This is a genomic window from uncultured Albimonas sp. (assembly GCF_963977235.1).
Taxonomy (GTDB): Bacteria; Pseudomonadota; Alphaproteobacteria; order Rhodobacterales; family Rhodobacteraceae; genus Albimonas.
On sequence record NZ_CAXBOD010000024.1, the window covers coordinates 1 to 55,724 of the forward strand.

Sequence of the window (55,724 nt, forward strand, 5' to 3'; positions counted from 1 at the left end):
CCCCGGGCCCGCCACGCCCCGCGTGCCCGGACCCTCCGCCCGGCATCCTGCGCCGACCGCGCGCGAGGCGCGAACCCGCGGGCCGGCGATGCCCCTGCCGCCCGAGCGTCGGCGGACGACAGCGCAATCGGCGAGGCAGTCGGCGGCGCAGGCTGCGGCGCGGCGGCCGGCGATGGCCCGAGCCCCTGCGCGCGGGCGGGTGCGACGCGGGCCGGCGCGCGGCGCGGCCCTGGCATGAGCGCGGGGCGCTTCGCCGGGACCGGCGCGCCGGCCGGCGGAGTCGCGGGGCTGATCGCGCGCCGGCTGGCGCAGGGGGCGCTGGTGATGCTGGCGGTGGCGGCGCTGGCCTTCGCGATCTCGGATCTCGCGGGCGACCCGGTGTCGGCGCTGGTCGGCCTCGACGCCTCGGCCGAGCGGCGGGCGGAGGCGCGGGCGGCGCTGGGGCTCGACCGGCCGACGCTCCTGCGCTTTCTCGACTGGGCGGGGGCGGCGCTGGGGGGGGACCTCGGCCTCTCCTGGCGGCTGCGCATGCCCGTCGCCGAGGCGCTGGCCGCGCGCCTGCCGGCCACCGCGGAGCTCGTCGCCGTCTCGGCCCTGATCGCGATCCCGCTCGGGCTGGCGGCGGGGACCTGGGCGGGGCTGCGGCCGCGCTCGGCGGGCTCGCGCGCGGTGGCGGCCGTCTCGCTGCTGGGGGTCTCGGTCCCCACCTTCGTCATCGGGCTGGCGCTGATCCAGGTATTCGCGGTCGAGCTGCGCTGGCTGCCGGCCTCGGGGCGAGGGGGCGCGGTGGACCTCGGGGGGTGGCGGACCGCGTTGCTCAGCGCGCCGGGCTGGGCCTCGATCCTGCTGCCGGCGCTGACGCTGGCGCTGTTCCAGCTGCCGGTGGTCCTGCGTCTCGCGCGCGCCGAGACGGCCGAGGCGCTGGCCGCCGAGCACATCCGCTTCGCCCGCGCCCGCGGCCTGCCCGAGCGCGCGGTCCTGGCCCACGCGCTGCGCAACGCCGCCCCGCCGGTGATCGCGGCGAGCGCCACCAACCTCGGCGCGCTGGCCGCCTTCTCGGTGATCACCGAGACGGTGTTTCAATGGCCGGGCACGGGCCTGTTCTTCCTGCAGTCGGTCGAGGCGGTGGACGCGCCCGCCATCGCCGGCTGTCTGGTGCTGGCCGCCGCGATCTTCGTGACGGTGAACCTCGCCGCGGACCTGGCGCACCTGGCGCTCGACCCGCGGCTGCGGGGCTGAGCCATGGTCCGCGCGCGCCTTCTGCCCGCCCTGGCGATGGCGCTGGGCCTGCTGCCGGCGCTGGCCTGCCTCGCCGCGCCCTGGATCGCGCCGCAGGACCCGTTCGACCCCGCCGTCCTCTCGCTGCGCGACGCCTTCCTGCCGCCGGCCTGGATCGAGGGCGGGCGGGCGCCGTTCTGGCTCGGGACCGACGGGCAGGGGCGCGACCTGCTCTCGTCCCTGCTCTACGGAGGGCGGCTCTCGATCCTTGTGGCGCTGGCCGCGACCGCGCTGGGGCTGGGTCTGGGGGCGCTGGTCGGGGTCGCGGCGGGGGCGGCGGGGGGGTGGCTCGACGCCGCGCTGATGCGGCTGGCCGAGGTGCAGCTGACCTTGCCGGGCATCCTGGTGGCGATCCTGATCAACGGTCTCGCCCGCGCCTTCCTGCCCCCCGGCGCGCGCGAGGCGCTGGCGATCCCGGCCACCGCGCTCGCCATCGGGCTGAGCGACTGGCCCCAGTATGCGCGCGTCGCCCGGGCCGCCGCCGCGGTCGAGGCGCGGCGCGACTTCGTGGCCGCCGCCCGGATCACCGGCCTGGGGACCTCGCGGATCTTGCGCCGCCACGTGTTGCCCGGCGTCGCCCGCCCGGTGCTGACGCTGGCCGCGGTGCTGCTGCCGCTGGCCGCCATCGCCGAGGCGACGCTGTCGTTCCTGGGGCTCGGGGCGCCGCCCTCGACGCCCTCGCTCGGCACGCTGATCCGGCTGGGGGCCGAGCAGATGTTCGCCGGGCGCTGGTGGATCGCGGCCTTCCCCTCGGCCCTGCTGGTCGCCCTGGCGCTGGGCGCCAACGCCGGCGCCGAGGCCCTTCGCGCCCGCGCCGATCCCCACCGGGCCGCCCCTGACCCGGCCGACCGGCCATGAGCGCCCTGCTGCGGATCGAGGATCTGCGCGTGGTCTTCGGCGCGCGCGTGGCGGTCGAGGGCGCCTCGCTGGAGATCGGGCGCGGCGAGATCCTGGCGCTGGCCGGGGAATCGGGCGCCGGCAAGTCGGCGCTGGCAGCCGCCATACTGGGTCTGGTCCCGCCGCCGGGACGGATCGGGGGCGGGCGGATCCTGTTCGACGGGGACGACCTCGCCGCCCTGCCGCCCGAGCGCTTCCGGGCCCTGCGCGGCCGGCGCATCGGGGCGGTGTTCCAGGACCCTTCGGCCGCGCTCGACCCGATGGTCACGATCGGCGCGCAACTGATCGAGACGCTGCGCCTGCGCGGGGGCCTCTCGCGCGGGCCGGCGCGCGCGCGGGCCGAGGCGCTGCTGGCCGAGGTCGGTCTGCCCGACCCCGCCGCGATGCTGACGCGGCCCCCCCATCGCCTCTCGGGCGGGCAGCGTCAGCGGGCGGTGATCGCGCTGGCGCTGGCGGGGGACCCGGAGCTGCTGGTGGCAGACGAGCCGACCGCCTCGCTCGACGTCGCCGGGCGGGCGGACCTGCTGGCGCTGCTGGGACGCCTGTGCCGCGAGCGGGCGATGGCCGCGCTGCTGGTGGGCCACGACCTCGCGGCCGCGGCGGCCTGCGCCGACCGCGTGGCGGTGATGCGCGCGGGCCGCATCGTCGAGGAGGGCCCCCCCGCGCGTCTGCTGCGCGCCCCCGCCCATCCCTGGACGCGGGAGATGGCGGCCGCGATCCCGCGGCTCGACACGCCCTCGCAGCCCCTGCGCGCCGCGGCCGGACCCCCGGTGCTGGAGCTCACGGACGTCGCCCTCTCCTACGCGCGCCGCCGCCTGTTCGGCGCGCGTCCGCCCCGGGCGCTGAGCGGGGTGTCGCTGCGACTGGGCCCGGGCGAGAGCCTCGGTCTGGCGGGCGCCTCGGGCTCGGGCAAGACCAGCGTGGCGCGGATCGCGGCGGGGCTGCTGGCGCCCGGGGCCGGGCGGGCGCGGACCGCGGGACGCGCGCAGATGGTGTTCCAGGACCCGTTGGGCTCGCTCAACCCGCGAATGACGGCGGGGGAGATCGTGGCCGAGCCGCTGGCCCGCCACGCGCTCGCGGCCCCCGGCGCCGAGACCCGCGCCGCGGTCGCCCACCTGCTGGCCCAGGTGGGCCTGCCGGAGGACGCGGCCGGGCGGCGCCCGCACGCGTTCTCGGGCGGGCAGCGGCAGCGCATCGCGCTCGCCCGGGCGCTGGCCGGGCGGCCGGCGCTGCTGATCTGCGACGAGCCGACCTCGGCGCTCGACGTCACCACGCAGGCCCGCGTGCTGGCGCTGATCGCCCGCCTTCAGGCCGAGCAGGGGTTCGCGCTGCTGTTCGTCACCCATGACCTCGCGGTCGCCCGCGCGGTCTGCGCCCGCCTCGCGGTGATGGAGGCGGGCCGCATCGTCGAGACCGGCCCGGCCGAGGCGGTGCTCGATGCGCCGCGCAGCGCCGCCGCCCGGCGCCTGGTCGAGGCGGCCCGGGCGCTGGCGCTGCCGGGCCTCGACGCTCCGGGCGCGATCCCCGCCCCGGATCCGGCGCGCCCCCTTCCGCAGGCCGGGCCGCGCGGCTAGGCTGCGCGCCGACCGCCCCGCCGCGCGACGACGGCCGGGGCCAGACCGGAGGATCCCCGCCTTGATCGCCCTCTATTCCTCGCCCGGCGCCTGTTCGCTCGCCTCCCACATCGCGCTGCGCGAGGCGGGGGCGGAGTTCGAGCTGCGCCGCGTCGACTTCGCCGCCGCCGAGCAGCGCACGCCCGAGTACCTGGCGATGAACCCCAAGGGGCGCGTGCCGCTGCTGATCACCGATCGCGGGCCCCTGACCGAGACGCCCGCGATCCTCGCCTGGATCGCCCAGAGCTTCCCGGAGGCCGGACTCGCACCCGCCGATCCCTGGGAGTTCGCGCGGATGCAGAGCGTCGCCGCCTACCTCTGCGCCACGCTGCACGTGAACCACGCCCACGGCCGCCGCGCCGGGCGCTGGGCCGACCAGGAGAGCTCGCACGCCGACATGGTCGCCAAGGTCCCCGAAACGGTGGGCGAGAGCTTCCGTCACCTCGAGGAGGAGGTCTTTCAGGGTCCCTTCGTGATGGGGGATGGTCACACGGTCGCCGACGCCTATCTCTACACCGTCTCCAGGTGGCTGGAGACCGACAGGATAGATCCCGCGCGATTCCCCAAGGTGCATGCGCACCGGACCCGGATGCAGGCGCGCCCCGCCGTGCAGGCGGCGCTGGAGGCCGAGGGGCTGAAACCCCTCTGATCCCCGGCGCGCGCCCCGCGGCGGGGCGCGTCCGCCCGGGGGCTCGGGGACGCGCCAGACTGGAGCAGCGATGCGCCTTTTCGAATGCCCCGCCTGCGGCGGGCAGCTTTGGTTCCACAATCGCGCCTGCGTGTGCGGGGCGCAGGTGCTCTACGATCCGGACGCCAACGGGCGCGCGGGCGGATTCGTGACCTTCGAGCCCGTCGCGGCCGAGCCCGACCCGGCCGAGGCCGACGCGGCCGGCGGGTCTGCGCCCGGCGAGGGGCCGGGCGAGGGCCCGCAACCCTGCGCCCATCGCGAGAGTCTCGGCTGCAACTGGCCGGCCGAGGGCGGCGACTTCTGCCGTTCCTGCGCGATGACCCAGACCTCGCCCGACCGCTCGCTGCCCGAGGCGATCGCCCAATGGGCCGACGCCGAGGCGGCCAAGCGCTGGGTGCTGGCCAACCTCTCGCGCTGGGGCTGGTGGACGCCCGACGATCCCGGCCCGAGCCCGGTGTTCAGGATGCTGGCCGAGGAGACGCGCCACGGCCCGGTGGACGTGATCATGGGCCATGCCGACGGCGTGGTGACCATCAACCTCGCCGAGGCCGACCCCGCCGAGCGCGCCCGCCGGCGCGAGGACCTGGGCGAGCCCTACCGCACGCTCGTGGGCCATTTCCGCCACGAGCTGGCCCACGCCCTGCACCTTCGCCTCTCGGCCTCGGACGCGTTTCTCACGCCGTTCCGCGAGCTGTTCGGCGACGAGCGCGAGGACTATGGCGAGGCGCTGGCCCGCCACTACGACCAGGGCCCGCCCTGCGACTGGCCCGACAACCACGTCACGCCCTACGCCTCGGCCCACGCGCACGAGGACTGGGCCGAAAGCTGCGCCCACCTGCTGCACCTGACCGACATCGTGGACAGTTTCGCGGCCGCGGGGCTGAGCGCGCCGGCGGCCTCGGCCGGCTACGACGCCTATGCCGAGCCGGACGCGGTCACGCTGATCGACCGGGGCTGCGAGCTGGGCTTGGCGCTGAACCACGTGAACCGGTCGATGGGCCTGGCCGACCTCTATCCGTTCGTGCTGCCCGAGCCGGCGCGCCAGAAGCTCGCCATGGCCCATCGCTGGCTTGCCGCAGGCCCCCCCGCCGAGGCGCCCGCGGTCGACCAGCCCGCGGGCTGACGCCCGACCCGTCGCCGGGCGCCGCCGTTGCGGCCCCCGGCGACGTCGGACGGGACCGGAGCCGCGCCCTTGGGCGCGCCTCCGGGCGTTTCCTCAGATCTCGTCGATCCAGACCTCGAACTTCGCCAGCTGCGCGAGGCCGAACGAGTGCGTCAGCGGCACGTCGGCGGCGTCGCGGCCGCGCCCCACCAGCACCCGCCCGATGCGCGGGGTCAGGTTGCGCGGATCGTAGGTGATCCAGCGGCCGTCGAGGAACACCTCCATCCAGGCCGCGAAATCCATCGTCGCGTAGGGCGGCGGCTGGCCGATGTCCGAGACGTAGCCCGTGCAATAGCGCGTCGGCACGTTCAGCGCCCGGCACAGCGCCACCGCCAGGTGGGTGAAGTCGCGGCAGACGCCGGTGCGCTCGATATTCGCCTCGAAGGCGGTTCGAGTGTTGCGCGCGGCCATGTAGTCGAACTGGATGTGGTTGTGGACATATTCGACCACGCCCTGCACCCGCGGCCCGCCCTCGGGCAGGTGGCCGAAGCGGTTCCAGGCCTCCTCCAGCAGCTTGTCGGACTCGCAGTAGCGCGAGGGCAACAGGAACTGGATCGCTTCGGCGGGCAGGCTCTCGATCGGGCTCTGGCGGGCCTGGGGATAGACCGGGTCCTCGGCGCCGCTGTCGCGCAGCACGCCGTCGGTGCGCAGCGTGAAGCGGCCCTGCGGCGCCACCATCCGCGCGCACCAGTTCCCGAACCCGTCGCGATAGTGGTCGATGGGCACCGGGGGGGAGACGGTCAGGTGGTCCGGACGCTCCAGCCCCGACACGCGCGAGTGGTGCACGTTGAGCATCGCGATCAACGGGGTGGGGGCCTGGAAATCGCTGGCGATCTCGCATCCAAGGCGCAGGCGCATGACGTCTCCTTACGTGCCGCGGACGGGCTGGGGGCCGCGGCTCGGCCCCGCCGGCCAGAGTGGGGGCAGTTGGCGGACCGGGTCACGGCTGCATGGGCCCCCGCGTCGGAAGAGCGCGGACAGGGCCGTAGGTCGTATCCAGCTGCGCGACGATACAGCGAAATAGGTGGGTTCGCGACCGCGTCGACGACGGTCTGAGCGGCGCGCGCCGCCGCCGGGCAAAGCCGTCGGCGCACGTGGTCGCACAGGGTCCTTAACGCGGTTTCAACCCGATTCCCAGTCTTGCTGTCGCCCGATCTATCCACCGCCCGGCCGCCCGGGCTTCCTCGGAGCGTCTGCGCATGATCCGTCCCGCCCTCGTTCTTTTGCCGGTGCTGGCCGCACTGAGCCTCCCCGCGCCGGCCCTGGCGGGGGCCGAGCCCCTGTGCGAGGGGTTCGGGCCGCAGACGCCGCGGGACATCTCGGCCAAGTCGGGGGCCAACGCGCGCCTGTTCTCGCTGGCCCCGCCGGCCTCGCGACTGAACCTGTGCAACATCCACTTCCACGTGAACGCCGAGCACAAGGGCCCCGGCTTCTCGGTCTCGGCCGGCGAGGGGGAGCATGGCGGCTGGCGCTGCAACGAAACCGCCGAGCTGACCGCCCAGGAGCTCGAGGATCCCCTCCACGGTCACGGCGCCTGCCACGGGCTGAAGCCTGGCGACACGGTCGAGGTGCACTGGGTGCACACCTCCTGCGACGGGGGGCCGGGCGCGGGCCTGGGCGCCTGCGCGAACGCGAACTGCGTCAACCCGCAGCTGCGGGTCGAGACGCAGGTGTTCCTGGCGGTCAACGACCCCGCGGCGCTGGATTTCTCGCAGTTCGACTACGCGTCGGGCGATCCGGCCTCGGCCGCCCTCAGCCAGCCGCGGGCCTTGCCGACGGGGTTCGGGGAGCCGGTGGTCTTCGCCGGCTCGACCACGGGGCCGAGCTACTCGCAGTCGAGCTGCTCGCCCTATCAGGTGACCTGGTCGGTGCGGCCCTGGTGCGCGCGGGTCGACATCATGACCCTGCACCGCTGGTGCGCCGAGAACACGTTCGAGGAAGACCACGCCCACGGCGTCCGCCAGCTGGTCACCGCGCCCGCCCTGCTGTCGCCGATGGAGTGAGCCCGCGCCCGGCGCGGCCGAGACGCCCTGCGCCGCTTGCCGGACCCTCGGCGCCCCGATGCGGTTCGGATCGGCGGCAAGCGCCGGTCGATGTCCGCTGACGCGACGGCGGCGAGGTCGCCCCGGGCCGGGGGCCGGGGCGCTTCCTTGCGCCGCGGGGCACGGGTCCCTGGCGCGGGGCCCCTGCGCGGGTCCCTGCTGCGCGCGGCGCCGGCCGCGCTCAGACCACCCCGTTCTCGATCAGCTTCGCGGCGAGGTCGCGGAAGGCCTTGCTCTGCGGCGCGTCGGGGGCGGCGGAGACGATCGGCGCGCCCGCGTCGCCCGAGACGCGGATGTCGAGATGCAGCGGGATCTCGCCCAGGAAGGGAAGCCCGAGGCGCTTCGCCTCGGCCTTGGCGCCGTCGTGGCCGAAGATGTGGCTGGGCTGGCCGCAGTGAGGGCAGACGAAGACCGACATGTTCTCGATCAGCCCCAGCACCGGCGTCTCGAGCTTGCGGAACATCGCCACCGCCTTCTTGGCGTCGAGCAGGGCCACGTCCTGGGGCGTCGAGACGATCAGCGCGCCGGTCACCTCGGCCTTCTGGCACAGGCTCAGCGCCACGTCGCCGGTGCCCGGCGGCAGGTCGACGACCAGCACGTCGAGCTCGCCCCAGCGCACCTGGTTCATCATCTGCTGGAGCGCGCCCATCAGCATCGGGCCGCGCCAGATCACCGCCTCGTCCTCGGGCAGCATCAGGCCGATCGACATCGCGGTCAGGCCGTGGGCGTGCAGCGGGATGATCGTGTCGCCATCCGAGCGGGGACGCTCGGTCAGCCCCAGCATCCGGGCCTGGCTGGGCCCGTGGATGTCGGCGTCGAGCAGACCCACCCGCTTCCCGGCCTGGGCCAGCGCCACGGCGAGGTTGACCGAGACGGTGGACTTGCCCACGCCGCCCTTGCCCGAGCCGACCGCCAGGATCTTGTCGACGCCTGCGATCTTCCTGGAGGCCTGCGGCTGGGGGTGACGCCCGATCTTGAGGTTCGGCGCGCCGCCCTGGGGCGCGCCGCCGCCGGGGGCCGGGGCGCGCGCGGCGGGGGCGGCGGCGGGACCGTGGGCGGTCAGCACGCCCTGCACCTTCTCGACGCCGGGCAGGGCGCCGACGGCGGCCTCGGCGGCCTGCAGCACGGGGCCCATCTCGCGGCCGCGGGCGGGATCGACCTCGAGGATGAACCGGGCGGTTCCGTTCTCGAACACGGGCGCGCGGACCATGTCGGCGGCGACAAGGTCCTTGCCCTGGCCGGGGTCGATGACCCGGGAAAGGGCCTTCAGGATGTCCTCGCGCGTCACGCTCATCTCTGGGTCTCCTCGCGCGGCCTGAAAGGGGCGGGTCGGCGCGCCTGCCGCCTACCTATGGGGCGGGACGACGCCCCGCAAGGCGGCGGCCGGGCGCGGGGCGGCGGAGGAGGCGCGCCGGGGCCGAGCCTCCCGCCGAGCGATCCGGGAGCCGTGGGGCGCGAGGCCCGGCGGTCTGTCGCCGGGCCGACGCCTCGCGAGCCCCCGGGTCAGGCCCGGGGCGCGCCCGCGGGCGACGGGACGCAGCGGCTCAGAGGTCGAGCTCGATCCACACGGGCGCGTGGTCGGAGGGTTTCTCGCCCCCGCGGGCCCAGGCGTCGACCTCGGCCGACTTCAGCCGGTCTGCAGCCTGGGGCGTGAGCAGCAGGTGGTCGATGCGGATGCCGTCGTTCCGCTGCCAGGCGCCGGCCTGGTAGTCCCAGAAGGTGTAGACCTCGGGCCCGGGACGGTGGATGCGCAGCGCGTCGGTCCAGCCCTGGTTGAGGATCCGCCGCCAGGCCTGGCGGGTCTGGGGCAGGAACAGCGCGTCCTCGGTCCAGTTCTGCGGACGGGCGGCGTCCTCGGGCTGGGGGATCACGTTGAAGTCGCCGGCCAGGATGGCGGGCTCCTCCGCCGCCATCAGCTCGGCCGCGCGGGCCTCGAGCCGCGCCATCCAGGCGAGCTTGTAGTCGTATTTGGGGCCCGGGGCGGGGTTGCCGTTGGGCAGGTAGAGGCCGCAGATCCGGACCGCGCCCTGCTCTCCGCAGACCGTGGCCTCGATGTAGCGGGCCTGTTCGTCGGTCTCGTCGCCGGGCAGGCCGCGGGTCACGTCCTCGATCGGGCGGCGGGCGAGGATGGCGACGCCGTTGAAGCCCTTCTGGCCGTGGGTCTCGAGGTTCCAGCCGGCGTCCTCGATGGGCTCGCGGGGGAAAGTCTCGTCGACCGACTTGATCTCCTGCAGGCAGACGACGTCGGGTTTCGCCCGCTCGAGCCAGTCCAGCAGGGCGGGGAGACGAGCCTTCACGCCGTTGATGTTGAAGGTCGCGATCTTCATCGGCGGGGTCTCCTGCCTGGGGCTGGGGTCTGGCGAGGCGGGGCTCGCTCGGCGCGATCGGGGGCGCGGGGGGCTCTCCCGCTCAGGCCTCGGCGGCGGCGGCGAGGATCGAGAGGAAGGCCGGGCCGAAGCGCTCGGCCCGCTGGGCCCCCATGCCGGGGACCGCTGCGAGGGCTTCGAGACTGTCGGGACGACGCTCGACCACCTTGGCGAGCGTGGAGTTGGTGCAGGTGAGCAGCTTGTCGGCGCCCTGCGCGCCGCGCGACAAGCGAAGCTGGGCGGCGTGGAGCGCGTCGAAGACCTCGCCCGAGCCGGCCGCGGCCGCGCGGATCCGGGTGGGGTGGGCGTCGGGGGCGGGGGCGCCGGTGAGAATTTCCAGGAACTCGGCCCCGTAACGCGCCAGCTTGGCCGCGCCGACGCCGTGGCACTGGGCGAGTTCGTCGAGGGTCTGCGGCTTGCGGGTGGCCATGTCGATCAGGCTGCGGTCGTTGAAGACGATGTAGGCGGGCGCGTTCTGCGCCTCGGCCAGCCGCCGGCGCAGCACCTTGAGGGCCGAGAGCAGCGGCTCGTCGGCCTCCTCCACCAGGGCCGTGGGGGCGGCGCGGCGCTCCTCCTTGCTGCGGCGGGTCTTGAGGGCGTCCTGGCGCAGCATCAGTTCGCGTTCGCCCCGCAGGACGGGGCGGGCGTCCTCGGTCAGCCGCCAGCCGCCGGTCTGGCTGTCGACCTGCGCCAGACCCAGCGCCAGCAGCTGGCGCAGGATGCCGCGCCAGCCGTTCTTGTCGAACTCCTTGCCGATGCCGAAGACCGAGAGGCGGTCGTGGCCCAGACGCTCGCCCCGCTCGTCGGTCTTGCCGGTCAGCACGCCGACGATGTGCTCGACCCCGAAGCGCTCTCCGGTGCGATAGATGGCCGAGAGGGCCTTCTGGGCGGCGACCGCGCCGTCGAAGAGGGCGGGGGGCGTCTTGCACAGGTCGCAGTTGCCGCAGGGCTCTGGCCGGGCCTCGCCGAAATAGGCGAGCAGGGTCTGGCGGCGGCAGCCGGGCGCCTCGGCCAGCGACAGCAGGGCGTTCAGGCGCTGGTGGTCGGCGCGCTTGCGCTCCTCGGGGGCCTGGCCCTCGTCGATCTGCATGCGGCGGAGCTTGATGTCCTCGACCCCGAACAGGGTGAAGGTGTCGGCCGGGGCGCCGTCGCGGCCGGCGCGGCCGATCTCCTGGTAGTAGGACTCCACCGACTTGGGCAGGTCGGCGTGCGCCACGAAGCGGATGTCGGGCTTGTCCACGCCCATGCCGAAGGCGACGGTCGCGCAGATCACCAGCCCGTCCTCGCGCGAGAACCGGTCCTGGGTGTGGGAGCGGACCTCGGGCGCGAGGCCGGCGTGATAGGGCAGGGCCTCGATCCCCTCGGCGCGCAGGGCGGTGGCGAGCACCTCGCACTTGTTGCGGCTGCCCGCGTAGACGATGCCCGAGCGGCCGCGGCGGGGCAGGACGAAGTCCATCAGCTGCTTGCGCGGCTGGGCCTTGGCCTCGAAGGCCAGGAACAGGTTGGGGCGGTCGAAGCCGCGCAGGAAGACGGCGGGGACCGAGGCGTCGTCGCCCTCGCCCTCATCGGTGATCGGCGCGTCGTCATGGTCGAAGAGCCGGCGCAGGATCTCGGCGCGGGTTTCCTCGTCGGCCGTCGCGGTGAAGGCTGCGGTCTGGATGTTGCCCAGCGCGGCGCGCAGCTCGCCGATGCGCAGGTAGTCGGGGCGAAAATCGTGGCCCCACTGGCTGACGCAGTGCGCCTCGTCGATGGCCAGCAGCGAGATCGGCAGGCGCGAGAGCAGCTGGCGGGCGGAGGCCAGGCGCTCGGGCGCGAGATACAACAGCTTCAGCGACCCGCGGTCGATCGCCTCGAAGATCCGCTCGTTGTCCTCGGGCGTGTTGGCCGAGGTCAGGGCGCCGGCCTCGACGCCCGCCTCGCGCAGTCCGGCCACCTGGTCGCGCATCAGGGCGATCAGGGGTGAGACGACGAGCGTGACCCCGTCGCGGGCGAGCGCGGGGAGCTGGTAGCACAGGGATTTGCCGCCGCCGGTGGGCATGATCGCAAGCACGTCGCGGCCGGCCTGGATGGCCGACACGATCTCGGCCTGGCCGGGGCGGAAGGCGTCGAAACCGAAGACCGATTTCAGGAGCGTCTCGGGGCTGGGCATGGGATCGGGCGCGGACCTGGGAGCTGCTGGGGTGGGATCGCGCGCAGACTATCGGGCCGGGCGGGGGAAGGCGAGGGGGCGGGACAAGGAGGGCGGGACGGGAGGCGCCCTGCGGGCGGGCCTGGCAGGCGCGCACCGGGGGCGCGCGCCGGCGGGCGCCGGCAGGGGCGCTTCTGGAACTCACCCGAGAACAGAGCGCGCCTGTCCTCCCGAGCCGTCCGTCGCTGAAGATGCCTGAGCGACTCGCCCGAAGCGGTCAAGGACAAGCCGCGCTGCGCGCGGTCGCTGCGCGATCCCTGACCGCGTCGGGCGAGTCGCTCTTTACGGCATCAGCGACGGACGGCTCCGGAGAACAGGCGCTCCCGGCGGGGCTCGTGGCGGGCGGAGACCGGTGCGGGCGGCGCGCCTACATCGAAAAGGAGGTGCCGCAGCCGCAGGAGCTGGAGGCGTTGGGGTTCTCGACCGCGAAGCGGGCGCCGATCAGCTCGTCGGTGAAGTCGATCACCGAGTCGGAGAGGAAGGGCAGGGAGACCGGGTCGATCAGCACCTTCTGGCCGTCCTTCTCGAGGACGAGGTCGTCGGGCGCCGGCGCAGGCTCGAGCGTGATCTCGTACTGGAAGCCCGAGCAGCCGCCCCCCTCGACCGCCACCCGCAGGCACTGCGGGGCGCCGGCGTCCGCCGCGATCTCGGCCAGGCGCGCGAACGCGCGGTCGGTCGCGCGCGGCGGCACGGTGATCGCCGGGGCGGAGAAATCGAGCGAGAAGTCGGGCGCGGCCATGGCGGTTTTCCCTTCGCGGAGGATGGTGTAGGCCTCGCGCCATCATCTATGCGCAGGCGGGGCGGACGCAAGAGGCGACGCGCCGCGCCGCCGCGCCCGAGCCGAGAGCGTCCCATGCCCGCGCCCTACGCCTGCCTTCCCGCCGCCTCGCGCGGGCGCCTGCACGCCGAGCCGGAATCGGCCCACCGCACGCCCTTCCAGCGCGACCGCGACCGGATCATCCACTCCTCGGCCTTCCGCCGGCTGAAGCACAAGACCCAGGTCTTCGTCGAGCATGAGGGGGACTATTACCGCACCCGGCTGACCCACTCGATCGAGGTGGCGCAGGTGGCGCGCACGCTGGCGCGCGATCTGGGGCTGACCGAAGAGCTGGCCGAGGCGGTGGCGCTGGCCCACGACCTCGGGCACACGCCCTTCGGGCACACCGGCGAGGACGCGCTGCATGCGGCGATGGCGCCCTACGGGGGCTTTGACCACAACGCCCAGGCGCTGCGGATCGTGACCGAGATCGAGGCGCGCTACGCCGAGTTCGACGGGCTGAACCTGACCTGGGAGACGCTGGAGGGCATCGCCAAGCACAACGGCCCGCTGTGCGAGCCGGGCGCGGAGGCGGGCGATCTGCACTACGCGCTCGCCGAATACGTGGCCCGCCACGACCTCGAGCTGCACACCCACGCCAGCGCCGAGGCGCAGGCGGCGGCGCTGTCGGACGACATCGCCTACAACACGCACGACCTCGACGACGGGCTGCGCGCGGGGCTGTTCCAGGTCGAGGAGATCGCCGAGCTGCCGGTGGTGGGCGACTGCTTCCGCGAGGTGGACCGGAAGTACCCCGGACTGGAGTCCGCGCGTCGCCAGCACGAGGCGCTCAGGCGCGTGTTCGGGGCGCTGGTCGAGGACGTGCTGGAGACCTCGCGCCTGCGGCTCGAGGGCTCGGGCGCCGCGAGCGCGGACGAGGTGCGCGCGCTGGGGCGGCCGGTGATCGCGTTCTCGGACGCGATGGTCTCGGACCTCCGCCAGATCCGCGGCTTCCTGTTCGAGCGGATGTACCGCCACTGGCGGGTGGCGCGGATGCGGCGCAAGGCGGCGGCCGTGGTGGCCGAGCTGTTCGAGATCTACATGGAGACGCCCCGGGTGCTGCCCGACGACTGGCGGGATTCGGCCCTGCACGCGGTGTCGACGACGGCGCGGGCGCGGGTGGTGGCCGACTACATCGCCGGGATGACCGACCGCTTCGCCCTGCAGGAGCATCGGCAGCTGACCGATCCGATGTCGCGGACCTGAAAGGCCTCACGTGGGCGCCGGTCCGGCCGGCCCCCGGAGGAGCCGGCCGCGCCTGGCATTCGGACGGTCATGGCCTCGTCAGGTCGAGCGTCCCATCATCAGGACGCCGATCACCGAGGCGACGACCACGGCCACAAGCAACGTGTACGCCGGCCCTCCAAGCAACTGAACAAGCTCATCTCCCAGCAGGTCGCCAAGCAAACCCGGGGAGGACACCGTCTTGAAGGACATGACGGGTGCTCCGGTTCAGTGAATGGCCTGACGTTAATATTGTGTTCATGTTTACGCCAGGGGCAACTTGCGCGAACGCCCCGCAGGCCGCCCGACGGCGTCGGCGGCCCATGTCGATGACGTGCGCGGGGGCGGCCGGTCAGGGTCTCGACATCGGGGGGGATCGTGGCGGTCCAGTCCCGCGCGCGCCCTCGTCGCTCTGATCGGCGTCAGCGACGGACGGCGCCGGAGACCAGGCGCTCGGGCGCTTGGTTGCAGGAGGCGCCTGGGGCGGGCGCGGGCGCGTTGACCCGCGGGCGCGGCGGTGGCAAAGGTCGCGCGCCGCAGATGGAGCCTTCCATGAACCTCTTCGCCGACATCCGGGCCCTGGTGACCGACAGCCTCGAGGCGCTGGCCGCGCAGGGCGCGCTGCCCCCGGGGCTGGAGCTGACCAACGTCGCCGTCGAGCCGCCCCGCGATCCCGCCCATGGCGACATGGCCACCAACGCCGCGATGGTGCTGGCCAAGCCCGCCCGACTGAAGCCGCGCGAGATCGCCGAGGCGCTGGCGCCGCTGCTCGAGGCCGACGGGCGCGTCGCCTCGGCCGAGGTGGCGGGGCCCGGCTTCATCAACCTGCGGCTCGACGCCTCGGTCTGGCGCAAGGCGGTGGCGACCGCGCTGGCGCAGGGGACAGATTTCGGCCGCTCGGACATGGGCGGGGCGAAGAAGGTCAACGTCGAGTATGTCTCGGCCAACCCCACCGGGCCGCTGCATGTCGGGCACACCCGCGGCGCGGTGTTCGGGGACGCGCTGGCGAGCCTGCTGGACTTCGCTGGCTGGCAGGTGACGCGCGAATACTACATCAACGACGGCGGCGCGCAGGTCGACGTGCTGGCCCGCTCGGCCTACGAGCGCTATCGCGAGGCGCACGGGCTCGAGCCCGCGATCGCCGACGGCCTTTATCCCGGCGATTACCTGGTGCCGGTGGGCGAGGCGCTGAAGGCGGAGTTCGGCGACCGCCTCCTCAACCAGCCCGAAAGCGTCTGGCTGCGCGAGGTGCGCGACTTCGCCACCGAGATGATGATGGAGCTGATCCGCGGCGACCTGAAGGCGCTGGGCGTGGAGATGGACGTCTTCTTCTCGGAGAAGTCGCTCTATGCCGGCGGGCGGATCGAGGGCGCGCTGAAGGCGCTCGAGGACAAGGGCCTGGTCTACGTCGGCGTGCTGGAGCCGCCCAAGGGCAAGACGCCGGAGGACTGGGAGCCGCGCCCCCAGACCCTGTTCCGCTCGACCGACTACGGCGACGACGTGGACCGGCCGCTGAAGAAGTCGGACGGGGGCTGGACCTATTTCGCGCCCGACATCGCCTATCACTACGACAAGGTCGAGCGCGGCTTCGACGAGCTGATCAACGTCTTCGGCGCCGACCATGGCGGCTACGTCAAGCGGCTGAAGGCGGCGACGGCGGCGCTGTCGGGCAACCGCGTGCCGCTGGACATCAAGCTCACGCAACTTGTAAAACTGTTCAAGAACGGCGAGCCGTTCAAGATGTCCAAGCGCGCCGGCACCTTCGTGACCCTGCGCGACGTGGTCGACGAGGTGGGGCCGGACGTGACCCGCTTCGTGATGCTGACCCGCAAGAACGACGCGCCGCTCGATTTCGACTTCGCCAAGGCCACCGAGCAGAGCCGCGACAACGCGGTTTGGTACGTGCAGTACGCCTCGGCGCGGGTGAACTCGATCTTCCGCACCGCCGCCGAGGCGGGGATGGGCGCGGCCGCCGCCGACCTCGAGGGGCTGGCCCCGCTCGACCATCCCGACGAGCTGGAGCTGGCCGCAAAGGTCGCCGAATGGCCGCGCCTGGTGGAGACGGCGGCCCGGCATCACGAGCCCCACCGGGTGGCCTTCTACCTCTATGACCTCGCGTCTGCGTTCCATGCGCACTGGAACAAGGGCAAGGACGAGCCGCGCCTGCGTGTCGTGCAGGAGACGGACCCTGCGGGAACCGCGGCGCGGCTCGCGCTTGTGAAGTCCGTCGCGGTTGTCATCTCCGCCGGTTTGGGTATCCTAGGCGTGACCCCGGCCGAAGAGATGCGCTGAACAAGCGTCCGCGGCGGGGACGAGCAGTCAACGCCGCGCCTCACGGAGAAAACTTCGGAGGCCGGCCTCAGTGCAGGCGGGATTCCGAATGGCCGACATGGCCGGAGACCCCTACGGGTACGACGAACGCGGCGGCCGCGGCTGGCGGCGACAGATGGCGGGCGCGCTTGGCGGCGCCTGCGCCATCGCGCTTGTCTGGGGGCTGGTCAGCTGGGGCCACGGCCTGCTGACCCGCGACTCCGGCCAGATCCCCTTCCTGAGGGCCGAGGACGGCCCGATGAAGATCGTTCCCGAGGATCCCGGCGGCCTCAAGCTCGAGCGCACCGACATGGCGGTCAGCCGGATCGTCAGCGGGACCAGCGGCTCGGCCGTCGAGCCGGGGCTCGCGCCCGACCCCGAGGCGCTGGCCGAGGAAGATCAGCCCCAGCCCTATCTCGCCGCCCCCGATCCGCTGGCGACCCCCGCCGACGGGCCGGACCAGGCCGCCCCGGCCCCCACCGCCGACGGCGACGCGATCGAACGCGCCGTGGCCCGCGCCCTGCAGGAGCAGGCGATGGACGGCGATCCCGCCGGCTCCGCGATCGAGGACGAGGACGAGAGCTCGTCGCTCTCGGCCGTCGCCGCGCCGCCCCCGCCGCTGCGCCCGCGCGCCCCGACCCGCGCCGAGATGGCTGCGGCGGCTGCGGCGGCGGCTGCAGCGGTCCCCGCTCCCGCGGCGGTCGCGACCGAGCTTGCGGCCGGCGACATCGGCATCCAGCTCGGCGCCTTCAACAGCCAGGCCATCGCCGAGTCCCAGTGGCGTCGGGCCCAGCGGCGGCACGAGGATCTGCTCGGCGCGCTGACCCATGCCGTGACCACCGTCGACTCCGGCGGGCGGACGCTGTTCCGCCTGCGCGCGGGGCCGGTCGCCGACCGCGGCAAGGCGCAGGAGCTGTGCGCCTCGCTCAAGTCCCGCGGCGAGGCCTGCATCGTGGCGACCATCCGATGAGCGCGCCGCGCGCCATCATCCTGGGCTGCGCGGGCCCGAAGCTCTCGGCCGGGGAGGCGGCGTTCTTCCGCGACGCCGACCCCTGGGGCTTCATCGTGTTTGCGCGCAACGTCCAGGACCCTGCGCAGCTTGCCGCCCTGACCGCCGAGCTGCGCGAGAGCGTGGGTCGCGACGCCCCGATCCTGGTCGATCAGGAGGGCGGCCGCGTGGCCCGCCTGAAAGCCCCTCACTGGCGCGAGTGGCCGTGGATGGAACGGCTGGTCGAGGGTCTGCCCGAAGCCGCCGCAGACGAGGCGCTGGCGATCCAGTATCGCGCCATCGCCCATGAGCTGCACGCCGTCGGCCTCGACGTGAACTGCATGCCCATCGCCGACATCCGCTTTGCGCAGACCGACGCGATCATCTCGACCCGCGCGCTCGGCCGCACGCCCGAGACCGTGGCCCGCCGGGCGCGGATCGTGACCGAGGCGATGGCGAGCGGCGGCGTGCTGCCCGTCCTCAAGCACCTGCCGGGGCACGGGCGGGCGACCGCGGACAGCCACCTGGCGCTGCCGGTGGTGGACGCCTCGCTCGATGAGCTGCGCGCCACCGATTTCGCGGCCTTCGCGCCGCTCGCGGACCTCGCGATGGGGATGACGGCCCATATCGTCTATTCCGCGCTCGACCCCGACGCGCCCGCCACCCAGTCCCCCGCCGGCATCCGCGCCATCCGCGAGGAGATCGGCTTCGACGGGCTGCTGATGACCGACGACCTGTCGATGAACGCGCTGGAGGGGAGCATGGCCGAGCGGGCCGAGCGCTCGATCGCCGCGGGCTGCGACCTGGTCCTGCACTGCAACGGCGACATGGCCGAGATGGAGGGCGCGCTGAGCGCCACCCCGCGCCTGCACGGCCGCGCCGCCGCCCGCGCCGACCGCGCGCTCGCCGCCCGCCGCGCGCCCGAGCCCTTCGACCCGGCCGAGGCCGACGCCCGTTTCGCCGAGATCGCCAAGGCTCTGAACGGGGAGCGCGCCCATGCCTGAGCGCCCCGCCTGGGACCGACCGCTTCGCGACGTTCCCGACGGGCGCACCGGCGCGCTGACCGGAGACGACAAGACCGCAGCCGAGGCGCTGGTGGTCGATGTCGAGGGCTTCGAGGGCCCGCTCGACATCCTGCTGACGCTGGCGCGCAGCCAGAAGGTGGACCTGCGCCACGTCTCGATCCTGCAGCTCGCCGAGCAGTACCTGGCCTTTGTCGAAGAGGCCAAGCGCCTGCGGATCGAGCTGGCGGCCGACTATCTGGTGATGGCCGCCTGGCTCGCCTATCTGAAATCCCGCCTGCTGCTGCCCCCCGAGCCGACCGAGGAAGGTCCCAGCGCCGAGGAGCTGGCCGCAAGGCTCGCCTGGCGGCTGGAGCGGCTGGAGGCGATGCGCGAGGCCGGCGCCCGCCTGATGGGGCGCGACCACCTCGAGCGGGACCGCTTCCCCCGCGGCGCGCCCGACACCCAGACCCTGCGGCGCATCGTGACCTATGACGCGAGCCTGATCGACCTGCTGCGCGCCTATTCGCGGATCAAGACCCGCGACGACTACCGCCCCCTGCACATGAACCGCGCCCCGGTGATGACCCCGGAGGAGGCGATCGAGCGTCTGCGCGGCCTGATCGGGGAGATGATCGACTGGCGCACGCTGGCCTCGTTCCTGCCGCCCGCGTGGCTCGAGGATCCCAAGCGCCGCCGCTCGGCCACCGCCGCCACCTTCGTGGCGATGCTCGAGCTGGTGCGCCGGGGCGAGGCCGAGCTGCGCCAGCAGGAGGTGTTCGGCGAGATCACCATGAGGCGTCGCGCCGCCGATGCCCGATGAACCCGACGACCTCCCCGAGCCCGAAGACCCTGCAGAGGCTGACGCCGGCTCCCTGTTCCCCTCGCCCCCGATCGAGGAGCAGGAGCGGATGGTCGAGGCGGTCCTGTTCGCCTCCCGCGAGCCGCTGAGCGCGACCGAGATCGCGGCCCGTCTGCCGCAGGGCTGCGACGCGGCCCAGGCGATCGAGCGGGTGCGCCGGCGCTTCGAGGGGCGCGGCGTGACGCTGGAGCGGGCAGGGAACTCCTGGGCTTTCCGCACCGCCCCCGATCTCGGCTGGCTGCTGGCGCGCGAGGTGGTCGAGACGCGCCCCCTGTCGCGGGCCGCCATCGAGACGCTGGCGATCATCGCCTACCACCAGCCCGTCACCCGCGCCGAGATCGAGGACATCCGCGGCGTCGCGGTGTCGAAAGGCACGCTGGACCTGCTGATCGAGCGCAACTGGGTGCGTCTGGGCCGCCGCCGGATGACCCCCGGCCGCCCCGCGACCTATGTGGTCACCGAGGGCTTCCTCGACCATTTCGGCCTCGAGAGCGCCCGCGACCTGCCGGGCCTGAAGGAGCTGCGCGACGCAGGCCTCCTCGACAACGTCCCCCCCGGCGAGGCCGAGCCCGACCCCGACGACCCCAATCAGCCCCGGATGTTCGAGGACCCCGACGACTGAGCCGGTCGCCCTACGCCCCGGCGAGGTCGCTCAGGATCGGGCAGTCGGGCCGGTCGTCGCCGTGGCAGCGGTGCACGAGGGTGGTCAGGGTGGCGCGCATCGCCTGCAGCTCGGCGATCTTGCGGTCGATCTCGTCCAGGTGCGTCTGCGCCACCCGCTTGACGTCGGCCGAGGCGCGGTCGCGGTCCTCATAGAGCGCCAGAAGGGTCCGGCACTCCTCGATCGAGAACCCCAGCGAGCGGGAGCGGGCCAGGAACGCCAGCTTGTGCGCGTCGGCCTGCGAGAAGTCGCGGTAGCCGTTGTCGCCGCGGGCGGGCCGCACGAGGCCGATCTCCTCGTAATAGCGGATCGTCTTGGCGGGCAGACCCGATAGGGTCGAGACCTCGGAGATGTTCATCGCGCGCGCTCCTGCACGGGTTTCCAGCGGGTCAGCAGCAGCGAGTTGCCCACCACACTGACCGAACTGAGCGCCATCGCCGCGCCGGCCACCGCAGGGTCGAGCAGGCCCGCGGCGGCCACGGGGATGCACAGCGTGTTCCAGGCGAAGGCCCAGAACAGGTTCTGGCGGATCTTGGCCGACGTCGCGCCCGCCACGTCGAGGGCGGCCGCGACCAGCGTCGGGCGCGGGCGCGCCAGCGTGACGCCGGCCACCTCCATCGCCGCGTCCGCGCCCCCCCCCATGGCGATGCCGAGGTCGGCGGCCGCCAGCGCCGGCGCGTCGTTGATCCCGTCGCCGACCATCGCGACGCGGCGGCCGCGGGCGATCAGCGCCTGAACGGCGACGGCCTTGCCCTCGGGGCGCACGCCGGCGGTGACGTCCGCGATGCCCAGGCGCGCGGCCATGGCGCGGGCGGCAGGCTCGGCGTCGCCGGTCAGCAGCGAGACGGCGACGCCGCGGCGGCGCAGGGCCGCGACCGCCTCGGCCGCGTCCGCGCGCGGCGCGTCCGAGAGGGCGATGAGGCCGAGCGGCGTCCCCGCGCGCGCGACCCAGACCACCGTGCCCCCGGCGCCGGCCATCTGCGCGGCCTGCGCCTGCAGGGGGGCCGCGGCCGCGGGGGCGGCGAAGTCCTGGCGGCCGATGCGCACGAGGGCGCCGTCGATGCGGGCCTCGACCCCCGCGCCGACGACGGCGCGGAAGGCCTCGGGCTCGGACAGGGGCTGTCCTTGGGCCGCCGCGACCAGGGCGCGGCCCAGCGGATGCTCGGAGCCGCGCTGGACGGAGGCGGCGAGCCTCAGCAGAGCGTCGGGCGGGAGGTCGGCCAGCGGCCGGATCTCGGTCACTTCGGGCTTGCCCAGCGTCAGGGTGCCGGTCTTGTCGAAGATCACCGCGTCGATGCGCGCGGCCCGTTCGAGCGTGACGATGTCCTTGATCAGGATGCCGGCGCGGGCGGCGGCGCCGGTCCCCGCGACCAGCGCGGTGGGCGTGGCGAGGCCCAGCGCGCAGGGGCAGGCGATGACCAGCACCGAGATCGCCGCCGAGACCGCCGCGTCGAGCGGGGCCCCCGCCGCCAGCCATCCGGCCAGCGTCAGGACGGCGATCGCCAGCACCGCCGGCACGAAGACCGAGGCGATGCGGTCGACCAGCCGCTGCACCGGGGCCTTGCCGGTCTGGGCGCGGGCCACAAGCTCTGCGATCCTCGCCAGCGTCGTGTCGCGGCCCACCCGGTCGGCGCGCAGGCGCACCAGGCCGGTCCCGTTGACCGCGCCGGCGGGGACCGCCTCTCCGATCAGGCGGGGGACGGGCAGGGGCTCTCCGGTCACCAGGCTCTCGTCGAACTCGCTCTCGCCGCGGACCAGCGTGCCGTCGACGGGGGCGCGCTCGCCGGGGCGCAGGATCACCATGTCGCCGACGCAGACCTCGGCGAGCGGGACCTCGACCTCCTGGCCCGCCCGCAGGATGCGGGCGCGGTCGGGGCGCAGGGCCATCAGCTCGCGCAGGGCGGCCGAGGCGGCGCGCTTGGCGCGCGATTCCAGGGCCTTGCCGGCGAGCACCAGCGTCACGATCACCGCCGCGGCCTCGAAGTAGAGGTGCGGCGCGTGACCGGCGTGCGCGCTCAGCAGCAGCCAGACCGAGAACCCCCAGGCCGCCGTCGTCCCCATCGAGACGAGCGTGTCCATGTTCGCCGTGCGCGCCCGCGCGGCGGCCAGCGCGCCGCGGTGAAAGCGGCGGCCGCACCAGGCGAAGACCGGGGTGGCGAGGATCAGCTCCGCCCAGCCCGGCATCCGCCAGGCGGGGTCGATCTGCATGGCGATCATCTGCGCCAGAAGGGGCGCGGTAAGAACGGCCGCGAGCGGCAGGTCCCATCGCTCGGCGCCCGCGTGGGGAGCGTCGGGGGCTGGCGCCGCCTCGCCGATGAGGGCGGCCTCATAGCCCGCGGCCCGGACGGCGGCGAGCAGCTCGGCGTCGTCTGCGGCGCCGCGCAGGCGGCGGACCTCGGCCCGGTCGAGCGCCAGGTTCGCCTCGGCCGCGACCACGCCCGGCGCCCCGACGAGCGCCCGCTCGACGCGCCCGGCGCAGCTGGCGCAGGTCATGCCGTCGATGGCGAGGGTCACCCTCTCCTCCCGCGCGGCGAAGCCGGCGGCGCGCAGGGCTTCGGCAAGCTCGGGGGCGCGAGCGCTGGTCAGGCGCACGTCGGCCCGCTCCAGCGCAAGGTTGACCTGCGCCGAGGCGACGCCGGGCAGGGCTTCGAGCGCCCGCTCGACCCGCCCGGCGCATCCCGCGCAGGTCATTCCGGCGACCGAGATCGACAGCTCCGCCGGCGCGTGGGCGGCGCCTCGCGACTCGGCTCGTTGGTCAAGGTCCTGAGAAACAATGTCTTTCATGTCCGGCTCCGTGGCTCGGCGCCGGATATAGGGATTCCAGTCGCTGGAAGGTCAAGGGGAACCTCGCATCCCGCGCCGCGCGGCACGCGCGCAACGTCGGGTGGCGGCACGCGCGCAACCTCGGGTCGCGGCACGCGCGCAACCTCGGGTCGCGCCGCGAGCGGAGGGGTCGCCACGGGCGGGCGGTCCGCCGCGGCGCCTGGCGAAGGTCGGTCGGGCTAGGCTCAGTCGTGGGGGGCGAGCCGCTCGAGGATCGCGCCGTGCAGCCCGGGCGCCGACGCGATCAGGCCCGAGAGGCGCGGCTCGGGCCGGTTGTAGACGGGCCGGTCGCCGCGCGCGTCCGACACCGCGGCCCCGGCCTCGCGCAGGATCACGTCGCCGGCCGCGGCGTCCCATTCCCAGACCCCGCCGACCGAGATCGAGCAGTCGAACCGCCCCTGCGCCACCAGGCACAGCCGGTAGCACAGCGAGGCCCGGAAATGCCGCGTCACCGGCGGGGGCGCGCCCTTCCAGCGCTCGGGCCGCATGCCGGCGGCCGAGACCAGCGCGTCGGCGCCTGTCAGGTCGGTCCGCGCCGACGGGCTCAGCGCCGCGCCGTCGAGCGTGGCGCCCCCGCCGAGGCTGGCCGCGTACATCGCGCCCCGCGCGGGCAGGAACATCACGCCCGCGCGGACCACCCCGTTCTGGACGATGGCGATCGCGTTGCCCCAGGTCTCCTCGCCCTTGAGGAAGGCGCGGGTGCCGTCGATGGGGTCGCAGATGAACACCCGCTCGGCGTCCAGGCGGGCCTCGCGCCGCGCGCCCGCGTCCTCGGTCTCCTCCGAGAGCCAGCCGTAGCCGGGCCGGGCGCCGCCCAGCTCCGCGCGCAGCATCCGGTCGACCTCGAGGTCGGCCTCCGAGACGGGGCCCTGGCCGCCGTCCTTCTCCCAGGACTCGGGGTCCTCGCGGAAATGGCGCAGCGCGATCTCGCCGGCTGCGCGGGCGGCCTCGACCAGCAGGGCGAGGTCGTCCGCGTCGCGGGGATCGGGGAACTCAGCCGCCGGCAACCGTCAGCCCCTCGACAAGCAGGGAGGGGACGACGGCCGACTTCGTCTCGTCGGCGTCGCTGGCCGCGGTCAGGCCGCCCAGCATGCGCTTGAGGTTGCCCGCGACCGTGATCTCGTTGACCGGGTAGGCGATCTGGCCGTTCTCGATCCAGAAGCCCGAGGCGCCGCGGGAATAGTCGCCGGTGGTGGCGCTGATCGAGGCGCCGATCATCGAGGTGACCAGCAGGCCGGTCCCCATCTCGGCCAGCATCTCCTCGAGCGTCATCGCGCCGGGCGTCAGCCGGATGTTGGAGGTCCCCGGCGAGGGCGTGGAGGAGGCGCCCCGCATGGCGTTGCCGGTGGAGGACATCCCCAGCTGGCGGGCGGAGGCGAGGTCGAGCACCCAACTCGTCAGCACCCCGTCGGCCACGAAGGCGCGGGAGGCGACCGGCAGACCCTCGGCGTCGAAGGGGCGCGAGGCGGCGGCGCCCGGGCGCAGCGGCTCCTCGACCAGGTCCATGCCCGCGGGCAGCACCCGCTCGCCCAGCAGGGAGGCGGCCCAGGAGGCGCCCCGGGCGACCGAGGCGCCGTTGGCGGCCCCCAGGAGGTGGCCGAGCAGGCTCGAGGCGATGCGGCGGTCGTAGATCACCGGCCAGGCCCCGGTGGGGGCGCGGCGGGGATTGAGGCGGGCGACCGCGCGCTCTCCGGCCTCGCGCCCGATCTCCTCGGCCGAGGGCAGCGAGGCGAAGCGGCGGCGGCTTTCGGCGCGGTGGTCGCGCTCCATCCCCAGCCCCTCGCCGGCGATGGCCGAGACATAGAGCGCCGAGGAGGTGCGCGCATAGCCCCCCGAAAACCCGTTCGAGGCGGCGAGGTGGATGCGGCGGCGCGACCAGGAGGCGCCGGCGCCCTCGGCCTGGGTGACGCCGTGGACGGAAAGCGCCGCGGCCTCGGCCGCGCGGGCCGAGTCCTCCAGCGCCGCGGGGTCCGGCGGGCCGGCGGGGTCGGCCATGTCGAGGGCCTCGACGTCCCATTGGGTGGCGAGCTGGCCGGGGTCGGCGAGGCCGCAATATGGGTCCTCGGGCGCCACGCGGGCCATGGCCACGGCCCGCTCGGCCAGCGCGGCGATGGTGGCCGGCCGGGCGTCGGAGGCCGAGACGGTCGCCTGGCGCCGTCCGATCAGCACCCGCAGGCCGATGTCCACGCCCTCGGCCCGTTCGGCCTGTTCGAGGCGGGCGTTGCGCACGTCGGCCGAGAGGCTCTCGCCCGAGATGGCGATGGCGTCGGCGGCCTGCGCGCCGGCGGATTTCGCGGCCGCGAGCAGCGCCTGGCAGATCGCTTCGCCCGCGGGGGCGGTCATGTCGCCGTCCATCATGCCTCCAGTCCAGTTCCAAGACCCATCACGCCATGCGAGATGGCGCCGAGCGCGGCCAGCAGCAATGCCAGCAGGGTCAGAAGCGCCCCCGCGCCGCGCTGCCAGCCCGGCGCGTCGGCCCGCGTGAAGTGCCAGGCGTGCAGCAGCCGGCCCACGGTCAGCATCGCGCCCAGACCGTGGATCGCAAGCGCGGGGGCGCCCAGCAGGGCGGCGAGCGCGATCAGGATCAGGGTCATCGGCACGAACTCGACGAAGTTCGCCTGGCCGCGCATCGCCCGGATCATCAGCGGGTCGCCCCCGTCGCCCATGTAGATCTTCTGCGCCCGCCGCACCTGCACGACGTTGAAGGTCAGCCAGAACAGCACCAGGCCGTTGAGCCCCGCATAGAGGGCGACGGCGGAGAGGGCGGGAAGGGGCATCGGGCGCTCCGGAGACGGGGGCAGGCGGGCGAAGGGCCGCCGCGCCCCGCAACGTATAGGGTGGGGCGCGGGCGTCAATCGCCGGCCTCGGGCGCCTGCCTCGGGCGGGCGCTCCGGGTCAGAGGGCCTTGTAGGCCGGCAGCCAGCCCAGGAAATCGTCGGTGGGGCCGGGGGAGCCATACTCCGCGGCCATCCATCCCTCCCAGCCGAGATCGCGCAGCATGGGCAGGACGCGCTCGAGCGCCAGCTCCCCGGTGTCGGGGGGGCTGCGGCGGGGGGCGCCCGCGAACTGGACGTGGCGGATGATCGGCAGGTGACGCTCGAAGCGGCGCAGGACGTCTCCCTCCTGCACCTGAACGTGGTAGAGGTCGAACATCAGGCCCAGCTCGGGGCGGTCGACCGCGGCGATGACGTCCGCCGCCTGGTCGAGGGTCGAGAGGAAATAGCCGGGCTGGTCGCGGTCGTTGAGGGGTTCGAGGACCAGCGTCAGGCCGGCCTCGGCGGCCTGCGCGCAGGCCCGGCGCAGGGTCTCGACGAAGGTGGCGCGCGCGGCCTCGCCCGAGGCGCGGCCCGACATCACGTGGATGTGGCGCGCGCCCAGGGCGCGGGCCCAGTCGATGGCCTGCTCGATGCCCTCGCGCGCCTCGGCCTCGCGGCCGGGGACGGCGGCCATGCCGGGCTCGCCCGCGGCGCTCGGGGGGACGTTGACGCCCAGCATGGGCAGGCCCGTGTCGGCCAGCGCCTGGATCGCGGCGGCGCGGTCGTGGGCGTAGGGATACTGGGTCTCGACCGCCTCGAAGCCGGCGGCGGCGGCGGCGCGGATCGCCTGATCGAGCGGCAGGTCCTTCCACAGGTGGCCGAGGTTGGCGGCGATCTTCACGATTTCACCTCCCGGCCCGCGACCCAGACCTGGCGCACGGCGCGGTCGTCGCCGAGCATGATCAGGGCGAACAGCGCCTCCCACACGTCGTCCGCGCGCGCCGTCCGCTGGGCGAGCACCGGGGTCGCGGCGAGGTCGAGCGCCACGAGATCGGCCTCCATCCCCACCGCCAGCGTCCCCACCTTGTCCGCGATCCGCATCACCTGCGCCGAGCCGGCGGTTCCCAGCCAGAACAGCTGCGCGGGATGCAGGGGCGCGCCGCGCAGCTGGGCGACCTCGTAGGCCGCGCGCATCGTCGCCAGCATCGAGAAGCTGGAGCCGCCGCCCACGTCGGTCGCGAGCCCCACCGGCACGCCCGCGGCCTTCAGCCCGGCCACGTCGCACAGGCCCGAGCCGATGAAGGTGTTCGAGGTCGGGCAATGTGCCACGCCCGAGCCGGTGGCGAGGATCGCGGCCCGCTCGCGATCGGTCAGGTGGATCGCGTGGCCCATCAGCGCCCCGGGCCCGGCGAGGCCGAAACGCTCGTAGACGGCGAAATAGTCGGCGTCCTCGGGGTAGAGCTCGCGCACCCAGGCGATTTCCTCGGGTTGTTCGCTCAGGTGGGTCTGCATCAGGCAGCCCGGGTGCTCGGCCCAGAGCGCGCCGGCGGCTTCGAGCTGCGCGGGGCTCGAGGTGGGGGCGAAGCGCGGGGTGAGCGCGTAGGTCAGGCGGTCGCGGCCGTGCCAGCGCTCGATCAGCGCCCTGGACTGGTCGTAGCCTGTCTGCGGATCGTCGCGCAGGCCCTCGGGGGCGTTGCGGTCCATCATCACCTTGCCGGCGGCCAGCCTCAGGCCGCGCGCCTGAGCGGCCGCGAAGATCGCCTCGGCGCTCTCGGGATGGACGGTGGCGAAGGCGCAGGGGGTGGTGGTGCCGTTCGACAGGGTGAGGTCGAGGTAGAGCTCGGCCTGCTGGCGGGCGTAGGCGGGATCGCCGAAGCGCAGCTCCTCGGGGAAGGTGTAGCCGTTGAGCCAGTCGATCAGCCGCCGGCCCCAGGAGGCGATGATGCCGGTCTGGGGATAGTGGGCGTGACAGTCGACGAACCCCGCCGAGATCAGCGCATCGCCCATGTCGACCACGCTTGCGTCGGGGTGGGCGGCGCGCAGGTCGTCGGCCTCGCCGAGCGCGGCGACGATCCCGTCCTCGACCAGCACGCCGCCCCGCGAGGAATGGCGCGCGCTCTCCCGGGGGGGACCCGCGAACGGGTCCGCCTCGAAGGCGAGGGTCTGGCCGAGGATCAGAAGGGTCATGGGCGGCTCCGCTGCGACGTCGTTCCGGAGAGAGGGCCCTCGGGGACGCGTCGGGCCGGAGCCTGCAGGAAGGGCCGCGAAGGCGGGCGCGTCAACCGCGCCGCCGACGCAGCCGACGGGTGTCAGGGAACAAGAAGGGACGCCGGGGTCGCCGCGAACAGGGCCGCAAGGCCGCAGAGCGCATAGAGCACGGGCGCCGCAAGGAAGGCGCGCATGATGAAACCTCGCAAGAGAGAACGGAGAGGACGCCGGCGCCGGATCGGGCCGGATCGCGCAGATGGGGGGCGGCGACGCGAAAACCAACCCCGGTTCCGGCGCCTATTGGGTGACGATCTGGAAACGTCGCGTCACCACCGGGGCGCCCTCGCGCAGGGTGAGGGCGTGGCGGGACTTCTCCAGTCGGTCGAGCAGCAGGACGTCGGGGGCGGGGCGGACGCCGGGCTCGACCGACCAGGCCTCGAGCCGCGGGAGGAGGTCGTCTGGCAGGCCGGGCGCGCCGGGCCCGACGCTCAGCCGACGGTCGCGCGAGAGGCAGAGGACGATTTCCCGCCCCCCCGCGCGCCGCGCCGGGACCGCGAGGTCGCCGCCCCCGTCGCCGTCGAAGTCGCCCGCCAGCGCCCGGGGCAGGAGCCAGGGGTCCGCCGTCTCGGCCTCGGTCAGGCCGCAGGCGGCCAGGCGGGCGCGCTCCCCGGGTGTGTAGAGGGGGGAGGCGGCGTCGGCCTCTGCTGCGATCTCCCCGGGGGTCTTCGGCCATGTCAGGCAGGCGGAGAAGCGCATCCACACGGCGCGCGCGCGCTCGCCGCGGGCGAGGTCGGCGAGCCCGAGGTCGTCGATCCGCAGCCAGCCGCGCCCGGTTCCGGGGGGCAGGGCGTCGAGCGGGGCCCTCGGACCGGCGGTGCCGGCGTAGGCGGGCTCGAACTCGAACAGGCGCAGGCGCTGAGGGGCGTTGAGCGAGCCGTCGTTGGGTCCGGCGTTGGCCGCGTCGCGGAAGTGCCAGCCAAGGATCTCGCGCGGGTTGGTCGGGCCATGGCGGGGCGGGGTCATCAGCGACAAGTCGAGGCCGCGGGCGTCGAGCACGCGCAGCGACCAGCCGTGGGAGACCCGGTTCAGGCGCAGGCGCCAGTCGCCGACCGCGCTCTCCCACCCGCGCTCGCCGGCGACCTCGCCGGAAACGGGGCGGGCGTGACGCTCGGGCGTCGGGGCGCAGGGCGGCGCGGGCTGGGCGCGCAGGGGGGCGGCGGCCAGCAGCGCCAGGGCCAGGGCGAGCCTCAGTCGCATCGCGCGCCGCTCTCGGCGAGCGTCGAGCCCGAGGCGACCAGCCCCGCCAGCAGCGAAAGCCCCGGCAGCGCCGAGAGGCAGGCGGGCGCGAGCGAGATCTCGCCCGCTTCCGGCGCCGCGCCCTCGAGCCGCCAGGACAGCCGCTCGGGGAAGCCGGTTTCGCAGGGGGCGGGCAGGGGCGTGGGCGGGGGCAGGACGGCGCGCGCGGCCTCGCCCACCCGCGCCTGAACCGAGGCGCGCAGGGTCCCGCGGCAGAGGCGCCCGTCGGGCAGTTCCACCCGCCACTCCCGGGCGGGCGCGTCGAGGGTCGCGCGGCGCGCGAGGACCGGGTCGGCCTCGGGCTCGCGGATCAGCGAGAGGGTGAAGACCGGCAGGCCGGCATAGGCCTCGGGCAGGTCGGAGGGGGCGCGGGTCGCCTCGACCCAGCCCCAGGCGCCGAGGCCGACAAGGACCAGCGCCACCGGGCCGGCGGGGATCAGCAGCGCGCGGCGCCGTCCGGGGCTGGCGCGCCAGGCGACCAGCGCGCCGAAGACCAGGCCCAGGCTCGCGCCCGCGACCAGCCCCAGCGCGACCTTGGCGCCGCCGGCCAGCCCCTCGCCGCGCGCGACGCCGGCCGCCCCGATCAGCCCGCCGAGCGCCGCGCCGATCACCGCGAGGCTGAGCGCCAGAAGCAGTCGCGTGACCATGCCCTCTTCCCTCTGCCGCGCGACCGCCGCCGCAAGCCGCCCCCGAACCGGGGACCGCTCCGATTTGCAGGCGCCGGGAGGGTCCGGGTCAACCCCGCCGGGGCGCGCAGAGCCCATGAGCGCGGACGATCGGGGAGCTCGCCGAGAAACGGACGCTTGCGGGCGGGGGGACGGGCCTTCCCGCCGCGGGCCGAGGCGTCGCCCCGGGCGGAGGCGGCGCCTCAGCTCGCGGCGGCGGTGATCGGCAGCACCGCGTCGCGGGCGCAGGCCCGGGTGAACAGTTCGACGTCGCGGTCGAAGTCGCGCAGGGGTTGCGGGCCGAGCGAGGTCCAGCGGTCGGGCTCGACCTGGGCGACCTCGCGCGTGACCAGCACCATCCGGCCCAGCGACTTCGAGATCTCGTCGAGGCGGGCCACCTTGTTCACCGCCGTGCCGATGGCCGAGAAGGTCAGCCGGGTCGGCACGCCGATGTTGCCGAACATCACTTCGCCCACGCTCATCGCGATCGAGAAGTTCATCCGCTGGCGGGCGTCCTCGGGGGCGGCCTCGATCCAGGCCTCGCGCAGGTCGAGCGCCTTCTCCATCGCCCGCACGGCGGCGCGCACGGCCTCCGGCCCGCCGGTGTCGCCGCGGATCGGGAAGATCGCGAGCACCGCGTCGCCGATGAACTCGAGGATCTCGCCCCCCTCCTCGATCACCGGCTGGGCGGTGCAGTCGTAGTAGGTCTTGAGCAGGTCGAGGTAGGCCTCGGGCGCCATCTCGTTGGACAGCCGCGTCGAGCCGCGCAGGTCGGAGTGCCAGACGACCGCGCGGATCCGCTCGCCGTCGCCGCGGCGCACGTCGCCCTTCAGCGCGCGCGTGGCGGCGGTGGCCCCGAGGTAGGCGTCGGCGAGGTTGACCATCACCCGCTTCTGGATCGCGGCGTGGCAGGCCACGGCGAAGACCTTCTGCACCCGGCTCAGCGCCTCGAGGTCGCCGTCCGAGAAGCCCCCCGGCCGCCGCGTCGCCCAGGAGGCCATCAGGCCTGAATCGCCGCCGCGGTAGCCGTCGACCTCGGCCACGCGGAAGCGGGTGGCGGTCAGCAGGTAATCGGTGAAACCGTCCTGGTTGAGGTCCAGGAGCACCGGGAAATCGAGGTGCTTGTCGGGCCCCTCGAGCCGCCGGCGAAGGCGGTCGAGGCGGTGGACCAGGATGTGCTTGAAGGGGCTCTTCTCGAAATCCTTCGAGCGTTCGGCGTCGTGGCGGAACTGGAACAGCTGCGCCTCCTCGCCGAGGCGCCAGTAGATCTGCTCGGCCTGGAACAGCGGGTGCAGGGTCGGCCAGCTCAGCGCGGCGCGCTCGAGCGGCAGGCCGATGGCGTGCAGGCGCAGGCACAGGTCCCCGAACAACTGGAGGATGTCGGGGTCGTCGAGGGCCTGGTCGAGGAGCCAGGACTCGATCTCGTCGGCGAGAGGCGTGTGCGTCATCGACGCAAGATAGGCGCGCGCCTACCCCACGGCAACGCGCAGACGCGACAAGAAATCACAAGGCGGACGCGGGGGGGCTCGCGACCTCGTGCAGGGCGGCGCCCGATGGGGTCGTGCGGTTGTCGCGTGGGGCGGGATCGGGCCGGGTGTCTCGCGGAGGCGGGGCAGGGGCAAGGTCCGGCCATGGCCCCCTGGCGGCCGACCGCCGGCGGCGACGGGGAGCTTGAGGGGGCGGGCGCGGCCGGGCTAGGGTCGGTGACACCGGCGAATGCGCCTCGCAGCGCGCGGCGTCGGGCATGGGGGGGCATCATGATCAACGACCAGGACAGCGCCGGGCGCGAGGGCGACCGGCGCGCGAGGGCGGGCGGGCTCGCCTGCGCGATCGCGGGGGCTCTGGCGGCCGCGGGGCTGGCGGGAACGCCGGCGGCGGCGCTGAGCATCAACGTCTCGGCCTCGACCTCCGGGTTGGCGCTGCCCGGTCCGGTCAGCTCGGCCGGCGGGGGCACGCTGCTGGCGCTGGCCCAGGCGGCCGCCAGCGTGTGGGAGGCCGCGCTGGACGACAACGGCGCGGGGACCGTGTTCAATGTCGCGGTCGCCTGGGCCGACATCGGCGGGCTGGGGGCGACGACGGCGAGCACCTCGCCTGCGGCCGGACCCGGGGTGCTGGGGCAGACGAACGGGCGGCAGGTGCTGCTCGCCTCGGACGTCACGGGGGGCTGGTATCTCGACCCGACGCCCTACGACCTGGCGGGCGCCTATGGCGCGACCGCGCTGGTGACCACGGCGAGCGATGGCGCGGGCGGGACGATCGAGGCGAGCCGGCGCCACACCGGCGCGACCGGCGAGGCGGCCGGGCGCTTTGACGCCTTCACCGTGCTGCTGCACGAGATGGCCCACGCCATCGGCTTTGGCGACTACGGCCTCAGCCCGTTCGACGACGGCTCGGTCGAGATCGTCCAGCCGGGGACCGCCGACGTCTTCGAGGTTCCGCTGACGACCGACGGCGGGGGACACGTGGCGGAATACCGGGACGGCGGAGCGTTGGAGCTCAACAGCCCCTACTATTACTCGCTGCTGTTTCCGATCCAGTATTCGGGGCGGCGGGTTCTGCCTTCGGAGGCCGACGTGCTGACGGTGGCCGAGATCGTGGGCTACCGGCTCGGCGTGTCGGGCGAGGGCGTGGGGGCGGAGCTGTCGGAGGGGAGCTTCGGCGTCGCGGCCGTTCCGGTTCCCGCGGCAGGCGGCCTGCTGGCCGGGGGGCTGCTGGCCCTCGGCGCGGCGGCGCGGCGCCGGCGGAGCTGAGGCCGGCGGTCCGCCGGACACGCGAGGAGCGCGCCCGCAAGATCGGCGTTGCGCGGGCGGCGGAGGCCCCGGGTCAGGCCCGGGGCGCCCTGTCTGGCGGGCGCCGCGCCAGGCGGCGCAGGGGTCAGGCGCCGGCGAAGCGGGCGGCCATCTCCTCGCGGGCCTCGTCGGTGATCTTGGCGAAGAGGACCTCGGGGACCGTGAAGGCGTGGCCGGCCGAGAGGGCCGAGAGGGCCTCGCCCACGTCCTTGGGCCAGTCGAGCGAGGCGCTCTGGGGGTCGAGCCCCAGCGCCTCGAGGATCGTGTCCGACGCGTCGGGCGTGAACGGCCGCGACAGGATGCCGTAGAGACGCACGAGGTTCAGCGAGAAGCGGATCACGGCCGCCGCACGCTCGGGGTCGGTTTTGAACACGGCCCAGGGCTCGGCGCGCTGGAGGTATTCGTTGCCCGCCACCCAGATCGCGCGCAGCTCGGATGCGGCGCGGCGGATGGCGATGGCGTCCCAGTGGGCCTCGTAGGCCTTCAAGCGCTCGGCGATCTCGGCGGTGACCGCGGCCTCCTGCTCGCCGTAGGCGCCGCCGCGGGGCACTTCCTCGCCGAAGCGGGCGCGGCAGAACTTGGTGACGCGGGAGACGAAGTTGCCCAGCACGTCGGCGAGGTCCTTGTTCACGCCGGCCTGGAAATTCTCCCAGGTGAAGTCGGTGTCGGCGTTCTCGGGGATGTTGGCCAGCAGCCACCAGCGCCAGTAGTCGGGGGGCAGGATCTCGAGCGCCTGGTCCATGAACACGCCCCGGCCCGAGGAGGTCGAGAACTTGCCCCCCTCGTAGTTCAGCCAGTTGGTGGACTTGATGTAGTCCACCAGATGCCAGCGCTCGCCGTCCGGGTCGGAGGCGCCCATCATCGTGACGGGGAAGGAGAGCGTGTGGAAGGGGACGTTGTCCTTGCCCATGAACTCGACATAGCGGACGTCCTGCGCCCCCTTGTCGTCGCGCCACCAGCGCTGCCAGGCGGCGTCGTCCTGGCCGGTGGCGTCGGCCCATTCGGCGGTGGCCGCGATATAGGCGATGGGGGCGTCGAACCAGACGTAGAAGACCTTGCCCTCCATCCCCGGCCACTCGGCCTCGCCGCGCCGCACCGGGATCCCCCAGTCGAGGTCGCGGGTGATGCCGCGGTCCTGCAGGCCGTCGCCGTCGTTGAGCCATTTCTTCGCGATTGACGTGGTCAGGACCGGCCAGTCCTTGCGGGTCTCGATCCACTCGGTCAGGCGGGCGCGCATGGCCGACTGGCGCAGATGGAGGTGCTTGGTCTCGCGCACCTCGAGATCGGTCGAGCCGGAGATGGCCGAGTAGGGCGCGATCAGGTCGGTGGGGTCGAGCTGCTTGGTGCAGTTCTCGCACTGGTCGCCGCGGGCCTTCTCGTAGCCGCAGTTGGGGCAGGTTCCCTCGACGTAGCGGTCGGGCAGGAAACGGCCGTCGGCCGGCGACCAGATCTGGCTCTCGGTCACCTCGGCGATCAGGCCCGCGTCGGCGAGCCGGGCGGCGAGATGCTGGGTCAGGCGGTGGTTGCGCTGGGAGGACGAGCGGCCGAAGTGGTCGAAGCTCAGCCGGAAGCCCTGGGCGATGCCGGCCTGAACCTCGTGCATCTCGTCGCAGAAGTCGGCCGGCGACTTGCCGGCCTTGGCGGCGGCGAGCTCGGTGGGGGTGCCATGCTCGTCGGTGGCGCAGATCAGCAGCACCTCGTGGCCGCGCTGGCGCATCACGCGGGCGTAGGCGTCGGAGGGCAGCTGGCTGCCGACCAGGTTCCCGAGATGCTTGATCCCGTTGATGTAGGGCAGGGCGGAGGTGACGAGGATGCGGGTCATGCGGGTCCGGTTGGTCTGCGTGTGGCCGCGGGCTTGCGCGGCGTCCGGTCGGAGGTCGCGCCCCTCTTAACGCATCGTCTCCCCGACGGCTGCGCAGGGGACCGGCGGGGGAGTCAGCGCCGGCGGCGCAGGAGGCGGTCGACGATGAACGAGGAGCGGGGGGTGTAGACATAGGCGGTCTTCTCGATCGCCGTGGGGCGCGCCCGCATCCGCCAGAAGCCGATCACCGCGAGCGCGAGGTGAGCGAGCGCAATGAACACGAACAGCGACGAGGGGCCGGCCGCCGCGATCAGGCGGGCCGAGAGGAACGGCGCCAGGATCGCGCCCATGGCGTAGATGAACAACAGCGAGGCGTTCAGCTCGATCGCCTCGACCGGCTGGGCGAAGTCGTTGGCGTGCGCCGAACTGACCGAGTAGATCGGGTAGCTGACCAGCCCGAAGACCAGCGCGCCGCCGTAGATCGCCGCGGGCGATGCCCCCCCGATCCAGGCCACGCCCAGGCAGACCGCCATCGCGGCCACCGACAGCCACACCAGGACCCAGCGCCGGTCGTGCTTGTCGGCGAGCCAGCCCACCGGCGCCTGGGCGAGCGCGCCCCCCAGGATCGCCGCGGACAGGAACAGCGCAATCCCCTGCGCGTCGAGCCCGACCTCGAGCCCGTAGAGAGGTCCGACCATGCGGAAGGCGGGCATGGTGATGCCGGCCACGAACACCCCCGCCGCGCCCAGCGGCGACAGGCGGAAGGTCTTCAGGGGGCGCAGCCGCGGAGGCGTCTCGGGACGCTCGGGCTCGGGCGTGCTGCTCAGGGTCAGGGGCACGAGGCACAGGCAGCAGAGCATCGCCACGATGTTGTAGGAGACGAAGGTCGCCGGCGGCAGGAACGAGATCATCGCCTGCGCGGCCAGCGCCGCGCCGAGGTCCACGACCCGGTAGATCCCGATCACCCGGCCGCGGGTCTGGTTGGTGACGCGCGCCTGCAGCCAGCCCTCGATCACGGTCGCAGACCCCGCCACCGCGAAGCCAGTCAGCATGCGCAGGGCCGCCCAGAACCAGGGCTCGTGCCACAGCGGATGGGCCAGCGCGCCGATGGCGCCCGAGGCCGCGAAGGCCGCGAAGACGCGAACGTGGCCGATGGTGCCGGTCATCCGCGGCGCCAGCCAGCAGCCCACGAAGAAGCCCACGAAATGGGCCGAGCCGAGCAGCCCGATCTCGGAGGCCGAGAATCCAAGCGCCGTGCCCGACAGCGTGTCGAGCGGCGCCAGCGAGCCCGAGCCCAGCTGGACGAGCGCCACCGACATCAGCAGGGCGGCGAGGGAGATGATCGTGCGCATGGGGCCAGGGTCGCGATGGACGGCGGGGAGCGGGCGACGGCGCCAGGCGAGGCGCGCGCCCACCTCCCCCTTGCCCCGAACCGGCGCCGCGGTCGAGCGTTTTGCGCGCCCCGACTGTGGAAAATCCGCCGGGTCGAGGCGCCGAGGGACACGCGCCGCGCGCAAGGGCCAAGGCGCGCGGGGGCCGCCTGCGGTTGGCGCGGGATCGATTGAGGGGAAGAAGAATGAGGGGAAGAAGAAAAATCGTCCTCCGGGGCCGAGCTCGGCGAGGGAGGCGCGCCATGCCGCGCCCCGGAGGACCAGCGGCGCTGACCGGCGCCGCCCCGGGTCGGGTCCGTTCCGGGGCCTCGTCCTTTCCCCGCGCCCGGGGGAGGGAAGAGGTCCCGGTCCGACGGCCGTCACGCTCACGAGGGACAGAAGCGGGCCGGCTCTGACGAAGGCGGCGCGGCGATCCGGGCAGGGACAATCGCGTCGATTCCGTAGGGACGACTCGGTTTTGACATGGGCTGCGTGATCGGAGCGTGACCAAACTCACAAACCGGCGAATATTTCGCAGCCGGAGGCCCTCGCAGCCGGAGCCTGCGCCGGGGCGGGCGCCCCCCGCGCGATCGCGGCTTGGCGGCGCGCGCCGCAGATCCCGGGCCCCCGGGCCACAGACACCGCGCCTGCAACGCGCCGCGAGAGACCGGGGTCCCACGGGCGCGAGGCCCGACGCGGCGCCTCCGCGCCTCGGCCGCATTGCCCCGCGCCTGTGGCGCTGGTATCGGAACGGCCCGCCCCGACCCCCGGCCCGGTCCCGCGACCGGTCCCCAGCGACGAGAGCGCCCGTGGCCGACGCAGACGACACCAAGGACCGTCCCCGCTCGCGCTCGGTCGGCGGGCTCCGCCGGCTGGGGCCGCTGCTCGGCCCCTACCGCGCCATGGCCTGGGCCGCGCTGGCGATGCTGCTGACCACCACCGTCCTCAACCTGCTGCTGCCCATCGCCGCCGGCCGCGTCGTCGACGGCTTCCAGGCCGAGCGCATCGAGCTGATGGACTACTATTTCCTCACCGCGCTCGGCATTTCGGCCGCGCTCGCGGTGGCCACCGCGGCGCGCTACTACCTCGTCACCCGGTTGGGCGAGCGGGTGGTCGCGGACGTGCGCCGCATCGTCTACGACCGCGTCATCGGCATGAGCCCGGCCTTCTACGAACGCCTGATGACCGGCGAGGTGCTCAGCCGCCTGAACGCCGACACCACGCTGCTGCTCTCGGTGATCTCGTCCTCGGTCTCGGTCGCCCTGCGCAACTCGCTCCTGCTGATCGGGGGGCTGGCGCTGATGTTCTGGACCTCGCCGAAGCTGACCGGCTACGCGCTGCTGATCGTGCCGCTGGTGGTGATCCCGATCCTGGTCTTCGGGCGCAAGGTGCGTCACCTCTCCAAGATCAATCAGGAGGCGCTGGCCGACAGTTCGGCGCGCGCCTCCGAGACGCTGCTCGCTGCCCAGACCGTGCAGGCCTACACCGCCGAGGACGACAGCCGGCGCCTCTACGGCGGTCTGGTCGAGAAAAGCTTCGAGGCCGCCCGCCAGCGCATCTTCGCGCGCGCCCTGCTGACCGCGGCGGTGATCTTCCTGGTGTTCTCGGCCGTCGTGGGGGTGCTGTGGATCGGCGCCGCGGACCTGCGCGACGGGCGCATGTCGGCGGGCGAGCTGGTGCAGTTCCTGATCTACGCAGGCCTGGTGGCCGGCGCCACCGGCTCGCTGTCGGAGATCTGGGGCGAGCTGCAGCGCGCCGCCGGCGCGACCGAGCGGCTGCTGGAGCTGATGGACGCCGAAGACCCGATCGAGGCCCCCGTCGCTCCGGTCCCCGCGCCGAACCCTGCGCGCGGCGAGATCGTGTTCGAGGACGTCAGCTTCCGCTATCCCGCGCGCCCCGAGCGTTCGGCCCTCGACCATGTCTCCTTCGCCGTGAAGCCCGGCGAGACGGTGGCGCTGGTCGGCCCCTCGGGCGCGGGCAAGACCACGATCTTCCAGCTGCTGCTGCGCTTCTACGATCCCCAGAGCGGCCAGATCCGCGTCGACGGGACCGGGGCGGCCGAGATGACCCAGCCCGACCTGCGCCGGATCTTCTCGGTGGTCAGCCAGGATCCGGCGATCTTCGCCGACACGATCGCGGCCAACATCGCCTTCGGGACCGCCGGCGCCACCCGCGAGCAGGTCGAGGCCGCCGCCCGCGCCGCCGCCGCGCACGAGTTCATCATGGACCTGCCCGAGGGCTACGACGCCTATGTCGGCGAGCGCGGCGTGATGCTCTCGGGCGGGCAGAAGCAGCGGCTGGCGATCGCCCGGGCGATCCTGCGCGACGCGCCGGTGCTGCTGCTCGACGAGGCGACCTCGGCGCTGGACGCGGAGTCCGAGCGCCTGGTGCAGGAGGCCGTGGCCCGCCTGTCGGAGACCCGCACCACCCTGGTCATCGCCCATCGCCTCGCCACCGTGAAGCGCGCCGACCGCATCCTGGTGATGGAGCGCGGGCGCGTCGCGGCCGAGGGCACCCACGCCGAGCTCGTCGCCTCGGACGGCGTCTACGCCCGGCTCGCGCGGCTGCAGTTCACCGCGGAGTGACCGGCCCGCCCGCGCGAGGGTGGGGCCGCGCCGGCGAGCGCGCGTGATTTTCGTCCTCAAGCCGCGGAAACGACGCTAGTCTGCGGGAGGGAGGCCCGCAGAAGCTTCCGCTTACGTCAGGTTCGACTTGCGCCCCGGCCCCGGGGCCGCCAAGTCAGGATGCAAGCTCTAATTGAAATGTCTCAGGGAGGAGACGGGATGGTCAGCGAGAGCGGCGACTTCGCCACGCGCATGGACAAGGACCGGTGGGAGGAAATGCCCGTCGCGGACCGCTGGAGCGCCAGGAGCGTCTACGAGCAGGTCTCGCAGACGGCCTCGGACTACCCGCGCCGGCCGGCGGTCAGCTTCCAGATCACCTCGGGCCCGACCGACAAGGCGATCACGCTGACCTGGTCCGAGGTCCGCGCCCAGTCGGCCCAGACGGCCAACCTGCTGCGCGACCTCGGGGTGAACGAGGGCGACGCGGTCGCCTACCTGCTGCCCAACTGCAACGAGGCCGCGATCACCCTGATCGCGGGCGCCACCGCGGGCAAGGTCTGCCCGCTGAACCCGCTGCTCGACGCCGAGAGCCTGGGCGCCCTGCTGCGCGAGCTGGACGCCAAGGTGCTGGTGACGCTGGCGCCGTTCCCCAAGACCGACGTCGCCGACAAGGCCGCCGCCGCGGTGGCGCAGGCCCCCAACGTCAAGGCGGTGGTCGAGGTCGACCTGAAGCGCTACCTCTCGCCGCCGCTGAGCTGGATCGTGCCGCTGATCCGGCCCAAGCGCCCCGGCGGGCACAACGCGAAGGTGCTGGATTTCCACACCGAGATCGCCAAGCGCTCGGCCGAGCTGACCTTCGCCGAATCCGGCGACGAGACCCAGATCGGCGCCTGCTTCCACACCGGCGGCACCACCGGCATGCCCAAGGTGGCCCAGCACGCGCATGTGGGGATGCTCTACAACGGCTGGTGCTCGGCGGCGATGATGGTGCGCGAGACCGACGTGCTGCTCTGCCCGCTGCCGATGTTCCACGTCTTCGCGGCCTATCCGATCTGGATGGCCTGCATCATGTCGGGCGCGCACATGGTGATGCCGACGCCCGCGGGCTATCGCGGCGACGGGGTCTTCGACAACTTCTGGAAGCTGGTCGAGCGCTGGAAGGCGACCCTGATGATCGTGGTGCCCACCGCCGCGGGCGCGCTGATGCAGCGCAAGATCGACGCCGACGTCTCGAGCGTCAAATACGCGCTCTGCGGCTCCTCGCCCCTGCCCAAGGCGCTGTTCGAGCGGTTCGAGCAGGCCACCGGGGTCAAGATCCTCGAGGGCTACGGGATGACCGAGGCGACCTGCCTCGTGTCGTGCAACCCGCGCGACGGGGTGCAGAAGGTGGGCTCGGTCGGGCTGCCGTTCCCCTACACCGAGGTGCGGATCCTGCACATGGACGCCTCGGGCGCGGTGACCAAGGACTGCGCGGTCGACGAGATCGGCGAGATCTGCGTCTCCAACCCCGGGGTGCGGCCGGGGGCGACCTACCTCGAGGCCGCGCGCAACGTGAACCTCTATGCCGACGGCACCTGGCTGCGCACCGGGGATCTGGGCCGGATGGACGCCGACGGCTACCTGTGGATCACCGGCCGGGCCAAGGACCTGATCATCCGCGGCGGTCACAACATCGACCCCGCCGAGATCGAGGAGGCGCTGGCCCGCCATCCCGCCGTCGCCTTCGTGGGCGCGATCGGTCAGCCCGACGCGCATTCGGGCGAGGTGCCGGCGGCCTATGTCGAGCTTGCCGCAGGCGCCGAGGTCACGGTCGAGGAGCTGCGCGAGTGGGCGGTCGAGCATGTGCATGAGCGCGCCGCCCACCCCCGCTACATCGAGCTGATGGCCGAGATCCCCAAGACCGCCGTCGGCAAGATCTTCAAGCCCGACCTGCGCAAGAGCGCCATCGCGCGCGTGCACGGCGAGGCGCTGGCCGCCGCCGGGGTCGAGGCCTCGATCGAGGTGGTCGAGGACAAGAAGCTCGGCCTCGTCAGCGTGGTGACCCCGGCCTCCCCCAACCTCAGCGAGGCGCGGGTGAAGGAGATCCTGGGCGTGTTCCCCCAGCCGGTGCGCGTGGTTTCCTCGGCCCCCGCCATGGCCTGAGGCGGGCCGCGGCGCCCGCCGCGCCTTGCGAACGCGAAAGGGCCGTCCCCCGGGGGGCGGCCCTTTTGCTGTTGCGGGGTCCTAGGCCCGCGGCGCGGCCAGCGGGTGATGGGTCAGCACCAGTTCGCGCAGGCGGGCGTCGAGGACATGGGTGTAGATCTCGGTCGTCGAGAGGTCCGCGTGGCCCAGAAGCTGCTGGATCGAGCGCAGGTCCGCCCCGTGCGCCAGCAGGTGCGTGGCGAAGGCGTGGCGCAGGGTGTGGGGCGAGACGCGGGCCGGATCGATGCCCGCGCGCACGGCCAGCCCCTGGATCAGCTGCCACATCCGCTGGCGGGTAACGTGGCCCGCCTTGCCCGAGGACGGGAACAGGTGCGCCGAGCCCTTCCACCCCGGCGCCGCGTCGCGCAGCGCCAGCCAGGCCGCCAGCATCTCGCGCGCGGGGGCCGAGAGGGGGACCATCCGCTCCTTCCCCCCCTTGCCGCGCACCAGCACCATGCGCGGATCGCCGCGCACCGCGGCGACGGGCAGCGAGACCAGCTCGCTGACCCGCAGGCCGGTGGCGTAGAGCAGCTCCATCAGGCAGGCGAGGCGCAGGGCGTCGCGCTTGCCGGCCTCGGTCCCGCGCAGGGGGGCGCGGGCGGCGGTCAGCAGGGCCTCGGCCTCGGCTTCGGTCAGGGTCTTGGGCAGACGGCGGGCGGCGCCGGGGCCCGAGAGACGCGCGGCGGGGTCGTCCTCGCGCCAGCCCTCCGACAGGGCGAAGCGGTAGAACTGGCGCGCGGCCGACAGCCGGCGCGCCCGCGTCGCCTGGCCCAGGCCGCGGGATTCGAGGTCGCCCAGCCACGCCTCCAGCGTCTCGCGCCCCGCCTCGGGCCAGTCCGCGCCGGCGAACTCGGCCAGGTCCCGGAGGTCGCGCGCATAGGCCGCCAGCGTGTTGGGGGCCGCGCCGCGCTCTGCCTGCAGCGCCTCGAGGAAGGCGCGCAGGGGCTCGCGGGGCGTCATCGCCCTCAGCCGTTCGGCGGAGGGGCGGGGGCCGTGATCTCGCGCACCGGCGCGGGAAGCTCGGCGATCGCCGCGTAGACGGCGAAGCCCGCCGCCGCCAGCAGGACGAGATAGAGAAGGTATCTGAAGACCACCGACATGCCTGCTCCGCCGGGCGCCGGGCGGCGCCGCTTGTTGGGTTCGATTCGACCGCGCGACGCGCGCCCGGACGGGTCTTGCGCCCGTCTCGGGGCCGGGCGACGCTGATCTGCGCCTCCGACCTCGTCGTCGCGGCCCGCCGGCCCTTTGCGCCGCGCTCCGCGCTGACGTAAAGAGGCGCGGCTTTGCCTCGGCGCGCACTCTACAGGGCGCGTCCGGGCCCCGCAACGCGCCCGACCGCATCGCGGCCGGGCAGGACCCGAGACCATGACCACGCCCGACGCCGATCCCAGGCCGGACCCGGCCGCCGCGCCCGACGCCGATGCTGACGCCGACACCGACGCGGAAACGTCCGAGGCGTCGCTGGGCGGGCCCTCGTCGCTGCGGCTGGCGCGGCCGGTGGTGCTGATCGGGCTGATGGGGGCGGGCAAGACCTCGGTCGGGCGGCGCCTGGCCGCGCGCCTGGCGACCCCCTTCGTGGACAGCGACGAGGAGGTGGTGCGCGCCGCCCGCATGACCATTCCCGAGATCTTCGCCCAGTATGGCGAGCCGGAGTTCCGCGACGGCGAACGGCGCGTGATCTCCCGCCTGCTCGAGCGCGGGCCCCAGGTGATCGCCACCGGCGGCGGGGCCTGGATGAACGACCTGACCCGTGCGGCGATCCGCGAGCGGGGGGCGAGCGTGTGCTGGCTGCGCGCCGAGCTCGACACGCTGCTGGGGCGGGTTATGAAGAAGGGCGGCGCCACGCGCCCGCTGCTGGCGACCGGCGACCCGCGCAAGACGCTGGCCGACCTGATGGCCGCGCGCTACCCGGTCTATGCCCATGCCGACGTGACGGTGGACAGCCACGCCGGCGAGCGGCATGAGGCGGTCGTTGCGCGCATCCTCGAGGCGCTGGCGGCTCGGGGCGACGCGAAACCCGCCTGAGGGCGGACAGGAAACCGGAAGAGGGGCAGGGGACCATGCGGGAGACCGTGGACGTCGCGCTGGGCGCGCGGGCCTATTCGATCGAGATCGGCCCCGGCCTGATCGCGCGCGCGGGCGAATTCATCGCCCCCCTTCTGCCGCGCCCGCGGGTCGCGGTGATCACCGACGAGACCGTCGCCGCCCGCTGGCTCGAGCCGCTGCGCGAGGGGCTGGCGGCCTCGGGCGTCGAGATGCAGGCGCTGGCGCTGCCGCCGGGCGAGGGCACCAAGAACTGGGCCGACCTCGGCCGCACGGTGGAATGGCTGCTGGCGCAGAAGGTCGAGCGGGCGGACCTGGTGGTGGCGCTCGGCGGCGGCGTGATCGGCGACCTGGCGGGCTTCGCGGCCGCGATCCTGCGCCGGGGCGTGGGTTTCGTGCAGGTCCCCACCACGCTGCTGGCGCAGGTGGACAGCGCCGTGGGCGGCAAGACCGGGGTGAACTCGCCCCACGGCAAGAACCTGATCGGCGCCTTCCACCAGCCCCGCCTGGTGCTCGCCGACACCGACGCGCTCGAGACGCTGCCGGCGCGCGAGCTGCTTTCGGGCTACGCCGAGGTGGTCAAGTACGGCCTGCTGGGCGACGCCGCGTTCTTCGACTGGCTCGAGGGCGAGGGCGGCGCGGCGCTGGCCGCGGGGGACGTGGCGGCGCGGATCCGGGCGGTGCGCCGCTCGTGCGAGATGAAGGCCGAGATCGTGGCCCGCGACGAGACCGAGACCGGGGACCGGGCGCTGCTGAACCTCGGCCACACCTTCGGGCATGCGCTGGAGGCGGCGACCGGCTATTCCGCGCGCCTTCTGCACGGCGAGGGCGTCTCGATCGGCTGCCAGCTGGCCTTCGAGCTGTCCGCACGCCTCGGCCTGTGTTCGCAGGAGACGCCGGGCCGCGTGGCGGCGCATTTCCAGGCGATGGGGATGCGGGCGCGCCTGGGAGACATTCCGGGCGAGCTTCCCGACTCGGACGGGCTGATCGCCCTGATGGCCCAGGACAAGAAGGTGAAGGCGGGCGTGCCGACCTTCATCCTCGCGCGCGGCATCGGGGAGGCGTTCGTGACCCGCGAGGTATCGGTCGAGGCCCTCCGCGCCACGCTCGACGCGGCCGCCGCGCGCTGAGCGATTCGGCCGGATCGCTCAGCTGACGCAACTGCATTAACCTTAAAAATCGTTCTTCATCGCGGTGAATAATTGCTTGCATGGCGGCCGCGTTGCTCATATTCAGGACTTGTGACATTATGAATGTTACGTGAATGACCGGCCCATGGGGATGGGCCGGCGTTCGGGGTCGAAAGGTTTGGCAATGCTTCTGTCGTTGCGTTCGCTCGCGCGGATTTCGCGCGCGAGTCTGTTTGCGTCTGTGCTGGGTCTGGCGGGCGTTCTGATCATTGGCGACGGCCAGGCGATGGCCGCAACCGCCTCCACGCTGCCATGCGCGTCTGCCAACCTTGCGGGCGACGCCTCGGGCTTCGGCCTCGATTGCCAGGTTCTCAACGCCCACAACGACAAGGCGGCGGACCTGAACGCGGAGGCCGCCTTCACGCTTGAGGACTGGGTCTTCGCCTCCAAGTACGAGATCGACGAGAGCAAATACGAGACCGGCGTCGCCGGTCTGGGCTTTGCGGTCACGGGCGGCGAGGACGGCGGCTCGTTCTCGTTCGACGACGGCCTGTGGGACGACTGGTCGAGCGCGGTGATCCTGTTCAAGTCCGGCAGCGGCAAGAAGAAAAAGAAGGACGACGACGGCGCGTCGGCGGGCAGCGTGGTGATGTTCCTGATTCAGCCGGGCGTCACGATGGGCGACTTCGTCCGCTCGAACGGCAATGGCATCAGCCATGTCAGCCTTTATGTCTCGGCCACGAACCTGTTCTCGGGCGGGAGTTCGGCCGAGGCGCCGACGCCCGCGCCGCTTCCGGCGCCTGCGCTGATGCTGGCCGCAGGCCTTTCCGCCTTCGGCGCGGTGCGGGCGCGGCGCCGTTCGGCTTGACCGGGCGACGTGAACCGGGCGACCTGACGGACTGGCCCGCCGGGCGACCTGACGCGGCGCGACCCGACTCGAGACGGCGCGACGGAGCGCCCGCAGGCCGCAGCTTGGCTTCAGGCCGAGCAGCTCGCCCCGCCCAACACGCAGAACGTCGCGCAATGCGGGTGATTGAGCTTCACCGGGGCCGAGGCCTCGGCGAGGCTCTCGCCCAGGTCGAACTCTGGCGCGTAGGGCAGAAGCGTGCACGACGCGACCGAGGCGCGCGGCGCGCCCTTGCGGCGCACAACCATCCGCGATGAGGCGCACATCACCTCTTCGGGGCGCTTGTTCAGGATCCCCCAGCAGGCGGTGGTGATCTCGGGCACGTCGGCGCGCGCGTCCATCTCGGGGAACAGCACGCAGGCGCCGGGGTCGGCGGCCTCGATGGGCAGGCGCTCGGCCGCAAACAGGGCGGCGAAGCGGGCGCGCAGGTCGGCGTCCGTCCCCTCCCACAGGCGACCCGCCACGGCCAGGCGCGCGCCCCGGTCGCGCAGCCAGCGCAGACCCTCGAGCGCCGAGGCGAAGGCCCCCGCGCCGCGCTCGGCGTCGTGGCGCGCGGGCTCGGGGTGGTCGAGCGAGACGCGGAAGGTCAGGCGCGCGCCATGCGCGTCGATCAGGCGGGCCAGCGCCTCCCGCACCGCAGGGCGCAGCATCGGGCGCATGGCGTTGGTCAGCACCAGAACCTCAAAGCCGCGGGACAGCGCCGCCTCGATCATCGCGGGGGCCTGGGGGTTGAGGAAGGGCTCGCCGCCGGTGAAGCCGATCTCCTCCAGCGGCCAGTCGAGGGCGGCGGCCTCGTCCAGGAACCGCTCCACCTCCTGCGTGGTGATGTAGATCAGGCGGTCGTTGCTCGGCGAGCTCTCGATATAGCAGGTGGCGCAGGCGATGTTGCACAGCGTCCCGGTGTTGAACCACAGCGTCCGCGGCCGGGTCAGCGCCACCGAGGCCCGCGGCTCGCCGTTCGCGGTCACGTCGGGATCGGCGAACTTGCGCGGGGCGGCGGGGAGCAGGGGCTGTTGGGTCGACATCGGCGGCTCCGGGGAAGGGGGATCGGGACGAGTCAGCGCAGGCGGGGCGGGCAGGGTCAAGCGGTGGGGCCGCGTTGCTCACGCAGATGTAAGATTGCGGGCGGCCGCGGCGACTCGGCCGCTGGACGGAGGACGGGGCGCGCGCTAAGCCGACCACGCCCCCCGCCCCTGACGCCGACGCGACGCGCAGCCGGAGCCGCTCCATGACCGCTGACAGCCCGATCCTTCCCCCCGCCATGGATCGACCGATCAAGATCGCGCCCTCGATCCTGGCCGCCGATTTCGCCAACTTCGGGGCCGAGTGCCGCGCGGCCGAGGCCGCTGGCGCCGACTGGATCCACGTGGACGTGATGGACGGTCACTTCGTGCCCAACATCACCTTCGGCCCCGAGACGGTGCGCGCCCTGCGCCCGCACGTGTCGGGCGTGATGGACGTGCACCTGATGATTGCGCCGGTGGACCCCTATCTGCGGGCCTTCGCGGAGGCCGGCGCCGACGTGATCACCGCTCATGCCGAGGCGGGCCCCCACCTCGACCGCACCCTGCAGGCGATCCGCGAGCTGGGCTGCCTTGCGGGCGTGGCGCTGAACCCGGCCACCCCGGCCGAGGCGATCGAATACGTGCTCGACCGCATCGATCTCGTGTGCGTGATGACGGTGAACCCGGGCTTCGGCGGGCAGAAGTTCATCGGCTCGCAGATTCCCAAGATCCGCCGCCTGCGCGAGATGCTGGGCGACCGGCCGGTGCACATCGAGATCGACGGCGGCGTCACGACCGAAACCGCGCCGCTGGTGGCCGCGGCCGGGGCGGATGTGCTGGTGGCGGGCTCGGCGGTGTTCAAGGGCGGGTCGGCCAGCGATCCCAAGCCCTACTGCCGCAACATCGCGGCGATCCGCGCGGCGGCCGAGGCCGCGCGCGTCCCGGCCTGAGCCTCCGATCGGGTCGGCTGTGCGTCCCCCGGGCCGGCTCGCCGCGCCCGCCCGGGCGTCGCCTCGGCCAGCCGCCCGCGGGCGTGGACGCCCTGCCTGCCGGTCGTTAGGCTGCGCCGCGAAGGCCGCGCGAAGCGGCCGCGACGACGCCAGAACCGGGAGGCCCCCATGAAAGTCTGCTACGCCCCGAACACGCGGGCGGTCAGGATCGTCTGGCTGCTCAACGAGCTGGGACTGGACTACGAGCTCGAGCGCTACAAGCTGGGCGACCCGGCGATGCGCGGGCCGGAGCTGGCCAGGAGCCACCCGCTCGGCCGGGTGCCGGTGCTTCATGACGGGGACGTCAGTCTCTACGAATCCGGGGCGATCGTGGAATACATCCTCGCGCGCCACGCTCCCGGTCGCCTCGCGCCGGCGGTCGAGTCGGAGGAGTTCCCCCGCTATCTCCAGTGGTTCCACTACGCCGAGGGGATGATCATGCCGCCCGTCAACACGCTGGTGGTCGAGACGATCCTGCTGCCCGAGGACAAGCGCAACCCGGTCAACGCGGTGCGCGCCGAGAAGCTGCTGGCGCGGATGCTCGACGCGGTCGAACAGGGGCTGGAGGGGCGCGAATACCTCGCCGGCGACTTCTCGGCCGCCGACATCATGTGCGGCCACGCCTGCATCGTGGGGTCCTCGCGGCTGACCGACCGGGCGGGGCGGCCCAATCTCTCGGCCTATGTCGAGCGGCTCAAGGCCCGCCCCGCGCTCGCCGCCGCCTGGGACGCCTGAGGGGATGAGCATGACCGACCCCCTGGATTTCACCGGCAAGACCGTTCTCGTCGTGGGCGGCTCGAGCGGCATCGGCAACGGCGTCGCCCACGGCTTCCGCGAGCGGGGCGCCGAGGTGCATGTCTGGGGCACCCGTCCCGGCGTCGAGGATTATGCGGGCGTCGAGGGCTCGGACCTCTCGGGCCTGCGCTACCAGCAGGTCGACGCGGCCGACTTCGCGACGGTCGAGGCGGCGACCCCCGCCTTCGACAGGCTCGACGTGCTGGTCGCCTGCCAGGGCACGGTTCTCTACAAGCGCGGCGAGTTCGAGATGGCGGGCTTCCAGCGCGTCGTCGACGTCAACCTGAACTCGCAGATGGCCTGCGCGCTGAAGTTCCGCGGCATGCTGGCGCAGGCGAAGGGCGCGCTGATCCTGGTCAGCTCGATCGTGGCCTACCATGCGGCGAAGGGGAATCCGGCCTATGCCGCCTCGAAGGCGGGGGTGGTGGGGCTGACCCGCACGCTGGGCCAGGCCTGGGCCCCCGAGGGCATCCGGGTGAACGGAATTGCGCCCGGGCTGGTGGACACCAAGCTGACCAAGGTGACGACCGAGAACCCTGACCGGAAGGCCGGCGCGCTGGCGGGGATTCCGGCCGGACGGCTGGGCGAACCGGCCGACATGGCCGGCGCGGCGTTGTTCCTCGCCTCGCCGCTGGCGGGCTATGTCTACGGGCAGACGCTTACGGTAGATGGAGGTATGATATTGTAATGGAATACGTTTCTGTCCTAGTCCGGCACACTTAGCACTTGACGCCGGTTGGATGAGCGCTACATTAACTCTCGCATCAGTTGCGTGAGCGTTGACCCCAGCTCAGCGTAGTGTGCCAATAGGCCTCTGGAACTCTCCCCAAGTTCCTTGGCCGTATACAGAGTGTAACCTGTCCCAGGGAAATTACTCCCGCCGATGGGTTTGTAGAACTGAAAAGGGCCACGCATTTTCGCGTGGCCTTTTCTTTTGCGCGTCGTGCCGCGGGCGGGGAGGGGCAGGCGCGAGGCGGCCGCGGCGCGCCCGTATGGACAGCCCCCGGCGATGCGCCTAGCTTCCGCCAAAGGCCCGCCGGGGGGCCGCAGTCGAGCGTTTCCGCGCCTTGCAGCTCGTTGTCTTCATCAATGGCGTCGTGATTGCCGCGATGGGCCTGCTGATGCTGGCGCCGGCCGCGATCGACGGGCGGCCGGACGGGCCGTTCGCGCAGGCCGCCTTTCTGGTCACGGTGCTGGGCGCGATTCTCGCCGCCGCGGCGCGTGGCGGGCGGGCCGGATTCCGCGCCCAGCATGCCTTCGTGATGACCGCCTCGGCCTGGGCGAGCGCGGCCGCGGCGGGGGCGGCCCCGATGATCCTGGGCGGGCTGAGCGTCACCGACGCGGTGTTCGAGGCGATGTCGGGGCTGACCACCACCGGCTCGACGGTGATTTCGGGGCTGGACGGGCAGCCGCGGGGGCTGCTGGCCTGGCGCTCGATGCTGCAATGGCTGGGGGGCGTGGGGATCATCGTGATGGGAATCGCGGTGCTGCCGATGCTGCGGGTGGGGGGCATGCAGCTTTTCCGCGCCGAATCATCGGACAAGGCCGAGAAGCTGTTCGCCTCGGCCGGGCGCTTCGCGGCGGGCACGGCGGTCGTCTACGTGCTGCTGACGCTGGCCTGCATGGTGGCCTACGAGCTGTGCGGGATGGGCGACTTCGAGGCGCTGATGCATGCGATGACCACGGTGTCGACGGGGGGATTCTCGACCCACGACGCCTCGCTGGGGCATTACAACGACACGCCCTCGATCCAGTGGGTGGCGGTCGCGTTCATGCTCTCGGGCAGCCTGCCGTTCGTGTGGTACCTGCGCGGCTGGGCGCGTCATGTCTTCGCCTCAGAGCAGGTGCGCGTCTACCTTCTGTCGCTGGGCGCGATCGTGCTGGCGGTCGCCGTGTGGCTGGTCGTCGAGCGGGCCGAGGCGCCGCTGGACGCGCTGCGCCTGGCCGCCTTCAACGTGGTCAGCCTGGTGACCACCACGGGCTTTGCCAACACCGACTACATGCTGTGGGGGCCGGCGCCGATGGCCGCGTTCCTGATCATCACCTGTTTCGGGGGCTGCACGGGCTCGACCTCGGGCGGGCTGAAGTCGATGCGGATCATCATCGCCGCCAAGGCGCTGTTCGCGGCGGTGCGGCGGGTGCACAGCCCCAACTCGGTGCAGGTGGTGCGGTTCGAGGGGCGGCGGGTGGACGAGGGGGCGCTGAACTCGGTCATCGCCTTCTGTCTGTTCTTCCTGCTGACCTTCTTCCTGCTGGCGATGGCGCTGGGAATGATCGGGCTGGACATGGCCACCGCAGTCAGCGGCGCCGCCACGGCGCTGGCCAACGTGGGGCCGGGGATCGGAGACGTGATCGGGCCCGCGGGCTCCTTCGCCTCGCTGCCCGCGGCGGCCAAGTGGCTGCTGACCGCGGGGATGCTGCTGGGGCGGCTCGAGGTGATGACGGTGCTTGTGCTGCTCAGGACGATGCGGGCCTGAAACGCGAAAGGGGCCGCGCGGCGCGCGGCCCCTCCGGGGTCGGGGAGGCTCGGCTCAGACCACCAGCGAGAACAAGAGCCCCGAGACGATGGCGCCCCCCAGCCCGAGGGCCACGTAGGCCGCAAACACCGGCAGGCGGACCAGCGACCACACCGCCGCCATCGCCGGGATGCACGAGACGGCGCCGGCGGTCAGGAAGGCCATGGCCGCGCCCGCGCTCATCCCCTGGGCGATCAGCGCCGCGACCAGCGGCGGCGCGGCGTAGCCGTTGAGGTAGGCGGGCATGCCCACCAGCGCCCCGACGACCACCGACAGCGGCCCGTCGCCGCCCGCCAGCGCGCCGACCGTCTCGGCGGGGACGAAGCGGATCATCAGCCCTTCGAGCAGGTAGGCCAGCGCCAGCCACTTCACGAGGAACAGCGCGTTGGACAGGGCCTCGGTCCGGAAGGTCTCGCGGCGCTTCTCGACCTGCCAGAACCGCCACACCGGCTTGCCCTTGAACGGCGAGCCGCAGCCGCAGCCGCCCGAGGGCGCGGTCGCCTTGAGGGGGTTGGCGAACAGCCCCGCGCGCATCGCCCCGGCGGTCAGCAGCCCGCCCCCGAGGCCCACGCCGACCGCAGCCACCGCCTTGCCGATGGCGAAGGTCCAGCCCAGCGCGCCGGCGGTGATCATGAAGCTCGCCGGGTCCATCAGCGGCGAGGAGAGCCAGAACGCCATCACCGCCGAGATCGGCGCGCCCAGCGCCAGCAGCCCCGCGATGAAGGGGATCACCTGGCAGGAGCAGAAGGGCGCGAGGCCCCCCACCGCCGCTGCCAGCACGATCATGCGGATCTCGCGGCCCTGAAAGGCCCGGGCCACGATCGCCTCGGCGCCCGTGGCCTTCAGCCAGGCGACCAGGGCGACCGCGACGGCGATGAACGGCAGGGTCGAGAGGAAGGAGGACACCGCCACCTCGAAGACCTCCGGCGCGTCGGCCGGGGCCAGCAGGGCGGTCGCCAGCGCCACGGCGGCGATCAGCAGCCAGACGCGGTCGAGGCCGCGCAGGCGGCTCCAGAACGCGTCGGCGGTGCGAAGGGCAAGCTCGGTCATCTCTGCGCTCCCTCGGAGGGGCTGAGGCAGCCCGGGTGGGCATGGGCGGCGGGACCGCCCGCGTCGGCGCAGCACTCGCGCTGCAGGAAGCCGACGAGGGCGGAGATGTTGGCAAAGCTCGCCCGGCAGATCAGCGAGCGGCCCTGACGCTCCTGGCTCAGCAGCCCGGCGGCTGAGAGGAAGCGCAGGTGATGCGAGAGGGTCGAGGCGGCGATGCCCAGCCGCTCCTGCAGCGCGCCCACGGCCAGGCCCTCGGGCCCGGCGCGCACCAGGGTGCGGATCACCTCGAGCCGCGGCTCGGAGCCGAGCGCGGCGAAGGCCTGTGCGGCGGCCTCGGGGGCGGGCGCCTCTGCCTGGGAGACGGGGGGGGCGGTTGTCGTTGTCATGATTCTAGAAATATAGAAATGACGGCCCCGGTCAAGCCCGATCGCACGGCGGGAGCTCCATGCGCCCCCCCGTCGCCGGCGCGAGGCAGCCAAGCCCGCCCGCAGGGCGCCTGCAGTCCGCTTGTTGAAAGGAGGGGAGAGGCCGGTCCCGCAGGGACCGGCCAGGGGCTCGCCTCAGCTGCCGCGGCCGCCGGACATCCATCCGGCCACGAGATCGTGCTGCACGCGGGCCTGCTGCCACTGCCGGTAGAAGGTCAGCAACTGCCGCAGCGGCGCCGAGAGGCGCTGGAAGGCCGAGACGAAGGCCACGACCACGCCCACCGTCGTCTCGCCCTGGGTCACCAGCCAGCCGCCGTAGCCCAGCGCCGCCAGCGGCCCGAACTGGTTGAGCAGGTTCAGCAGCGCCTTCATCCCGTATTTCACCAGGTAGATCGCCAGCCGGTTGCCGTAGATCCGCGGCAGCAGCCGACCGACCCGGGCCTGCGCCGCCTTGGTCTCGCCCGCCCGCGCGCCCAGCGTCCGCAGCAGCCGGAAGCGCACGTTCATCAGCCGGTTCAGCCGTCCCTGCAGCAGGGGCGCGGCCAGCGCCTGGGGGCCGAGCAGGGCGGCCGAGACCAGCGCCAGCTCGGGCTGGGTCCAGGTCATGTAGGCGAAGACGCCGATCAGCATCGCAAAGTTGGCGCAGGCGTCCGAGACGCCGTTGCCCACGAATCCGCCCAGCCGGTCGATCTCGTTGCCCAGCACCACCGCCGAGACGCCATGACCCTCGTCCTCGGTCTCCTTGCCCGTGGCGCGCACCCGCATCTTCAGCGAGTGGCGGCGCGTGTGCACGATGGCGCTTTCCGAGATCCAGCCCTGGTACATGCGCAGGCCCAGCTTCAGCACCTGCTGGGTCAGCGCCACGCCCGCGTAGATGATCGCCAGCGTCCACAAGAGGCCCACGTCGCCGGGCGTGATCGCGTCGTCGATCAGGCGGCGCTGCAGCTCCACCGGCACCAGGTCGAGCAAGGCCGCCAGCACCGCCAGCAGGCAAAGCCCGGCCTGGTGGGCGCCGCTCATCCGGATGACATAGCCCCACAGGCTGCCCGCGGGACTGTCGTCGCCGCTGCGCGGCATCCGACGGATGCGCGGCATGCGCGGGCGCCGCGGGCGAAGCCCCGCGGCCTCCCGCTCGGCGCGCTGCGCCTTGCGACGGGCGCGGCGATCGCTCGTCGCGTCGGTTCGCTCCGGGCCGCTCAGAAACTGTCCTTCCGCTTGCGGACTTCGGCGAAGACCGCGCCGTCCTCGGCGCCCTCCATGCCGACGTTGGCCTTCACCGAAGGCTCGCCCGCCCGCAGGAACGGGTTGGTGGCCAGTTCCTCGGCGAGCGTCACGGGAACGATGGGCTCGCCCGCCGCGTCCGCCTTCGCGATCGCCTCGATGCGCGCGACCAGCGCCGCGTTCTCCGGCTCGATCGACATCGCGAAGCGGCCGTTGGCGGCGCCGTAGTTGTGGCCGGAGTAGACCTGCGTCTGCGGATCGAGCGCCATCAGCTTCTTCAGGCTTTCCCACATCTGCGCGAAGGTGCCCTCGAACACCCGCCCGCAGCCCAGGGCCATCAGGCTGTCGGCGGTGAAGGCGACCTTCGCGCCCTCGAAGCAGAAGGCGATATGGCCGATGGTGTGGCCCGAGACGTCGAGGATCGTGGCGCTCTCGGCCCCGAGGCGGATCGTCTCGCCCTCGCTCACCGCCTGGTCGAGGGCGGGCAGACGCTCGGCGTCCTTGGCGTGACCGATGACCTTGGCGCCGTAGGCGGCGACCAGATCGGGGATGCCCTGGATGTGGTCGTCGTGGTGGTGGGTGACCAGGATCACGTCCAGCCGACCGCCGGCCGCATCGATCGCGGCCTTCAGCGGCGCGACCTCGGGGGCGTCGACCACGGCCCACACATCCTGCTCCGTTTCGTGGATCAGGTAGCCGTAGTTGTCCTGCAGGCAGGGGATGACCTGGATTTCGAGCGGCATCTGCGGCCTCCGTCTCTTGCAATTCCGGCGTCGCGGCGCACCCTGCACTTAGGGCGAGGGCGGAAAAAGGGCGCGCGATGCACCTCGATGTGATCGATCTGAGGCGGTTCTACTACCGCACCCCCCTGGGGCGCGCCACCCAGCGCAGCCTGCAGGAGGCGATCCGCGCCCTGTGGCCGGACGTCTCGGGGGAGACGGTGGCGGGATTCGGCTTCGCCGCCCCCCTGCTGCGCCCCTTCCTGAAGGAGGCCGCGCGAGTCGTCTGCCTGATGCCCGCCCCCCAGGGCGTCTGCCGCTGGCCGCCCGAGGGGCCCAACGCCGCCGTGCTGACCGACGAGACCCACTGGCCGCTGCCCGCGGGCCAGGTGGACCGCCTGATCGTGGCCCATGCGCTGGAAACCTCGGAGCGGCCGGGCGCGCTGCTCGAGGAAATGCACCGGGTGCTGGCGCCCGAGGGGCGGGCCATCGTCGTGGCCCCCAACCGCACCGGGATGTGGGCGCGCTCGGACGCCACGCCCTTCGGTCACGGGCGGCCCTATTCGGCGAGCCAGCTCGAGGCCGCGCTGCGCGGCCACGACTTCGCGCCCGAGCGGACGCAGGCCGCGCTCTACGGGCCGCCCTCGCATCGGCGCTACTGGCTCAAGACCCATCGGCTGTGGGAGGGGGTGGGCCGGCGCGTCGACGCCCAGCGGCTGGGCGGCGCGGTGCTGGTCGAGGCGACGCGGCGCGTCTACGCGATGCCCCGCTCGGGGTTGAAGGAGAAGTCGCTCTCCCCGCTCGAGGTGCTCGAGGGCCTGGCCAAGCCCGGCGGCGTGCGGCCCGCGGCCGGGGGCGGCGGCGCGCGGCGCGATCCGGGGCTCGGGAGCGGCGGCGCCGCCATCGTGCGCCCCCGCGCCTGGTCTCAGAACAGCAGGCCGATGCCCCAGGACGTCCCGCTCCAGCCGCCCGACCCGACGCCGACCGACAGGTAGGGGCGGATGCGCACGCCGGGGCGGTCGTCGCGCTCGGCGACCGCGTCTTCCTCGGGCAGCGCTTCGGCGGGCTCCTGCAGGCCGGCCGCGTAGGCGGCCTGGAAGGGCCCGGCGAGCGGGGCGGGGCAGTCGAGCGTGGGGGCCACGCGATGCCGACCCAGCCATGCGCCGTTCTCGGGCGCGCAGTAGCCCGCGCGCCCTTCGTCGTGGCCGGCCATGTAGCTGTCCTGCGCCGCGTCGGCGTCGGGCAACAGCGGGCACCCCGACAGCCGCGCCAGGCCCGAGGCCGGCGAGCGGCCGGCGAGCGCGTCCTCGACCCCCTGTTGGTTCCAGTCGACCGAGGCGCAGTCGCCGCCGGTCCCGCTCAGCGTCGCGCGTTGCTCGTCAGGGGCGGAGCTGCACCCCGCAAGCGCCAGGGCTGCGGCGAGAACGACAGGCAGGCGGAGGGGGCGAATCGAGTTCATCATGCTCTCCTTATGCACGCGAATGCGGCCCGGGGGCGCCGCCATCCGCGTGGGTGTCACGCAGGGCCCCGGGTTTGCCGTTGCGCGCGACGGCGTTCCACGGCGGGCGGGGTGCGGCGGCGGGCGTCTTGCTCCGCGGGCGCTCGCTCGCCAAGGTGTCGCCCGACATGGCCGGGATCGACCGGCCGGCAGATCATTTCGAGGAGGAGACCCCGCATGACCGATCGCCTGGTGATCGTGACCCAGCCCGTCGACGGCGTCGTCGAGGCCGTGCTGAACCGTCCCGACAAGCTCAACGCCATCACGCCCGAGCTGATGCGCGCGCTTGGCGAGGCCCAGGCCGAGATCGCGGCGATGGAGGGCGTCAGCTGCGTGATCCTGCGCGGCGAGGGGCGGGCCTTCTGCGCGGGGCTCGACAAGTCGGGGTTCGAGCGGATGAAATCGACGGGCGCGGGCTCGCTCGGCATGGACATCATGGACCGCACCCACGGGCCGGCCAACGTGGCGCAGAACGCCTGCTGGGGCTGGCGGATGCTGGGCGTGCCGGTGATCTGCGCGCTGCAGGGTTTCGCACTGGGCGGCGGCTTCCAGATCTGTCTCGGCGCCGACATCCGCATCGCCGCGCCGGGCACGCGCTTCTCGATCATGGAGATGAAGTGGGGTCTGGTGCCCGACATGGGCGGCATGGCCGCGATGCGCCACATCGCGCGCGGCGACGTGATCCGCAAGCTGACCTACACCGCCGAGGTGTTCGAGGCCGAGGCCGCCCTGGGCTACGGCTTCGTCACCGAGATCGCCGAGGATCCGCTGGCCCGCGCCCGCGAACTGGCGCGCGAGATCGCGGGCAAGAGCCCCTCGGCCCTGCGCGCGGCCAAGGAGCTTCTGAACCTCGCCGACGAGGAGAGCGGCGCGCTCG

General features: G+C 73.5%; 50 protein-coding genes (1 of these 50 running past the window's edge). 24 read left to right on the plus strand and 26 right to left on the minus strand.

Features of this window, described 5'->3' with window-relative positions; genetic code table 11:
* Positions 1–234: 234 nt before the first annotated feature.
* The 5 genes from AAC134_RS12660 (at position 235) to AAC134_RS12680 (ending at position 5,599) form a co-directional block, all read left to right on the plus strand.
* Complete coding sequence (locus AAC134_RS12660; RefSeq protein WP_339949456.1) at positions 235–1,239, plus strand: ABC transporter permease; 1,005 nt, start codon at positions 235–237, stop codon at positions 1,237–1,239.
* A 3-nt stretch (positions 1,240–1,242) separates the two neighbouring features.
* On the plus strand, positions 1,243–2,136 hold the full coding sequence (locus AAC134_RS12665; protein ID WP_339949457.1) for an ABC transporter permease subunit: 894 nt from the start codon (positions 1,243–1,245) through the stop codon (positions 2,134–2,136).
* The gene (locus tag AAC134_RS12670) at positions 2,133–3,749 is read left to right on the plus strand and encodes an ABC transporter ATP-binding protein (protein ID WP_339949458.1); all 1,617 of its coding nucleotides are present in this window, start codon (positions 2,133–2,135) and stop codon (positions 3,747–3,749) included. Before AAC134_RS12665 ends, AAC134_RS12670 begins: the two co-directional genes overlap by 4 nt.
* 61 nt (positions 3,750–3,810) lie before the next feature.
* Positions 3,811–4,437, plus strand: coding sequence for a glutathione binding-like protein (locus AAC134_RS12675; protein ID WP_339949459.1), 627 nt, complete (start codon positions 3,811–3,813; stop codon positions 4,435–4,437).
* Between the two features lie 70 nt (positions 4,438–4,507).
* Entirely contained in the window at positions 4,508–5,599 is a 1,092-nt protein-coding gene (locus AAC134_RS12680) for a putative zinc-binding metallopeptidase (RefSeq protein ID WP_339949460.1), read from the plus strand.
* A 93-nt stretch (positions 5,600–5,692) separates the two neighbouring features.
* On the opposite strand, the gene AAC134_RS12685 is transcribed toward AAC134_RS12680, so the two are convergent.
* Positions 5,693–6,496: a transglutaminase family protein gene (locus tag AAC134_RS12685; protein ID WP_339949461.1), complete on the minus strand. Its 804-nt coding sequence runs from the start codon at positions 6,494–6,496 to the stop codon at positions 5,693–5,695.
* Positions 6,497–6,837: 341 nt separating this feature from the next.
* Here AAC134_RS12685 and AAC134_RS12690 point away from each other — a divergent pair, with 341 nt between their 5' ends.
* On the plus strand, positions 6,838–7,641 hold the full coding sequence (locus AAC134_RS12690; protein WP_339949462.1) for a delta-class carbonic anhydrase: 804 nt from the start codon (positions 6,838–6,840) through the stop codon (positions 7,639–7,641).
* Positions 7,642–7,861: 220 nt separating this feature from the next.
* On the opposite strand, the gene AAC134_RS12695 is transcribed toward AAC134_RS12690, so the two are convergent.
* The 4 genes from AAC134_RS12695 to AAC134_RS12710 form a co-directional block, all read right to left on the minus strand.
* On the minus strand, positions 7,862–8,974 hold the full coding sequence (locus AAC134_RS12695) for an Mrp/NBP35 family ATP-binding protein (RefSeq protein WP_339949463.1): 1,113 nt from the start codon (positions 8,972–8,974) through the stop codon (positions 7,862–7,864).
* A gap of 250 nt (positions 8,975–9,224) precedes the next feature.
* On the minus strand, positions 9,225–10,007 hold the full coding sequence (gene xth, locus AAC134_RS12700) for an exodeoxyribonuclease III (protein WP_339949464.1): 783 nt from the start codon (positions 10,005–10,007) through the stop codon (positions 9,225–9,227).
* Between the two features lie 82 nt (positions 10,008–10,089).
* On the minus strand, positions 10,090–12,195 hold the full coding sequence (gene recQ, locus AAC134_RS12705; RefSeq protein ID WP_339949465.1) for a DNA helicase RecQ: 2,106 nt from the start codon (positions 12,193–12,195) through the stop codon (positions 10,090–10,092).
* 406 nt (positions 12,196–12,601) lie between these two features.
* Positions 12,602–12,931, minus strand: coding sequence for an iron-sulfur cluster assembly accessory protein (locus tag AAC134_RS12710; protein ID WP_339949511.1), 330 nt, complete (start codon positions 12,929–12,931; stop codon positions 12,602–12,604).
* Positions 12,932–13,087: 156 nt separating this feature from the next.
* Here AAC134_RS12710 and AAC134_RS12715 point away from each other — a divergent pair, with 156 nt between their 5' ends.
* Positions 13,088–14,257: a deoxyguanosinetriphosphate triphosphohydrolase gene (locus AAC134_RS12715; RefSeq protein ID WP_339949466.1), complete on the plus strand. Its 1,170-nt coding sequence runs from the start codon at positions 13,088–13,090 to the stop codon at positions 14,255–14,257.
* Between the two features lie 78 nt (positions 14,258–14,335).
* Here AAC134_RS12715 and AAC134_RS12720 read toward each other — a convergent pair whose 3' ends face one another.
* Positions 14,336–14,488 carry a hypothetical protein gene (locus tag AAC134_RS12720; protein WP_339949467.1) on the minus strand — a complete coding sequence of 51 codons (153 nt, stop codon included), beginning with the start codon at positions 14,486–14,488 and terminating at the stop codon, positions 14,336–14,338.
* A gap of 339 nt (positions 14,489–14,827) precedes the next feature.
* Between AAC134_RS12720 and argS the strand changes: the two genes are divergently transcribed.
* From argS to scpB, 5 genes are all read left to right on the plus strand, one after another.
* Positions 14,828–16,567 carry an arginine--tRNA ligase gene (gene argS / locus AAC134_RS12725; protein ID WP_339949468.1) on the plus strand — a complete coding sequence of 580 codons (1,740 nt, stop codon included), beginning with the start codon at positions 14,828–14,830 and terminating at the stop codon, positions 16,565–16,567.
* Positions 16,568–16,655: 88 nt separating this feature from the next.
* Positions 16,656–17,555 carry an SPOR domain-containing protein gene (locus AAC134_RS12730; RefSeq protein ID WP_339949469.1) on the plus strand — a complete coding sequence of 300 codons (900 nt, stop codon included), beginning with the start codon at positions 16,656–16,658 and terminating at the stop codon, positions 17,553–17,555.
* A complete protein-coding gene (gene nagZ, locus AAC134_RS12735) occupies positions 17,552–18,577 on the plus strand; it encodes a beta-N-acetylhexosaminidase (protein ID WP_339949470.1) in 1,026 nt (341 codons plus the stop codon). The genes AAC134_RS12730 and nagZ overlap by 4 nt, the downstream gene beginning before the upstream one ends.
* Positions 18,570–19,397, plus strand: a complete 828-nt coding sequence (locus AAC134_RS12740; protein ID WP_339949471.1) for a ScpA family protein — start codon at positions 18,570–18,572, stop codon at positions 19,395–19,397. Before nagZ ends, AAC134_RS12740 begins: the two co-directional genes overlap by 8 nt.
* On the plus strand, positions 19,387–20,058 hold the full coding sequence (scpB, locus tag AAC134_RS12745) for an SMC-Scp complex subunit ScpB (RefSeq protein ID WP_339949472.1): 672 nt from the start codon (positions 19,387–19,389) through the stop codon (positions 20,056–20,058). Before AAC134_RS12740 ends, scpB begins: the two co-directional genes overlap by 11 nt.
* Positions 20,059–20,068: 10 nt before the next feature.
* On the opposite strand, the gene cueR is transcribed toward scpB, so the two are convergent.
* The 10 genes from cueR to AAC134_RS12795 form a co-directional block, all read right to left on the minus strand.
* Positions 20,069–20,455 carry a Cu(I)-responsive transcriptional regulator gene (cueR, locus tag AAC134_RS12750; protein ID WP_339949473.1) on the minus strand — a complete coding sequence of 129 codons (387 nt, stop codon included), beginning with the start codon at positions 20,453–20,455 and terminating at the stop codon, positions 20,069–20,071.
* Entirely contained in the window at positions 20,452–22,881 is a 2,430-nt protein-coding gene (locus AAC134_RS12755; protein ID WP_339949474.1) for a heavy metal translocating P-type ATPase, read from the minus strand. The genes cueR and AAC134_RS12755 overlap by 4 nt, the downstream gene beginning before the upstream one ends.
* Before the next feature lie 224 nt (positions 22,882–23,105).
* Positions 23,106–23,927, minus strand: a complete 822-nt coding sequence (locus tag AAC134_RS12760; RefSeq protein WP_339949475.1) for a 3'(2'),5'-bisphosphate nucleotidase CysQ — start codon at positions 23,925–23,927, stop codon at positions 23,106–23,108.
* Entirely contained in the window at positions 23,914–25,278 is a 1,365-nt protein-coding gene (locus tag AAC134_RS12765) for a TldD/PmbA family protein (RefSeq protein WP_339949476.1), read from the minus strand. The genes AAC134_RS12760 and AAC134_RS12765 overlap by 14 nt, the downstream gene beginning before the upstream one ends.
* Positions 25,275–25,697: an MAPEG family protein gene (locus tag AAC134_RS12770; protein ID WP_339949477.1), complete on the minus strand. Its 423-nt coding sequence runs from the start codon at positions 25,695–25,697 to the stop codon at positions 25,275–25,277. The genes AAC134_RS12765 and AAC134_RS12770 overlap by 4 nt, the downstream gene beginning before the upstream one ends.
* A 118-nt stretch (positions 25,698–25,815) precedes the next feature.
* Positions 25,816–26,577, minus strand: coding sequence for a TIM barrel protein (locus AAC134_RS12775; RefSeq protein ID WP_339949478.1), 762 nt, complete (start codon positions 26,575–26,577; stop codon positions 25,816–25,818).
* Positions 26,574–27,863, minus strand: coding sequence for a guanine deaminase (gene guaD / locus AAC134_RS12780; RefSeq protein WP_339949479.1), 1,290 nt, complete (start codon positions 27,861–27,863; stop codon positions 26,574–26,576). Before guaD ends, AAC134_RS12775 begins: the two co-directional genes overlap by 4 nt.
* A gap of 318 nt (positions 27,864–28,181) precedes the next feature.
* A complete protein-coding gene (locus tag AAC134_RS12785) occupies positions 28,182–29,141 on the minus strand; it encodes a hypothetical protein (protein WP_339949480.1) in 960 nt (319 codons plus the stop codon).
* Positions 29,132–29,827 carry a hypothetical protein gene (locus AAC134_RS12790; RefSeq protein WP_339949481.1) on the minus strand — a complete coding sequence of 232 codons (696 nt, stop codon included), beginning with the start codon at positions 29,825–29,827 and terminating at the stop codon, positions 29,132–29,134. Before AAC134_RS12790 ends, AAC134_RS12785 begins: the two co-directional genes overlap by 10 nt.
* A gap of 221 nt (positions 29,828–30,048) precedes the next feature.
* Complete coding sequence (locus tag AAC134_RS12795) at positions 30,049–31,293, minus strand: adenylate/guanylate cyclase domain-containing protein (protein WP_339949483.1); 1,245 nt, start codon at positions 31,291–31,293, stop codon at positions 30,049–30,051.
* 309 nt (positions 31,294–31,602) lie between these two features.
* On the opposite strand from AAC134_RS12795, the gene AAC134_RS12800 reads away from it, so the two are divergent.
* Entirely contained in the window at positions 31,603–32,595 is a 993-nt protein-coding gene (locus AAC134_RS12800; RefSeq protein WP_339949484.1) for a hypothetical protein, read from the plus strand.
* 124 nt (positions 32,596–32,719) lie between these two features.
* Here the strand turns inward: AAC134_RS12800 and metG are convergent, their stop codons facing one another.
* Entirely contained in the window at positions 32,720–34,456 is a 1,737-nt protein-coding gene (gene metG / locus AAC134_RS12805) for a methionine--tRNA ligase (protein ID WP_339949485.1), read from the minus strand.
* Between the two features lie 113 nt (positions 34,457–34,569).
* Positions 34,570–35,787: an MFS transporter gene (locus AAC134_RS12810; RefSeq protein ID WP_339949486.1), complete on the minus strand. Its 1,218-nt coding sequence runs from the start codon at positions 35,785–35,787 to the stop codon at positions 34,570–34,572.
* An 827-nt stretch (positions 35,788–36,614) separates the two neighbouring features.
* Between AAC134_RS12810 and AAC134_RS12815 the strand changes: the two genes are divergently transcribed.
* On the plus strand, positions 36,615–38,390 hold the full coding sequence (locus AAC134_RS12815; protein WP_339949487.1) for an ABC transporter transmembrane domain-containing protein: 1,776 nt from the start codon (positions 36,615–36,617) through the stop codon (positions 38,388–38,390).
* Positions 38,391–38,588: 198 nt separating this feature from the next.
* Positions 38,589–40,511, plus strand: coding sequence for an acyl-CoA synthetase (locus AAC134_RS12820; protein WP_339949488.1), 1,923 nt, complete (start codon positions 38,589–38,591; stop codon positions 40,509–40,511).
* Positions 40,512–40,592: 81 nt separating this feature from the next.
* Here the strand turns inward: AAC134_RS12820 and AAC134_RS12825 are convergent, their stop codons facing one another.
* Entirely contained in the window at positions 40,593–41,510 is a 918-nt protein-coding gene (locus AAC134_RS12825) for a site-specific tyrosine recombinase XerD (protein WP_339949489.1), read from the minus strand.
* Positions 41,511–41,515: 5 nt separating this feature from the next.
* Positions 41,516–41,650 carry a hypothetical protein gene (locus tag AAC134_RS12830; RefSeq protein WP_339949490.1) on the minus strand — a complete coding sequence of 45 codons (135 nt, stop codon included), beginning with the start codon at positions 41,648–41,650 and terminating at the stop codon, positions 41,516–41,518.
* A gap of 415 nt (positions 41,651–42,065) precedes the next feature.
* Here AAC134_RS12830 and AAC134_RS12835 point away from each other — a divergent pair, with 415 nt between their 5' ends.
* The 3 genes from AAC134_RS12835 to AAC134_RS12845 all read left to right on the plus strand — a co-directional run bounded on the left by AAC134_RS12835 (position 42,066) and on the right by AAC134_RS12845 (position 44,591).
* Positions 42,066–42,575 (plus strand): shikimate kinase, encoded by a 510-nt coding sequence (locus tag AAC134_RS12835; protein ID WP_339949512.1) that lies wholly within the window; start codon positions 42,066–42,068, stop codon positions 42,573–42,575.
* A gap of 35 nt (positions 42,576–42,610) precedes the next feature.
* Entirely contained in the window at positions 42,611–43,723 is a 1,113-nt protein-coding gene (gene aroB / locus AAC134_RS12840) for a 3-dehydroquinate synthase (RefSeq protein WP_339949491.1), read from the plus strand.
* Positions 43,724–43,853: 130 nt separating this feature from the next.
* Positions 43,854–44,591, plus strand: coding sequence for a hypothetical protein (locus AAC134_RS12845; RefSeq protein ID WP_339949492.1), 738 nt, complete (start codon positions 43,854–43,856; stop codon positions 44,589–44,591).
* Positions 44,592–44,701: 110 nt separating this feature from the next.
* On the opposite strand, the gene AAC134_RS12850 is transcribed toward AAC134_RS12845, so the two are convergent.
* On the minus strand, positions 44,702–45,655 hold the full coding sequence (locus AAC134_RS12850) for a radical SAM protein (protein WP_339949493.1): 954 nt from the start codon (positions 45,653–45,655) through the stop codon (positions 44,702–44,704).
* Positions 45,656–45,858: 203 nt separating this feature from the next.
* Here AAC134_RS12850 and rpe point away from each other — a divergent pair, with 203 nt between their 5' ends.
* From rpe to AAC134_RS12870, 4 genes are all read left to right on the plus strand, one after another.
* The gene (gene rpe, locus AAC134_RS12855) at positions 45,859–46,584 is read left to right on the plus strand and encodes a ribulose-phosphate 3-epimerase (protein WP_339949494.1); all 726 of its coding nucleotides are present in this window, start codon (positions 45,859–45,861) and stop codon (positions 46,582–46,584) included.
* Between the two features lie 168 nt (positions 46,585–46,752).
* Positions 46,753–47,358: a glutathione S-transferase family protein gene (locus tag AAC134_RS12860; RefSeq protein ID WP_339949495.1), complete on the plus strand. Its 606-nt coding sequence runs from the start codon at positions 46,753–46,755 to the stop codon at positions 47,356–47,358.
* A 10-nt stretch (positions 47,359–47,368) separates the two neighbouring features.
* Entirely contained in the window at positions 47,369–48,106 is a 738-nt protein-coding gene (locus tag AAC134_RS12865) for an SDR family NAD(P)-dependent oxidoreductase (protein ID WP_339949496.1), read from the plus strand.
* A 379-nt stretch (positions 48,107–48,485) separates the two neighbouring features.
* Entirely contained in the window at positions 48,486–49,895 is a 1,410-nt protein-coding gene (locus AAC134_RS12870; protein ID WP_339949497.1) for a TrkH family potassium uptake protein, read from the plus strand.
* A gap of 54 nt (positions 49,896–49,949) precedes the next feature.
* Here AAC134_RS12870 and AAC134_RS12875 read toward each other — a convergent pair whose 3' ends face one another.
* The 4 genes from AAC134_RS12875 to gloB form a co-directional block, all read right to left on the minus strand.
* Positions 49,950–50,984, minus strand: a complete 1,035-nt coding sequence (locus tag AAC134_RS12875) for a permease (protein ID WP_339949498.1) — start codon at positions 50,982–50,984, stop codon at positions 49,950–49,952.
* On the minus strand, positions 50,981–51,370 hold the full coding sequence (locus tag AAC134_RS12880) for a metalloregulator ArsR/SmtB family transcription factor (protein ID WP_339949499.1): 390 nt from the start codon (positions 51,368–51,370) through the stop codon (positions 50,981–50,983). The genes AAC134_RS12875 and AAC134_RS12880 overlap by 4 nt, the downstream gene beginning before the upstream one ends.
* A 174-nt stretch (positions 51,371–51,544) precedes the next feature.
* On the minus strand, positions 51,545–52,504 hold the full coding sequence (locus AAC134_RS12885) for an ABC transporter ATP-binding protein (protein WP_339949500.1): 960 nt from the start codon (positions 52,502–52,504) through the stop codon (positions 51,545–51,547).
* Positions 52,505–52,605: 101 nt separating this feature from the next.
* Complete coding sequence (gene gloB / locus AAC134_RS12890; protein ID WP_339949501.1) at positions 52,606–53,373, minus strand: hydroxyacylglutathione hydrolase; 768 nt, start codon at positions 53,371–53,373, stop codon at positions 52,606–52,608.
* A gap of 77 nt (positions 53,374–53,450) precedes the next feature.
* Between gloB and AAC134_RS12895 the strand changes: the two genes are divergently transcribed.
* Positions 53,451–54,344 carry a methyltransferase domain-containing protein gene (locus AAC134_RS12895; RefSeq protein WP_339949502.1) on the plus strand — a complete coding sequence of 298 codons (894 nt, stop codon included), beginning with the start codon at positions 53,451–53,453 and terminating at the stop codon, positions 54,342–54,344.
* Here the strand turns inward: AAC134_RS12895 and AAC134_RS12900 are convergent.
* Positions 54,275–54,808, minus strand: coding sequence for a DUF2799 domain-containing protein (locus AAC134_RS12900; protein WP_339949503.1), 534 nt, complete (start codon positions 54,806–54,808; stop codon positions 54,275–54,277). The two genes, AAC134_RS12895 and AAC134_RS12900, sit on opposite strands and share 70 nt — an antisense overlap.
* Before the next feature lie 216 nt (positions 54,809–55,024).
* Here AAC134_RS12900 and AAC134_RS12905 point away from each other — a divergent pair, with 216 nt between their 5' ends.
* On the plus strand, positions 55,025–55,724 hold the 5' portion of the coding sequence (locus tag AAC134_RS12905; protein ID WP_339949504.1) for a crotonase/enoyl-CoA hydratase family protein. The gene runs 107 nt beyond the window's last position; only the first 700 of its 807 coding nucleotides appear in the window; the start codon lies at positions 55,025–55,027; its stop codon lies beyond the right edge, outside the window.

Excerpts from the sequence above, each read along its gene's own strand:
- AAC134_RS12795 (WP_339949483.1), bottom strand. The coding sequence starts at position 31,293 with ATGACGCACACGCCTCTCGCCGACGAGATCGAGTCCTGGCTCCTCGAC.
- AAC134_RS12820 (WP_339949488.1), top strand. The coding sequence starts at position 38,589 with ATGGTCAGCGAGAGCGGCGACTTCGCCACGCGCATGGACAAGGACCGG.
- nagZ (WP_339949470.1), top strand. The coding sequence starts at position 17,552 with ATGAGCGCGCCGCGCGCCATCATCCTGGGCTGCGCGGGCCCGAAGCTC.
- AAC134_RS12810 (WP_339949486.1), bottom strand. The coding sequence starts at position 35,787 with ATGCGCACGATCATCTCCCTCGCCGCCCTGCTGATGTCGGTGGCGCTC.
- gloB (WP_339949501.1), bottom strand. The coding sequence starts at position 53,373 with ATGCCGCTCGAAATCCAGGTCATCCCCTGCCTGCAGGACAACTACGGC.
- cueR (WP_339949473.1), bottom strand. The coding sequence starts at position 20,455 with ATGAACATCTCCGAGGTCTCGACCCTATCGGGTCTGCCCGCCAAGACG.
- AAC134_RS12690 (WP_339949462.1), top strand. The coding sequence starts at position 6,838 with ATGATCCGTCCCGCCCTCGTTCTTTTGCCGGTGCTGGCCGCACTGAGC.
- AAC134_RS12695 (WP_339949463.1), bottom strand. The coding sequence starts at position 8,974 with ATGAGCGTGACGCGCGAGGACATCCTGAAGGCCCTTTCCCGGGTCATC.
- AAC134_RS12895 (WP_339949502.1), top strand. The coding sequence starts at position 53,451 with ATGCACCTCGATGTGATCGATCTGAGGCGGTTCTACTACCGCACCCCC.
- aroB (WP_339949491.1), top strand. The coding sequence starts at position 42,611 with ATGCGGGAGACCGTGGACGTCGCGCTGGGCGCGCGGGCCTATTCGATC.
- AAC134_RS12885 (WP_339949500.1), bottom strand. The coding sequence starts at position 52,504 with ATGCCGCGCATCCGTCGGATGCCGCGCAGCGGCGACGACAGTCCCGCG.
- AAC134_RS12730 (WP_339949469.1), top strand. The coding sequence starts at position 16,656 with ATGGCCGACATGGCCGGAGACCCCTACGGGTACGACGAACGCGGCGGC.
- AAC134_RS12680 (WP_339949460.1), top strand. The coding sequence starts at position 4,508 with ATGCGCCTTTTCGAATGCCCCGCCTGCGGCGGGCAGCTTTGGTTCCAC.
- AAC134_RS12835 (WP_339949512.1), top strand. The coding sequence starts at position 42,066 with ATGGGGGCGGGCAAGACCTCGGTCGGGCGGCGCCTGGCCGCGCGCCTG.
- guaD (WP_339949479.1), bottom strand. The coding sequence starts at position 27,863 with ATGACCCTTCTGATCCTCGGCCAGACCCTCGCCTTCGAGGCGGACCCG.
- AAC134_RS12880 (WP_339949499.1), bottom strand. The coding sequence starts at position 51,370 with ATGACAACGACAACCGCCCCCCCCGTCTCCCAGGCAGAGGCGCCCGCC.
- xth (WP_339949464.1), bottom strand. The coding sequence starts at position 10,007 with ATGAAGATCGCGACCTTCAACATCAACGGCGTGAAGGCTCGTCTCCCC.
- AAC134_RS12875 (WP_339949498.1), bottom strand. The coding sequence starts at position 50,984 with ATGACCGAGCTTGCCCTTCGCACCGCCGACGCGTTCTGGAGCCGCCTG.
- AAC134_RS12830 (WP_339949490.1), bottom strand. The coding sequence starts at position 41,650 with ATGTCGGTGGTCTTCAGATACCTTCTCTATCTCGTCCTGCTGGCGGCG.
- AAC134_RS12685 (WP_339949461.1), bottom strand. The coding sequence starts at position 6,496 with ATGCGCCTGCGCCTTGGATGCGAGATCGCCAGCGATTTCCAGGCCCCC.
- AAC134_RS12800 (WP_339949484.1), top strand. The coding sequence starts at position 31,603 with ATGATCAACGACCAGGACAGCGCCGGGCGCGAGGGCGACCGGCGCGCG.
- AAC134_RS12765 (WP_339949476.1), bottom strand. The coding sequence starts at position 25,278 with ATGATGGACGGCGACATGACCGCCCCCGCGGGCGAAGCGATCTGCCAG.
- AAC134_RS12770 (WP_339949477.1), bottom strand. The coding sequence starts at position 25,697 with ATGCCCCTTCCCGCCCTCTCCGCCGTCGCCCTCTATGCGGGGCTCAAC.
- AAC134_RS12865 (WP_339949496.1), top strand. The coding sequence starts at position 47,369 with ATGACCGACCCCCTGGATTTCACCGGCAAGACCGTTCTCGTCGTGGGC.
- AAC134_RS12755 (WP_339949474.1), bottom strand. The coding sequence starts at position 22,881 with ATGAAAGACATTGTTTCTCAGGACCTTGACCAACGAGCCGAGTCGCGA.
- AAC134_RS12720 (WP_339949467.1), bottom strand. The coding sequence starts at position 14,488 with ATGTCCTTCAAGACGGTGTCCTCCCCGGGTTTGCTTGGCGACCTGCTG.
- metG (WP_339949485.1), bottom strand. The coding sequence starts at position 34,456 with ATGACCCGCATCCTCGTCACCTCCGCCCTGCCCTACATCAACGGGATC.
- argS (WP_339949468.1), top strand. The coding sequence starts at position 14,828 with ATGAACCTCTTCGCCGACATCCGGGCCCTGGTGACCGACAGCCTCGAG.
- recQ (WP_339949465.1), bottom strand. The coding sequence starts at position 12,195 with ATGCCCAGCCCCGAGACGCTCCTGAAATCGGTCTTCGGTTTCGACGCC.
- AAC134_RS12850 (WP_339949493.1), bottom strand. The coding sequence starts at position 45,655 with ATGTCGACCCAACAGCCCCTGCTCCCCGCCGCCCCGCGCAAGTTCGCC.
- AAC134_RS12665 (WP_339949457.1), top strand. The coding sequence starts at position 1,243 with ATGGTCCGCGCGCGCCTTCTGCCCGCCCTGGCGATGGCGCTGGGCCTG.
- AAC134_RS12670 (WP_339949458.1), top strand. The coding sequence starts at position 2,133 with ATGAGCGCCCTGCTGCGGATCGAGGATCTGCGCGTGGTCTTCGGCGCG.
- scpB (WP_339949472.1), top strand. The coding sequence starts at position 19,387 with ATGCCCGATGAACCCGACGACCTCCCCGAGCCCGAAGACCCTGCAGAG.
- AAC134_RS12790 (WP_339949481.1), bottom strand. The coding sequence starts at position 29,827 with ATGGTCACGCGACTGCTTCTGGCGCTCAGCCTCGCGGTGATCGGCGCG.
- AAC134_RS12785 (WP_339949480.1), bottom strand. The coding sequence starts at position 29,141 with ATGCGACTGAGGCTCGCCCTGGCCCTGGCGCTGCTGGCCGCCGCCCCC.
- AAC134_RS12860 (WP_339949495.1), top strand. The coding sequence starts at position 46,753 with ATGAAAGTCTGCTACGCCCCGAACACGCGGGCGGTCAGGATCGTCTGG.
- AAC134_RS12715 (WP_339949466.1), top strand. The coding sequence starts at position 13,088 with ATGCCCGCGCCCTACGCCTGCCTTCCCGCCGCCTCGCGCGGGCGCCTG.
- AAC134_RS12825 (WP_339949489.1), bottom strand. The coding sequence starts at position 41,510 with ATGACGCCCCGCGAGCCCCTGCGCGCCTTCCTCGAGGCGCTGCAGGCA.
- AAC134_RS12900 (WP_339949503.1), bottom strand. The coding sequence starts at position 54,808 with ATGAACTCGATTCGCCCCCTCCGCCTGCCTGTCGTTCTCGCCGCAGCC.
- AAC134_RS12740 (WP_339949471.1), top strand. The coding sequence starts at position 18,570 with ATGCCTGAGCGCCCCGCCTGGGACCGACCGCTTCGCGACGTTCCCGAC.
- rpe (WP_339949494.1), top strand. The coding sequence starts at position 45,859 with ATGACCGCTGACAGCCCGATCCTTCCCCCCGCCATGGATCGACCGATC.
- AAC134_RS12660 (WP_339949456.1), top strand. The coding sequence starts at position 235 with ATGAGCGCGGGGCGCTTCGCCGGGACCGGCGCGCCGGCCGGCGGAGTC.